Origin of the sequence: Galbibacter marinus (genome assembly GCF_000300875.1) — a bacterium.
In the GTDB taxonomy this organism is placed as follows: Bacteria; Bacteroidota; Bacteroidia; order Flavobacteriales; family Flavobacteriaceae; genus Galbibacter; species Galbibacter marinus.
The window spans coordinates 1-57,671 of record NZ_AMSG01000011.1 but is presented as its reverse complement, the minus strand read 5'-3'; the positions used below and the strand labels follow the sequence as shown (position 1 = coordinate 57,671).

General features: G+C 37.8%; 38 protein-coding genes and 1 pseudogene. 24 read left to right on the top strand and 15 right to left on the bottom strand.

The features are described from left to right. Positions 1-274: 274 nt before the first annotated feature. On the bottom strand, positions 275-1,858 hold the full coding sequence (locus I215_RS09360; protein ID WP_008991721.1) for a type IV secretory system conjugative DNA transfer family protein: 1,584 nt from the start codon (positions 1,856-1,858) through the stop codon (positions 275-277). A gap of 475 nt (positions 1,859-2,333) precedes the next feature. Here I215_RS09360 and I215_RS09355 point away from each other — a divergent pair, with 475 nt between their 5' ends. The 3 genes from I215_RS09355 (at position 2,334) to I215_RS09345 (ending at position 8,185) form a co-directional block, all read left to right on the top strand. After that, complete coding sequence (locus I215_RS09355; RefSeq protein WP_008991720.1) at positions 2,334-3,101, top strand: SDR family NAD(P)-dependent oxidoreductase; 768 nt, start codon at positions 2,334-2,336, stop codon at positions 3,099-3,101. A gap of 540 nt (positions 3,102-3,641) precedes the next feature. After that, the gene (locus tag I215_RS09350; protein ID WP_008991719.1) at positions 3,642-6,665 is read left to right on the top strand and encodes a SusC/RagA family TonB-linked outer membrane protein; all 3,024 of its coding nucleotides are present in this window, start codon (positions 3,642-3,644) and stop codon (positions 6,663-6,665) included. An 11-nt stretch (positions 6,666-6,676) separates the two neighbouring features. Continuing rightward, entirely contained in the window at positions 6,677-8,185 is a 1,509-nt protein-coding gene (locus I215_RS09345; RefSeq protein WP_008991718.1) for a SusD/RagB family nutrient-binding outer membrane lipoprotein, read from the top strand. 289 nt (positions 8,186-8,474) lie between these two features. On the opposite strand, the gene I215_RS09340 is transcribed toward I215_RS09345, so the two are convergent. After that, positions 8,475-8,690 carry a hypothetical protein gene (locus I215_RS09340; protein WP_008991717.1) on the bottom strand — a complete coding sequence of 72 codons (216 nt, stop codon included), beginning with the start codon at positions 8,688-8,690 and terminating at the stop codon, positions 8,475-8,477. Between the two features lie 33 nt (positions 8,691-8,723). Then, complete coding sequence (locus I215_RS09335; RefSeq protein ID WP_008991716.1) at positions 8,724-9,341, bottom strand: hypothetical protein; 618 nt, start codon at positions 9,339-9,341, stop codon at positions 8,724-8,726. A gap of 52 nt (positions 9,342-9,393) precedes the next feature. Here I215_RS09335 and I215_RS09330 point away from each other — a divergent pair, with 52 nt between their 5' ends. From I215_RS09330 to I215_RS09315, 4 genes are all read left to right on the top strand, one after another. After that, entirely contained in the window at positions 9,394-10,380 is a 987-nt protein-coding gene (locus tag I215_RS09330; protein WP_008991715.1) for a TolB family protein, read from the top strand. 16 nt (positions 10,381-10,396) lie between these two features. Continuing rightward, entirely contained in the window at positions 10,397-11,794 is a 1,398-nt protein-coding gene (locus I215_RS09325) for a Gfo/Idh/MocA family protein (protein ID WP_008991714.1), read from the top strand. A 407-nt stretch (positions 11,795-12,201) separates the two neighbouring features. Beyond that, complete coding sequence (locus tag I215_RS09320; protein ID WP_008991713.1) at positions 12,202-12,483, top strand: hypothetical protein; 282 nt, start codon at positions 12,202-12,204, stop codon at positions 12,481-12,483. Then, positions 12,468-12,770: a type II toxin-antitoxin system RelE/ParE family toxin gene (locus I215_RS09315; protein ID WP_008991712.1), complete on the top strand. Its 303-nt coding sequence runs from the start codon at positions 12,468-12,470 to the stop codon at positions 12,768-12,770. The genes I215_RS09320 and I215_RS09315 overlap by 16 nt, the downstream gene beginning before the upstream one ends. Positions 12,771-13,261: 491 nt before the next feature. Here the strand turns inward: I215_RS09315 and tnpC are convergent. After that, positions 13,262-13,906, bottom strand: a pseudogene (gene tnpC / locus I215_RS09305) (IS66 family transposase); the annotation flags it as partial. 187 nt (positions 13,907-14,093) lie between these two features. Between tnpC and I215_RS09300 the strand changes: the two are divergent. Beyond that, positions 14,094-15,191: an NADH:flavin oxidoreductase/NADH oxidase gene (locus I215_RS09300; protein ID WP_008991709.1), complete on the top strand. Its 1,098-nt coding sequence runs from the start codon at positions 14,094-14,096 to the stop codon at positions 15,189-15,191. 104 nt (positions 15,192-15,295) lie between these two features. Here I215_RS09300 and I215_RS09295 read toward each other — a convergent pair whose 3' ends face one another. Next, complete coding sequence (locus I215_RS09295) at positions 15,296-16,624, bottom strand: glycoside hydrolase family 88/105 protein (RefSeq protein ID WP_237738948.1); 1,329 nt, start codon at positions 16,622-16,624, stop codon at positions 15,296-15,298. Positions 16,625-16,898: 274 nt separating this feature from the next. Here I215_RS09295 and I215_RS09290 point away from each other — a divergent pair, with 274 nt between their 5' ends. The 8 genes from I215_RS09290 to I215_RS09250 all read left to right on the top strand — a co-directional run bounded on the left by I215_RS09290 (position 16,899) and on the right by I215_RS09250 (position 28,202). Further along, positions 16,899-18,227, top strand: coding sequence for an AGE family epimerase/isomerase (locus I215_RS09290; RefSeq protein ID WP_008991707.1), 1,329 nt, complete (start codon positions 16,899-16,901; stop codon positions 18,225-18,227). Positions 18,228-18,539: 312 nt separating this feature from the next. Beyond that, the gene (locus I215_RS09285; protein ID WP_237738947.1) at positions 18,540-18,728 is read left to right on the top strand and encodes a hypothetical protein; all 189 of its coding nucleotides are present in this window, start codon (positions 18,540-18,542) and stop codon (positions 18,726-18,728) included. 584 nt (positions 18,729-19,312) lie between these two features. Beyond that, positions 19,313-20,242: a FecR family protein gene (locus I215_RS09275; RefSeq protein ID WP_008991704.1), complete on the top strand. Its 930-nt coding sequence runs from the start codon at positions 19,313-19,315 to the stop codon at positions 20,240-20,242. Positions 20,243-20,444: 202 nt separating this feature from the next. Beyond that, positions 20,445-23,891, top strand: a complete 3,447-nt coding sequence (locus I215_RS09270) for a SusC/RagA family TonB-linked outer membrane protein (protein ID WP_156800250.1) — start codon at positions 20,445-20,447, stop codon at positions 23,889-23,891. Positions 23,892-23,896: 5 nt separating this feature from the next. Further along, positions 23,897-25,330 carry a SusD/RagB family nutrient-binding outer membrane lipoprotein gene (locus I215_RS09265; RefSeq protein ID WP_008991702.1) on the top strand — a complete coding sequence of 478 codons (1,434 nt, stop codon included), beginning with the start codon at positions 23,897-23,899 and terminating at the stop codon, positions 25,328-25,330. A gap of 17 nt (positions 25,331-25,347) precedes the next feature. After that, entirely contained in the window at positions 25,348-26,925 is a 1,578-nt protein-coding gene (locus I215_RS09260) for a calcineurin-like phosphoesterase C-terminal domain-containing protein (RefSeq protein WP_008991701.1), read from the top strand. A gap of 252 nt (positions 26,926-27,177) precedes the next feature. Continuing rightward, positions 27,178-27,702, top strand: coding sequence for an RNA polymerase sigma-70 factor (locus tag I215_RS09255; protein WP_237738946.1), 525 nt, complete (start codon positions 27,178-27,180; stop codon positions 27,700-27,702). A gap of 149 nt (positions 27,703-27,851) precedes the next feature. Next, entirely contained in the window at positions 27,852-28,202 is a 351-nt protein-coding gene (locus I215_RS09250; protein ID WP_008991699.1) for a hypothetical protein, read from the top strand. 61 nt (positions 28,203-28,263) lie between these two features. On the opposite strand, the gene I215_RS09245 is transcribed toward I215_RS09250, so the two are convergent. Continuing rightward, on the bottom strand, positions 28,264-32,391 hold the full coding sequence (locus tag I215_RS09245) for a hybrid sensor histidine kinase/response regulator (RefSeq protein WP_008991698.1): 4,128 nt from the start codon (positions 32,389-32,391) through the stop codon (positions 28,264-28,266). Between the two features lie 379 nt (positions 32,392-32,770). Here I215_RS09245 and I215_RS09240 point away from each other — a divergent pair, with 379 nt between their 5' ends. The 4 genes from I215_RS09240 (at position 32,771) to I215_RS09225 (ending at position 42,433) form a co-directional block, all read left to right on the top strand. Beyond that, entirely contained in the window at positions 32,771-36,013 is a 3,243-nt protein-coding gene (locus tag I215_RS09240; protein WP_051009181.1) for a SusC/RagA family TonB-linked outer membrane protein, read from the top strand. Between the two features lie 10 nt (positions 36,014-36,023). After that, the gene (locus I215_RS09235) at positions 36,024-38,009 is read left to right on the top strand and encodes a RagB/SusD family nutrient uptake outer membrane protein (protein WP_237738945.1); all 1,986 of its coding nucleotides are present in this window, start codon (positions 36,024-36,026) and stop codon (positions 38,007-38,009) included. A gap of 160 nt (positions 38,010-38,169) precedes the next feature. Further along, positions 38,170-41,274, top strand: coding sequence for a glycoside hydrolase family 2 TIM barrel-domain containing protein (locus I215_RS09230; protein ID WP_040460140.1), 3,105 nt, complete (start codon positions 38,170-38,172; stop codon positions 41,272-41,274). A gap of 49 nt (positions 41,275-41,323) precedes the next feature. Next, on the top strand, positions 41,324-42,433 hold the full coding sequence (locus I215_RS09225; protein WP_008991694.1) for a glycoside hydrolase family 43 protein: 1,110 nt from the start codon (positions 41,324-41,326) through the stop codon (positions 42,431-42,433). A gap of 95 nt (positions 42,434-42,528) precedes the next feature. Here the strand turns inward: I215_RS09225 and I215_RS09220 are convergent, their stop codons facing one another. Then, the gene (locus I215_RS09220) at positions 42,529-42,744 is read right to left on the bottom strand and encodes a hypothetical protein (RefSeq protein WP_008991693.1); all 216 of its coding nucleotides are present in this window, start codon (positions 42,742-42,744) and stop codon (positions 42,529-42,531) included. Positions 42,745-42,930: 186 nt separating this feature from the next. Here I215_RS09220 and tnpA point away from each other — a divergent pair, with 186 nt between their 5' ends. From tnpA to I215_RS09205, 3 genes are all read left to right on the top strand, one after another. Further along, positions 42,931-43,131: an IS66 family insertion sequence element accessory protein TnpA gene (tnpA, locus tag I215_RS09215; RefSeq protein ID WP_008991692.1), complete on the top strand. Its 201-nt coding sequence runs from the start codon at positions 42,931-42,933 to the stop codon at positions 43,129-43,131. Between the two features lie 138 nt (positions 43,132-43,269). Next, positions 43,270-43,521, top strand: a complete 252-nt coding sequence (locus I215_RS09210) for a type II toxin-antitoxin system ParD family antitoxin (protein ID WP_008991691.1) — start codon at positions 43,270-43,272, stop codon at positions 43,519-43,521. Then, a complete protein-coding gene (locus I215_RS09205; protein ID WP_008991690.1) occupies positions 43,514-43,813 on the top strand; it encodes a type II toxin-antitoxin system RelE/ParE family toxin in 300 nt (99 codons plus the stop codon). The genes I215_RS09210 and I215_RS09205 overlap by 8 nt, the downstream gene beginning before the upstream one ends. A gap of 284 nt (positions 43,814-44,097) precedes the next feature. On the opposite strand, the gene I215_RS09200 is transcribed toward I215_RS09205, so the two are convergent. From I215_RS09200 to I215_RS09185, 4 genes are all read right to left on the bottom strand, one after another. Next, positions 44,098-44,460, bottom strand: a complete 363-nt coding sequence (locus I215_RS09200) for a helix-turn-helix domain-containing protein (RefSeq protein ID WP_008991689.1) — start codon at positions 44,458-44,460, stop codon at positions 44,098-44,100. Positions 44,461-44,567: 107 nt separating this feature from the next. Further along, positions 44,568-44,882 (bottom strand): peptidase associated/transthyretin-like domain-containing protein, encoded by a 315-nt coding sequence (locus I215_RS09195; RefSeq protein ID WP_156800249.1) that lies wholly within the window; start codon positions 44,880-44,882, stop codon positions 44,568-44,570. A 240-nt stretch (positions 44,883-45,122) separates the two neighbouring features. Beyond that, a complete protein-coding gene (locus I215_RS09190) occupies positions 45,123-46,241 on the bottom strand; it encodes a Gfo/Idh/MocA family protein (RefSeq protein WP_008991687.1) in 1,119 nt (372 codons plus the stop codon). A gap of 734 nt (positions 46,242-46,975) precedes the next feature. Further along, the gene (locus I215_RS09185) at positions 46,976-48,976 is read right to left on the bottom strand and encodes a BCCT family transporter (RefSeq protein ID WP_040460159.1); all 2,001 of its coding nucleotides are present in this window, start codon (positions 48,974-48,976) and stop codon (positions 46,976-46,978) included. Positions 48,977-50,218: 1,242 nt separating this feature from the next. Here I215_RS09185 and I215_RS09180 point away from each other — a divergent pair. After that, positions 50,219-51,697: a sulfatase family protein gene (locus I215_RS09180; protein WP_156800248.1), complete on the top strand. Its 1,479-nt coding sequence runs from the start codon at positions 50,219-50,221 to the stop codon at positions 51,695-51,697. A gap of 198 nt (positions 51,698-51,895) precedes the next feature. Here I215_RS09180 and I215_RS09175 read toward each other — a convergent pair whose 3' ends face one another. The 4 genes from I215_RS09175 to I215_RS09160 form a co-directional block, all read right to left on the bottom strand. Further along, positions 51,896-53,164 carry a DUF4374 domain-containing protein gene (locus tag I215_RS09175; RefSeq protein WP_008991684.1) on the bottom strand — a complete coding sequence of 423 codons (1,269 nt, stop codon included), beginning with the start codon at positions 53,162-53,164 and terminating at the stop codon, positions 51,896-51,898. Between the two features lie 89 nt (positions 53,165-53,253). Next, a complete protein-coding gene (locus I215_RS09170) occupies positions 53,254-55,635 on the bottom strand; it encodes a TonB-dependent receptor (RefSeq protein ID WP_008991683.1) in 2,382 nt (793 codons plus the stop codon). Between the two features lie 113 nt (positions 55,636-55,748). Further along, positions 55,749-57,329 (bottom strand): PepSY-associated TM helix domain-containing protein, encoded by a 1,581-nt coding sequence (locus tag I215_RS09165; protein WP_008991682.1) that lies wholly within the window; start codon positions 57,327-57,329, stop codon positions 55,749-55,751. A 17-nt stretch (positions 57,330-57,346) separates the two neighbouring features. Further along, a partial coding sequence (locus I215_RS09160; RefSeq protein ID WP_008991681.1) for a hypothetical protein occupies positions 57,347-57,671 on the bottom strand: 325 nt, incomplete at its 5' end.

The following is a 57,671-nucleotide window of genomic DNA, read 5'->3' as shown; positions in this document are numbered from 1 at the left end:
GTAGAAATTTGAACAAAGTTCTTGTGTTTATAAAAGTATCGATTTTTGTAATCAAACTGTTTTGTTAACAGAAACGTATCGTTTTTCGTAATCAAACATATTTGTTTTCAGAAACTGTAATCAAACTGTTTTGTTTACAGGAAAGTATCGTTTTTCGTAAACAAACATATTTGTTTTCAGAAACTGTAATCAAACTGTTTTGTTTACAGAAAAGTTTAGATTTCTGTAAACAAGCTTATTTGTTTTCAGCTATGGTCCTGCCAATTAAATGAAATTAGGATTCGAAAATGGATTTAGCCTCCCTATATATGCGTTCAAAGTTATTCTCTAATTCAGCTTTAGAAAATCGATTTGATTCCTGTGGAAGCTCCCTTTGAATATGTTGTGATTTAAATTGTACCTTTTTATCCTTCCCGTCGGCATAGGTGATAAACTCTCCCGGTTTTAATCTAAAAAAGGTATTGGCTCTGATCTTTGGGATTTCTTTTTCTCCAGTGGTAATGCGGGTATCAAAATTAAGGTTGTAACCGCGGTTTATACTTTTGGTTGGATCCTTTATTATTTCAAAAAAACGTTCGTAATACTTGGCAGTGTCTGGATCGTTGACTTTTCCAAAAAATTGATAAGAAAGATTACTTAAGATTGCTTTGCTAGCTTTATCCCCGTACATCATGTCGTTTTGTATCTTATCCTGCATAACATAGACTGTGGAGATGTTGTAGCTCCTTAGAGTTGCAGGGATGCGATGCATATTCAGTAAGCGAATCGTCGGCGCTTCTTCTAAAAGTAAAAAGGAAGGTTCTGAATTTGGCACGCTCATTAGTTTTATAATGGTGTGAATGATCGTGGCAATTACTGGAGAGAATGAAGTATCGTATTTGGGATTGTTCACTACCGCTATGACCCCTGGATTATCTTTATTGTTTATGTTTAAGGGTACTTCATCTGCTGAGAGCGCCATAAAAATTCGTTGAGAACTAATACGTTTTAAGGCATTGGAAAGGGTACTTTTTACCGCTGCGGTTTGTTTCTCAGAGTCTACACCGCTAATAAATGCATCCGCCATAGCTCTTGAGGTAGTGTTGGTTTGTAAAAACTCTACCAGACTATCAGTATCTAGATATTGGTAAATCGCAATTAGATGTGGAAGAGTACAGAATTTTGGATAGCTAGTTTTGAGTTTCCAAATAAGACCACCTATTAAACCCTCTGCTGCATCGTTGAAGAATTTTGAGGTCCCTGAGGTCCCAGATAATCGTTGCTCCAATAGGTTCTCAATTAGTACCCTTGATACTTCATTTACGCTTTCTTCATTTTCTAGATAACGTGGAGCAATGGGATTTACCCGATGGGTGATCTTGTCAAAGGAAATTACTTTGAATGGAATTTTGTGATCTTTAAATAGGGGATAGGCTATCTCTGTAAGCTCAAAATCCTTGTAGTCATGGATAATACCACAAAACTCTTTTTTTTGGAAGTGTTGTAAAAAGCCATAAACCACACTTTCTGTCTTTCCGCTACCAGCGGAACCAATGACAGATGCACCGCGTTTGATATTACCTAAGTTGAATTTTCCTTTGGTAGTTGCAAAAGTCACTTGATATCTATGGTCTGGATTTTTTGTAGTTTCTATTTTATGCAAGTAAACATAGAAGATAGTATTGATTAGGAGCATTGGACAAACCACAATTAGCAATACTAAATGAAGAGGGTTCCATTGTAGTAGTATGAAGGTGGCTAAAAGTATTAGAAGATTACCTATTAAAAAAGCATATTTGGAGATCTGATATAATGCGTAGCATACCATACTTATCATGCCAATGGACAGTATTGCGGTATAAAGGTTAAGGGTGAACATGTTCTTATAATATTAAAGTTTGTAAATGTGGTTTTACATTCCAGCTTTACTATGTCTTTAACGATCAATTATACCACGAAAAGCCTTTGATAATTTAACTTGGCTTACGAGGCCTTGTAGCATAGCACTTATAGCCCAACAACTTGGCTAAAAAGCGAGTTGTTTATTTCAAGGAAAAGTTAATCTCCTTGTGATGTGATTTTTTTTGATACGTAGGGTTATAGGCGAAAGTGGTGAATTGGATAACCCCTACATGAATATTAAAGCTAAAACTCAGCGAAATAAAGATAAAGAATTTTCAGGAGCTTTCTTGGTGTTTTGATAGTCTTTTCCATTAGCTCTCTCATCCCAGGGTTTGCATTTAGATCTTGGTTTGTACAAGTTATCTTATAAACAGCATTTTAGGAATACTTTATTACTCTTTTTTCTTTAATTCCTTTGTAATGAGTTAAATCCAAGGAATTAAAAAAAAATCATGGACAAGGATAAAAATCAATTGAAAGGGAAAACAGTAGTTATCACAGGAGTTTCCAGCGGATTTGGTCTGGGAAGTACATTGGGATTAACTGAATTAGGTGCCAATGTAGTCGGGATATCCCGAAGAGCAGATTTACTCGAAGATTTGCGTAATCACATCGAGAACAAAGGGGGAAGCTTTCGGTATGTAGCTGGCGATGTAAGTAAATCAGAAACTATAGAGGAACTTTCAACAACCGCCCTAAAAGAACTTGGAGCTATTGATATTTGGATCAATAATGTTGGTGTAGGAGCATTAGGATATTTTTGGGACATTCCCCTTAAAGATCACGAACGGCTTATTGATGTAAACCTGAAAGGAGTTGTATATGGAGCCCATGCGGCTATTGGTCATTTTGTGGCTACTGGAGAGGGTACATTAATCAATGTTGGATCAATAGGCAGTGAAGTTCCTTTGGCTCTTCAAAACACCTACTCCGCTACTAAAGCAGGCGTTTTAAGTTTAGGCCGTTCGATTAATAGAGAATTAGAGTTCTGTGAAAAAGAGAATATTAAAGTAGCTACTATTATACCATGGGCAGTAGATACCCCTTGGTGGGAACATGCCGCAAATTATACTGGACATAAACCATGCATGGCGGCTATGGATGGTCCCGAATTGGTTATTGATGAAATCTTAAATGCGTGTATTGATCCAAATGAAAAAATGCCAGTAGGCTATAAAGCAGAAGGTTCAAATCTATTTCATCGGATTTTTCCTAACTGAGCTGAAAAATTCTCTGAGAAAGTAGCCAAAGAGGAATCAGAAAAAGCATCGTATTCAATACCAACAACAGGCAGTATCCATACACCTATGAAGGAAGGAACCACTGTAGCAGGAAACATTCGCAGACGAATGAAAAGAGAAGATAGAGAATCTTAATAGAAGCCAATTAATTTTTAAATTAAATCGCTCAATGTGGGTATGTGGGAATTTAATTACATTACCCTACATGCCTTAGTGCTTTTCATTCTATGTTTTTCCTAAGGATGAAGGTTGTCTCCTCATTTTTCATACGCTATACAAGCAGAAACTGCCCTTAAACCCGCAATTTAATATTAAATTAATGCGTAGTTTACCATAGGTATACAAACGATAATTGCCGATTTGACGCAGCTTTACGCTTTTCCTTATTACACAAAAGGCTGTATTTCAAAGTGTTATCAAAAACATATGGTGCCAATTTTATTAATATCGGCACTTGGGTGAAAAAGTGGTGGGATTTTGTATTTTCATTCACAAAATTAACAGTACAATCAATCAATTATGAAGAAACTTTTACTATCAATGCTTTTTCTGTTGACATGTGGCTTTTCTTTTTCTCAAAGTATAAGCGGTACAGTCACCGATGAGCAAAAAACCCCCTTACCTGGAGTGTCTATCGTTATCGATGGTACTTCATCAGGAACAACAACAGACTTTGATGGGAACTACAGCATTGCGGCAGTAGCCGGAGATGTTCTGGTATTCACCTACCTTGGAATGAAGACCCAAACAAAAACAGTAGCAAGCAGTAAGGTTATAAATGTTACTATGTCTCAGGACGCTACTAGTCTCGATGAAGTTATTGTGACGGCTTTAGGAGTAGAATCTAAAAAAGTGTCCCTCGCTAATTCAATTCAGAATATCAGGTCAGAGGAACTTATTCAGGGGAATCAAACAAATATGGTAAATGGATTACAAGGGAAAGTCTCTGGAGTAAACATTGTTTCCTCAGGAGGTGCACCTGGAACGTCATCTATCATACTTATCAGAGGAGGTTCCTCAATTACTGGAAACAACCAGCCCCTATTTGTTGTCGATGGAATTCCTATAGATAACTCAACGAATTCTAGCTTGGACGTTGCAAGTACTAACAGAGCTTCAGATATCAACCCTAATGACATCGCTAGTATTTCTGTGTTAAAAGGTCCTGCTGCTGCCGCATTATATGGAATTCAAGCAGCAAGTGGAGCGGTGATCATTAGCACTAAAAAAGGACAAGCTGGAGTAAGCCAAATTAGCTATTCAGGTTCCATGTCTGTAGATAAGATATTAGGCACTCCTGATGTTCAAAGTCAATACGGACAGGGGATGCAAGTTGGTTCTGGTGCGGATATGGAGTATGATCCTGAATCTTCATTTTCATGGGGAGCGCCTATTAGTTCTTCAGCACCCTTGTATTTTAACATGGAAGATTTCTATAAAACAGCAATTACTCAGAATCACAACGTCAGTTATTCTAGTGGAAATGAAAAAAGTAATATCTATTTTTCAATAGGGGATCTTTCTCAAGACGGTATTGTTCCTAGTACTAGCTATGATAAGACTTCCTTTAAGATCAATGCTAATTCTAAATTCGGTAAAAACCTAACCGTAGGCGTTTCTGGAAATTACATTAACACTAAAACATCAAGCACAAGACAGGGTAATTCATCGGGAGGTAGCCTTAATAGTCTTTTGGCATATCCAGTGAATGTCAATGCAAGAGATTATTTAAATGAAGATGGCTCCCAAAAGCCATTCTTTTTAGATCAGCAATTTGATAATGCTTATTGGAGTATTGACAACAGTCCTAACACTGACGATGTTAAAAGACTTATTGGTGTAGTCACTTTGAATTATAATTTCCTAAATGACTTCAATCTAACCTACAAAGTAGGGACAGATGATTATCATGAGTTTAATAAAAGAATTATTGGTACTGGATCCTTAATAGAGAACCGTGAAGATGGTTATATAAGCCAGTTCGAAAAAGATCATTCACGATTTACTTCGAACTTGTTTTTAAGATATAATAAGACTTTGGCTGAAGATTTTACTATCGATGCCATGGTTGGACAATCTGTTGAAGAATTAGATGTTAGAACTACTTATACCACAGGTGATGGTTTCCAAGCACCAGGAATCTATAGTATTTCTAATGTGTTAATTGAAAATCAGCAAATCACAGAAGTTATAAGCAGGAAACGAATTGTCGGGGTTTTTGGGGATCTTAAACTAGGCTGGAAAAATGCACTTTTTCTAACTGCCACCGGTAGAAATGACTGGTCATCCACCTTACCTGCAGACAAGCGTTCTTTCTTTTATCCATCCGTTGGGATGTCAGCGGTACTTACTGACTTATTTAATTTTTCCTCCGATGAATTTAATTTCTTAAAACTACGAGCCACTTGGGCACAAGTAGGAAAGGATGCACCGATAGGATCACTAGAGAGTTCATTAGGTAAAAACCTTAATGGAGCTGCCAGTTCTGGTTATGCATGGGATGGGGTTAATGTTGGAAATCCTAACTTAGAACCTGAATTTACCAACAGTTATGAATTCGGTGCTGACATGCGATTTTTAAATAATCGCCTTTCTTTGGAGGTTACCTATTACAATAGTAAATCGGATAATCAGATATTAACGGATATTCGAGTTCCACCAACCACTGGAACCTTCTATGCTACCCTTAATGGCGGTGCTATTGAAAACCGTGGTATAGAAGCCTTACTTTCTGCTCGTATACTAACAAATCCAGATAGCTTTACTTGGGAAACAGTTTTTAATTTTGGAACCAATAAAAGCGAAGTGAAGGAACTTCCAGGATTTTTAAGTGAGGTATATCTCTCAGACTCATGGACCTTTAGGAATTCTGCAGCTGGAGCTGCAATTTTAAATGGATCCTTGTTTGGACTAAGAGGGAAACGTCCTCAGAAAAATGAAGATGGCCAAGTCATAGTGCAATCTAATGGGTTACCAAATTTAGAAGATGCGACCTACCATGATATCAATAGGCTTCCTGACTGGAGCCTTGGTATTACTAATACATTTGGATATAAAAACTTAAGCCTTTCATTTTTGTTTGATTTGGCCCAAGGACAGGACATTTATAATGCAACTGAATCTGCTCTTGCTTATTATGGGCAAAGCCAAAACACCCTTGATAGAGGCCAAACTATAGTCATTCCAGGGGTTGATACTAATGGGAATCCCAACCAGACTCCTGTTGTAATGGACCAAGCATATTATCAGAACTATTATGCACTTAATTCAGAAAATTTTGTTGAGGATGGATCGTTTGCAAGATTACGTTATGTTACCTTATCCTATAAATTTCCAACAACGATCTTGGACAAACTGTCGCTTTCAGCAATGGAACTTTATGCTACAGGAAGGAACCTTTTAACCATTTCTGATTACAGTGGAGTAGATCCAGATGTTAACACCTTTGGAGCTGGAATTTCTGGAGCTGGATCGATGTATATCGATAATTTAGGAACTTCCAATACCAGAGGATTTGATTTAGGACTAAGATTCACTTTTTAAAATAAAGGATAATGAAAATATTTAAAAACTCATATATTATACTTTTAGGACTGTTAGCTGGTACTTCAGTGTCATGTTCGGATGATTATTTTGATGTTAATAGTTCGGTAACTGCTCCTACAACAACTTCACTAGAACCACAATTCCGAATCAAAGGTGCTATTGAAAACACAACTGGTACCGCGCAGTATAGGGGTGCAAGAGAGGTATTGGGAATCACACAATACGGATCTCAAAATGTGGCTGATTACTATTCAGAAACGTGGAGTAAGGAATTGACTACTGGAAGTTATTTCCTTTGGCAGAATTCATATGTATATGCATTACCTAATACCGCTGATTTAATTGTATTGGGTGATAAACACAATTCACCGAATTACAAGGCAGTGGGTAAGATATTAAGAGCTTACATTTATGGAATGACAACTGATCAGTATGGAGATATTGTAACGGATCAGACTTATGATGGTGAATCATCCATGAATCTTACTCCGGAATTTGTCACTCAAAAAGAAGCCTATCAGACAATTTTTCAACTATTGGATGAGGCTATAGAGGAGTTGGGGCAACCTAGCGAAATTGAGCTTAACCAAGAAGGAGGGGATGTTCTTTACCAAGGAAATAAAGATCAATGGATAAAATTTGCTAAAGCAATTAAAGCAAGGTATTTGAATCACCTAAGCAAAAAATCCTCTGGTGACTTGGTTTATAATGCCGATGCGATCATTGCATTATGTGAACAATCTTTTACATCTAATCAGGACAATGCGCTAGTACAATTTCCTGGAGGAGAGGCAGAGAATGCCAATCAGCCTTTCAGCGCAAATGGTTATGGTTCCTCACGGATAGATTACTTTTCGCATTTCTTTGTTGAATTGCTTAAGAATCCTTTAAATGCAGCAGTTGCATATCAGGATCCTAGATTACCTATCATCGTTCCTGAAGCGGTTAATGGAGGGTATCATGGTGTAGTGATTGGAAGAGGACTAGATGGTTTACCTTCGGAAGATTTTTCACTTGGAAATGGTGGTTTTTACACTAGCGCAACATCACCTACCTATATGATTACCTATAGTGAGGTTAAATTTATAGAAGCAGAAGCTAGGTTTAGAAAAGGTGATTTGCCTGGAGCTTATGCTGCTCTTAAAGCTGGTGTTCAAGCGGACCTAGAAAAACTAGAAATACCTGCTGCTGAAATCACCGCATATATGGATCAATTGGATACTGAGGTTGGAAATGCTAACATTAGTATGTCGGATATCATGATTCAAAAGTATATTGCAAATATGCTAAATCCAGAGACATGGGTGGACATGCGTAGAATGGATTACAGTAGTGATATTTACCCAGGTTTACAGAGACCAGAAAACGTGAATCTTAATCTTTTTCCAGGTTCCGATGATTGGATCCAAGCTATGATGTATGAATACAACGAGGAGGATAGGAATTATGTTAATATGCCTGATAATAGTCCTAACATTAGATTGACTACACCTCTTTGGTGGAATACTCCAGAATAATTTGAATTATAAATTTTATTTCATTCACCAAGAATAATTAAAGCAAAATCCCAAGGTCTAATACACTTTTGGGATTTTCTGTTTTTAGATCTGCCTAGTTCGAAAAATAGGGATTTGATAGATGTCTTCCATGTTCGCTTTTCAACTGTTTTTATAATTAAATGTAGTGAGGTTGAAAATGGTTTTGTGTCATGGATACATTACTTCGCCAAAAGCCAACACTTTTGATTGTTTGCGAAGGAGAAAAAACAGAAACGAAGGACTGGCACAAATCAATAACTCTATTTTATTACAAAGGCAAACCCACCCTAATGCCGTTTTTCCAATAACAAGGTTTGTAATCTATCGGCTTAGCTCCAAAAGCTCCACTGATATAAACATCATCACCATCTATGAAGATTCCATAAGCTTGAGCATTATCCTCTAGTTCATGAAGTTCCCCGTTTTTCCAATAACAAGCTGTATGACCTGTACTATTTGAATTATGTTTATTAATGAGCCCCACGGCATAAATGTCTTCGCCTGATTTGGCTATTTGCTATACCTCGCCATAACGTTGGTCCAATATTACTGGATTGGTGTTTTCCCAGTACACGGGTAGCCCAAAGCGTCCTCCTACATAAGTTGTTTCCGGATTTTCAACATAGATGGTACTTATTCCTTTAAAATTTGATCCTTGATTAGGTAAAGGCAAAGTGGTTATAAGATCATTACCATCCCATATAAAAGGTGTAGAAGGGTCTAATTCACTTCCTCCTGTTGAGGATCTGATTTGGGCGAAGGTGCCAGCGAAATACGGTTTGTCATTATGAAAGGCAATGGATGTAACAGTCCCTATACTATCGTTGTCCATAAATGTAAGGACACCGTTTTTGTAGTAGAATATCTGGCCATTTTCAGCAAGGCTACCCTGATCAAATTCATAATATAGATTTTGCCCTTGTGAATCCTTATATACATAGCTTATCCTATAATTTTCTCCAATAGCTTTTCGGTATAATGTCTGATTAGGAACATTAGCATCGTAGGTTTCTTGATCAACACCCTCTGAATCTATCCAGAATCTTGATGTTCGTTCTTCATGTTTGGTCCCAAAACCGCTATAGATGCTCCATTTGAAATATTTAACACTGTTAATGCCAGAGACAATTACCATTTTTTAGAAATTCCATGTATATTTAAAACCTGCAAGAGCCAATGAGTTAAACATGACAAAATCATTTTATAATCTGCTGCGCTTATTACCTAACAATCAATGTTCATGGAAGCACAATTTTTTGGCTCTAATAAGTTTTATTTTTTGTCTATTTGCTTATTCTCAAAATGAAGCTTCAGAAAAGAAAATTGATACCACAAGCTATATCCAAACAGTGGATATTTCAACGGGTGAGATTGATACTATCCTTACTTTAAACAAACACTTTGAAGCTCCTAATTGGCACCCTGATAACTATCTCATTGTAAATAGTTATGGCAAACTTTACACCCTTGATTTAGAAACCAAAGATTTAGAGCTATTGGATACAGGCATTGCAGATCAATGCAATAATGATCATGGAATATCTTTTGACGGTAAATGGCTAGCCATTAGCCACAATGATAAATCAGATCCATCTCCTAAATCTTATAAGTCTGCTATCTATGTTATGCCCATTGAAGGTGGAGAGCCCAGAAGAGTGACCTCAAAGGTACCATCCTTTTGGCACGGATGGTCTCCAGATGGAAAAAAGCTAACCTATTGCGCAGAGCGCAATGGTAATTATGATGTATATACCATTGGCATAGAAGGAGGCGAGGAAACAAGATTAACCACTGATGAAGGTTTAGATGATGGTCCAGAATATTCTCCGGATGGTAAATTCATCTATTTTAATTCCTATCGCTCGGGACGTATGCAAATATGGCACATGTCAGCGGATGGAAAAAATCCCGAGCAACTAACCTTTGATAAGTACTCCAATTGGTTTCCGCACCCATCTCCAGATGGCAAGTGGATTGCCTACATAGCTTATATCAATGATCAAAAACAAAATCATCCTTTTGGAAAACAGGTGAAACTTCGCCTATTGAATATAGAAACTAAAGAGATTAAGGACATAACTCCAGAATTCTTCGGAGGACAGGGAACCATCAATGTTCCATCATGGAGTCCAGATAGTAAGAAAATTGCTTTTGTCCGCTACTTAATGAATTAAAAATTATTTACTACTTATGAAAGATAATAAGAACGCACGCAGGAAATTTTTACGCCAAATTGGAGCGACCACCTTGGTCTCAGCAGCCATCCCTTTTACTACTTCAGCAGCACAGGAGAAAGCAGAGGAGCGTATTATGCGTTACGACCGTCCATTTTCATCCAACGATACCATCCGTATCGGTGTGATAGGGTTTGGGGTGCAAGGTCATTTTGATTTAAATTCTGCTTTGGAGGTGCCTGGTGTAGAAGTTGTCGCCATATGTGATCTGTACACAGGAAGAATACAGAATGCAAAAGAGAAATTCGGTAAAAAAATATTTACCACCAGAAATTATAAAGATATTTTAGATCGTAGCGATGTGGATGCGGTACTGATTTGTACAACAGATGTATGGCATGCGCAGATGGCTCATGATGCGTTAGCTAAAGGAAAGCATGTGTACTTAGAAAAACCAATGGTGTACAAAATAGAGGAGGGGCTTCCACTGATAAAAGCCGCTAAAGCCTCTGGAAAGGTTTTCCAAGTAGGAAGCCAACGAGTTAGTAGTATTGGCTATATCAAAGCAAAAGAGTTACTTGCCTCTGGAGAAATTGGGGACTTAAATATGGTAAGTGCTGTCTATGATAGACAAAGTTCCATTGGAGCATGGGAATATACCATTCCAAATGATGCCAACCCCGATACCACAGATTGGGAAAGCTTTGTCGAGGTAACCGAAAAAATGGAATTTGATGCCAAGAAATTCTTTTGGTGGAGAGCTTATAAAGAATTAGGAACTGGAGTAGCAGGTGACCTATATGTGCACCTTTTAAGTGGTACGCATTTAATTACCAATTCTCTAGGGCCAGAATCCATCTATAGCACGGGTCAACTTAGTTACTGGAAGGATGGTCGAAATATGCCTGATGTGATGTCAGGAGTTATGCAGTATCCAGATAGCAAAGAGCACCCAGCCTTTCAGCTTAATCTTAGAGTAAACTTCATTAGTGGTGGAGGCGGAAAAGAAGTCATTGAGTTAATCGGATCTGAAGGGGTCATGAGAATCGATGGTGATAACGTTACTGTAAAGCATAACATTATGCCAGAGGCTCCAGGATTTGGAGGCTACGATTCTTTATTTACCTTCTCAAAGGATATGCAAAATGAGCTTACAAGAGAATACAAAGCCAAATGGACTGATGAACAAACCAAAAGAAAACAAATTCAGGATGTGGTATTCAAGGCGCCCAATGGCTATAGTTCGCATGTAGATCATTTCACCAACTTTTTTGATGCTATTCGCGATGATAAACCCGTAGTGGAGGATGCTGAATTTGGATTTAGAACTGCCGCCCCCTCGCTCGCTTGTAATGAAAGCTATTTCAAGAAAGAAATCATTAAATGGGACCCTGTCAATATGAAATTGGTTTAAGGACTGCTTGGTTTTTAGATTGTGTCATTCTGGAGCATATTGGATTGAAATAAGCAAGTATGGTCGCCCAATGCTAGCAGGAAAGAAAATTGAATGAATAAAAACGTTTGCTAAAAATCGTTAAAAGGACGATGTTGAAGGGCTAGTTTTAAGCTATTAAGAACAATGGTACTAGCTACTTCCATATAATTGCTTTCATCAAAAGTGCGAAGGTCTAGCTATACATTAATATATAGTATCTGAGGATTCTTAAATATGGTGAAAATTCTCCAGAGCGTCATCGCCAGCCTCTTGAAAAAGGAAAGCGATACAAGGGTTGTCCAGGTTCTTGCAAGACATAAAAGGACATCAACAACGGAGAAGTTTTATAGACTACAGTCAATCAATACCGCCCAATAAGTTAAACTATGGCACATAAATTGTATATTTACAGTAAGAAAAAAGAAAATATTATGGACATACATGCGGATTTAAAATGGATACACAGTGAGCTTGATAAAGTAAAAGATCCTACGTTTATCGAAGCCATAAAGAATATGCTTAAATACAATAAAAAAGTATCATCGGAGCGTATCAGTATCGAACAGTACAATCAGGAAATAGATGCATCCATTGCACAGATAGAAAGTGGACAGACCTATTCGCACCAACAAATGGGAGAACGCATTAAGCAATGGGGAAAGCAATAATCTGGACGCATCAGGCAGATGCAGAACTCAACGAAGCATTTTTGGATTTACTGGAAAAATCCGAATCACTTGAAACCACTACAAGAATTATCTCCGAAATTTACGAATCGGCTTCGATATTGGCGACCGATCCAGAGATTTATAAACTGGACACGCTCAAGGAAAACAACATAGGCAATATCAGGGCATATGAAAAGCACACATACCGAATATCTTATTTGGTTGAAGAAGAAGCTGTTTACATTATCCGTGTGCGCTATGCAAGAAAAGAACCTTTGGAATATTAAAAGTCCCAGCCTCCTCCCGAGGAACCAGACAGAAGATTAAATGACACTCTCATCACCGGAATTGGAAGAATTATATTTATATTAGTTTGAATATATAGAACGCAGGTAAACGCATTTGTGATTACCTAGTTGTAGTACACAAGCTAAATGAACATTACCGGAATAATAATAAATCGACTACTATTTCGCTTTGCCCCAATAATTACGCTGTTGGTTTGTATGCTCTATTACGAGCTGATTTCTTTTGATAATTTTTTTAATATACTTGGCTTTCTTTTTTGTATTCTAATAGTAATCTTTGTGTATTACTTCTATGATTTAATTAAGCACTTCAATAAAGTCATTTTAAGAAAAAAAATACTTCAGCAGGCAAAACTTCAAGGTATTCCAGCCGATATAGCTTTACCGAGAAAATTGAATTTTTTGGACAAGCGGCTCAGTACAAAGTATCCACCCCGCCAATCACATATTGGAGGATAAAAAAATAATTCTTATTGATTAGCCTCCATCATTTTTTTGTAATTCTGTGGATAGAGATCTCGGATATTTTTATGATTGATGGTCATGATATTTTCTAAAGTGTATTTTAACCACTCAGCTGGATTGACATCATGTTTTTTACAACTAGCGAAGAACGAATACATTATTGCTGATCTTTGTGCCGCATCATGGGATCCAGCAAACAAGTAATTTTTCCGGCCTAGAGCTATTGCTCTAATTTGATTTTCCACGAGATTTGTGTCTGGCTCGAGCATTCCGTCATGTAGAAAGGCTGTAAGTTGATCCCGGCGTTTTAGACTATAATGGATCGCCTTTGCTAAAGGACTCTTGGGAAGTACATTTCCCTGCTCTAATTGATTAACCATCCACTTTACAAACTCATTTAATATAGGTAACGACTCTTCAATTCTTAACTTTTTACGCTGCTCAGGTGTAAGCTTGCCTTCTCTTGCCTTTGCCTCTATCTTATATATTTTCTGAATATAGGTAAGAGCAACTTCTGCTCTTAGTTTATCATAATCCAATGCCTTCTCGAACTCTCTTGGTGCATGAGCAAGACAACATAAATGGGTGACCCCTTCACGCTGTCCAATTTTTTCGTAGGCCGCATAACCATCGCTCTGAAGATAACCTTCCTGTTGACTTTAAAATGTGAAAACGACTTCTAGAAAATTCCACTTAAGTAGTTGTATGCAGCCTTGGTTTAAATCAAATCTTTGTACGTAACACTTGATCTTTTAGCTTTACATTAAGAAATGATTCCATTTAAAGAGGTTATGTTTTACTAATTTTGGAGTGAATTAATTATAGTTAAATATTGTTATGAGTGGTAAATCATTACTCCTTAGTCCATTTCAAATAGGAGATGTCACATTAAATAATCGCATTGTAATCTCACCAATGTGTCAGTACTCAGCTGTAAACGGATTGGCCAATGACTGGCACTTGGTTCATTTAGGTTCAAGAGCTGTGGGTGGCGCAGGACTTATCATCCAAGAAGCCACTGCAGTTAGCCCAGAGGGAAGGATCAGTTACGGTGATCTTGGAATTTGGGAAGATGCACATATAGAACCTCTAAAGAGAATTGTTGATTTTGTTCATTCTCAGGGCAGCAACATTGGAATTCAACTAGCCCATGCTGGTAGAAAAGCAAGTTGTGAAAAGCCATGGGATGGGGGAGGACAAATTGCCCCGAATCTAGAAAATGGATGGGAAACTATAGCACCATCAGCAATTGCATTTAACAATGAGAAGCATGTTCCTAAGGCAATGAACCTAGAGGATATACAATCTGTTTTAAAGGATTTTAAATCCGCAGCACAGCGCGCCATAGAGGCTGGATATGATGTCATTGAACTTCATGCGGCACATGGATATCTATTACATCAGTTTTACTCTCCATTGAGCAATAAACGTGAAGATAATTACGGAGGAAGCTTTGAAAACCGAATTCGTCTAACTCTGGAGGCTGTTGAGACCATTCAGGAGGTATGGGGAAAACAAAGAGCACTTATGGTACGTATTTCTGCTACCGATTGGACAGAAGGAGGTTGGAGTATTGAAGATTCAGTAAGGCTATCTTCGATCCTTAAATCTAAGGGAGTTCACCTAATTGATACCTCTACAGGCGGAAATGTCCTAGCTGATATTCCTGCCAAACCGAATTACCAAGTGCCTTTTTCAGCCCAAATCAGAGAACAAGCGAGCATTGCAACTGGAGCTGTCGGTCTTATTAATACCCCTGAGCAAGCAGAAGCTATTTTACAAGCAGGTGAGGCGGATCTTGTCTTTATCGCTAGAGAGAGTCTTCGAAATCCACATTTTCCACTTTATGCAGCCCATATTCTTGAGGGCAACAGTGTTGAAAAATGGCCGAATCAATACAAAAGAGCATATCCCGCTCACGGAGAATGGAAGTAATTACAATCTAATGGGTTAACGTATTAAAATGACTAAACCTTTTGCCGTTTTATTTGAAGCAGCGAAAGGTTTAGTATTTCGTGTATGTTTTATTTTTACGGATGTTATTTTAACATCAACGCACTGTCGTTAATTTCAAAATCATAATTCTTTAGCAGTGCTAAAACTTCAGCTCCAGCCAGTAATACTGGGCCATATCCGTGAGCCGCATAAGTATTCACTGGGCGAAAATAATAAAAAGCAGGGTCAAATGCCATTCCTGTACCTACACAGGTGCCCTCTACTTCCCCCTTGGAATTAACCTTTGTGCTCACTGCGTTCCAAGCCAGTAATGCCGTTGGAGCATAGGCTAATTTATCAATATAGCCTTTGTTGATCGCCCTAGCAATAGAATAGGTGTAAATGGCTGTTGCAGAAGTTTCTAAATAGGAGTCGTTTTTATCAAGGAGTTGATGCCAAAACCCTGAACCATCCTGATGTTGTATCAAACCTTTTACATGAGCTCTTAACTGGTTCAATACCAAGTCGTATCCCTGATGATCTTTGGGAAGTACTTCTAATAGTTCGACAAGGGTCATTACAGCCCAACCATTGGCTCTGGCCCAGAAGAATTCGGGATGTACTTCCATGGCTTGAACCCAACCGTGCATATACAAGCCTTTCTCCTTATTAAACATGCGCTCTGTGTACTGTTTTACTTGTTTAACTGCATCATCAAAGTATTTATTATCACCGGTATAATGTCCCATCTGTGCTAAAGCAGGAACACTCATAAATAAATCGTCTAACCAAAGTGTATTGTCTAATGGACGGTTTCTAGCCAAGGTTCCGTCCTTGAGTCGAAATTGTTTGTTACTAATATAGTTGGCAAAGTTTTGTATAACCGCATCTAAGTTCTTATTGTCAAATCCACTCATTTTCGCTTTTATCATCGCTGCACATAATGATCCGGAATCATCCAATGCCCCTGGGTTTAAAACCGAATGGATCGGTGAATCCGCTATGTTTCTAGGTTTGTGATAGGCAGCAACATCAGCAATGAGTCCCAATCTGTCATAGCTGTAGTCTTTAAAATAATCTTCTCCTGTGACCTCGGATGCTAGTAACATTCCAGCATATGTCACACCCCATTCATAACTGGTTAATCGAAAGGTTCCTTCTTCAAAAATAATATCCCCCGTAACGTTTTTAAGATTCTTAACTTCCTTTTTACTATCGCTATAAAGCATCATTGATGCTGTGTTTTTATTTAGGTATTGATAGACCCTATCTAGAACTTTTTTAACCTGTTCTTTGGTAGGAGAACCATAGGGTGTATTGTAATCAGGTTGTAAGGTGTGTAAGGGTGTGTTGACATCATTGATTTGTGAGTGAAGATAAGGACTTATACAAATCAAGAATGTACAAGTAAAAAGAAGTTTTAATGTTTTCATAAACATACTGCGGAAAACCCATTCATCTTTAATGGATGGGAGGAAAGCAGTGATCCCCTTGATTAATAATTTTCTTTTGGTTGGTCTCTCCCAAATATACCCTATTGTGTTGGTGATACTATCCTGTTCAATCCTGCTGAGAAAATAGCATGTCTATTTCTTTTTTCAGAGGGTCTGTTAGTCTAACCTGGGGATCTAAAAAATTAAATTTAAATTGTTCGCCTAGTTTGTTGTTAGAGAATTTGAACTATTTTTAGCCTAAAATTAACCAACCATGAAAGTATTTACCATTATAGTAGTACTGCTTACAGTACTCACAGCAGGCGCTCAAGAAAGACAGGTGCAAATTCTTAAAGAAATGAAACACCAGGCTGCCTGGGGACTTACTGATAAATGGTATCCTGTGGTTTTAGATACTGAGGATGGGGGCTATTTTACTACCATAACCTACGACTTTAAAGTAGGAGACAACCAAGATAAAATGATCGTAACCCAATCAAGGCATCTTTGGGTTACTTCTCAAGCAGCAATGCACTACAACGAAAGTCGTTATTTAAACTATGCTGAACATGGTTTTGACTTTTTAAAAACTAAAATGTGGGATGCAAACCATGGTGGGTTTTATGATCTTGTTGATAAAAAAGGGATTCCAATAGAAACAGAGAAACCTAAGAAAACAGCTTACGGAAATGCCTTTGCAATTTATGGACTCGCCGCTTATTATAAAGCTTCTGGAAATAAGCAGGCATTGGAACTGGCCAAAAAAACCTTCTATTGGCTTGAAGAGCACAGTCACGATAAATTGTATAAAGGTTATTATCAATCTCTTGAACTCGATGGTACGCCTATTAAAAGGGATGAAACCTTCGCATCTACTTCTGAGGTAGGGTATAAAGATCAAAATAGCAGTATTCATCTTTTGGAGGCTTTTACAGAATTATATCCTATTTGGCCGGATAAATTATTAAAACAGCGGTTGGAAGAACTTTTGATTTTAATTCGTGATACCATTGTTAATGAAGATCATTACATGAATTTGTTTTTTACTGAAAATTGGAATCCTGTTAGTTTTAAAGATACCTCTAGAGAAAGTATCAAAACCCATTACTATTTGGATCATGTTTCCTTTGGGCATGATGTAGAGACCGCTTATTTGATGTTGGAGGCCTCGGATGTCTTGGGTCGAGAAGATCATAAAATCACCCTAAAGGTAGCAAAACAAATGGTTGATCATTCTTTGGAAAATGGATGGGATACGGTACTTGGAGGATTATTTGATGGGGGATACTATTTTAGTGGAGAAGAGAAGCTGGAGATCGTAAACAGTGATAAAAATTGGTGGTCTCAAGCCGAAGCCTTAAATTCCCTACTTCTAATGCAGGCCCATTTCCCTAGTGATAAGCATAATTACCAGCAGCGGTTTGAAGAATTATGGACCTATGTAGATAATTATTTGCTTGATCATACCCATGGAGGATGGTATGAGTGGGGATTGGATCAAAGGCCAGAAAACCTCAAAGGTGATAAAGGTCATATTTGGAAAGCTACCTATCATCACTATAGAGCGCTATTAAACTGTATAAAGAGGCTGGAGTCTAATTAGAAGATTTTTTTAACTTTTAAAAGACGAATCTTAGAATTTTGATAATCCACGCCAAGTACTATCCTAATACAACATTGGAACCGTATGGATGGCTTACCCTGACTTTTCTGTGGTGACCTTAACTGATAATATGTGTTTTTATTTTTACAGGATTTGGTGAACTATTTGTCGTCAACAGGATGTTTGAACCAGGATCAAAACTTCCACTCAATAGATAAGTGACCCTATTTGCAAATAAAAAAGTATCTTCGTTATGGTAAAAGTTACGATTATAAATATAGAAACCACAAAATTAGAGTTGAAGCATCTCTTTTGCTGCAGACCCAGAAAGAAAGCTTGTTAGCGAAGCTTAAAAAGGTATTTGAAGAGGGTCAGATAGACTGGTGGAGCGAGATGACCAAAGGAGAGCAGGAAGAGATTAAAACGGGCTTAAAGCAGGCGGATAAAGGTGAATATGTTACCAGTGAGACCGTCATGAAACGGTTTGATAGATGGCATTAAAAATTGTTTGGACACTACAGGCCGAAAGAGGCCTTGATAAAGTCATTGAATATTTAGAAGAAGAATAGACGGTAATGGAAATTCTCAATCTTGAACTGAACCTAAAAGACCTCTTGAACCGAATTAGTAAATATCCGAAAATCTGCCCAGAAACTGGGAAATTTAAAAATCTCCATAAAGGATTGGTAGATAAAAATAACTACATTATCTACAGGATACAACCCCAAAAGGAACTAATCGAAATCATAAACTTTAGGGGGACAAGACAAGAACCGATAGAATAATCCCAACACAACAAAGAAGCTGATACGAAAACCGTACCTCAAGCTGTCTGTAGAGTCTCTAATTTTTTTCTTTAAACATAGTATCACTCGGAAATATAGAGATAGAGGAATTAATATTTTTTTAGTATTTCCCATTTAGCAAAAAAAGTTGGTTTTTTAATTCTGCTATACCTTAAGGTTAAGGAATTGTAAATCCCATCATGGCATTTTGAATAAAAGGTTAAATACATCAGTTTTCTGTATTGCTTACTACGTGTGACCTTCAATATCTGATATATCTAGGTATAAGAAGGTTTTTAAATGAAAGAAAAGGATTTCAAAGAAATATTAACTCATTACCTTAAGGGAAGATCTACTGGATCACAAAGAGATCATTTATCTGATTTTGAACATTATTTGCTGAGGGAAAACTCAAAAAGTGTATTTCAATCAAAGCAGCATAAAAAGCAACTGCAGAAAGATCTTCTAAAACGGATAAAAAAAGAAATACACCCCAAGAGATCTAATTGGATCAATATGGCTGCAGCTATCTTGATTGTTGTAGCACTAGGACTGACTTATTACCTATCTACTCCATTAAATCCTCCAATGGAGTATGTAGAAATATCCACGCACGAAAATCAGATAAAATCCATTCTACTGAGCGATAGTACTCATGTGGTTTTAAATCAAAATAGTTTGTTGAGGTTTCCAAAAAGCTTTACCGATGCGTCTCGAAATGTACTTTTAGATGGTGAGGCCTATTTTAAAGTCAGCTTTGATCGAAAACGACCATTTAATGTTTTTGCCGACAGTGTAGTTACTAAAGTTCTCGGTACTGAGTTTAATATCAGTACGCGCGATAAAAGAACTAGTGTAGCGCTAATAAAGGGTAGTGTGGTTGTTACGGGTCTTGGGAAATCCAAATTACTCAAACCCAAACAAAAAATCTCTATCGATTATATAACGGCTCAAGTAGAACAACAAACATTTGATCCACAACTGGAGATTTTTTGGATGGATCAACAACTTTCTTTTGACAATGTTGAGCTAGGGTCAATTGTAAAAATCTTAGAATCCAAATTTGGGAAAACCATAAGTATTTCGGATTCCTCTTTGTCGCAAATACCCATAACTGGAACCTTTAAAGGTAAAGGAATTACTTCCATTTTATTGTCAATTTCAAAAGCTGCTGACTTTTCGTTCAGAATCAATGATCAGGAGCAAATAATTATTTATAAATCAGACTAATTAACCTTAAAAAGATGAAACCGGAAATGAACAAAATCTAAACAAAAAAAGGATGCAAGAAAAAAAGGAAGTGCAGCCACACCTCCTTAGTGCTAAATCATCCGAAATTAAAAAAAGTAAACGCACTCAGTTTAATTAAGCATTATGATTAAAGCAATTCAAAAATATGAAAATAAATACATTTAATTATCCTAAAATAATTATGAGAATTTCCACATTCTATATCATAACCGTGTTGGGATTGCATAGTTTGTTTGCCTCTGAAATAAATGGACAAACACTTCAGAGCTCTACTGTTGAATTTGATAAATCCTTATACAAATTACAGGAGTTATTCAGGGTGATCGAAGATAAAACAACCTATAGTTTTGTGCTTTCCGAACCCTTACTCGAACTTGAATCAGAGGTGATTTTAAGTACGAAAGACCAAAACCTTTTACACTTACTGGAAAAAGTATCAAAGGAAAAACATCTGCGTTTCTACCGAATCAATGATTTAATTAGTGTATCGCGTCAAGACATCAGTGAAAAAGGAGTTTCAAATGTTATTCAGCAACGTGAAATTACTGGGTTAGTCGTGGATCAAGAAGGTGTTCCTCTTCCTGGGGCTACTATTCAAATAAACAATACAGCTACTGGTGTTGTTACGGATTTCAACGGTAATTTTACTGTAAATGCTTCTATTGGAGATAAGTTAAGTATAACCTATGTTGGTTTTCAACCACAATCTTTGGTTATTGGTCAGGATGATTTTTACAACATAGAGCTTAACCAAGATGTCTCTCAACTCGATGAGGTAGTGGTCACCGCATTAGGGATCAAAAGACAGGAAAAGAAACTTGGATTCTCCCAGGAAACGGTTAAATCCGAGGAGCTGGCGCAAACTGTTCCAGTAAACTGGTCTTCAGGCTTAAAGGGGAAAGTCGCAGGATTAAATATTGTATCTGCAGGATCAGGGCCGATTAATTCTCAGCAAATCATTTTGCGAGGTAACAGTTCTTTTGATCTAAGTGGTAATTATGCGTTGGTTGTGGTGGATGGTGTTCCTGTTAACACTGAAATGACAACCACAGGCTCAGGGTCCGCTTATATGGGAGAAGATTCTCCAATTGATTATGGGAATGGGATATCGGATATTAACCTTGATGACATTGAGAGTGTTTCTGTACTAAAGGGACCTGGTGCTGCAGCACTTTATGGCTCCAGAGCAGCAAATGGTGTACTTATGATTACCACAAAATCTGGAGCTAAAAGTACAGGTCTTGGTGTTACCATTAATTCCAGTACTTCTATTGATGTGATTCAGCGTTGGCCAGACTTTCAGTACAAATACGGACAAGGTAGTGGAAAATCTTTTGATCAAAACGGAGACCCTTATTATTCTTATCACTTGTCTGAAGATGGAAGCAATACAGGTTCTACCAGCAGTGCTTGGGGACCTGAATTCGCTGGGCAACATTATTATCAATACGATCCTTTAACACAGGGACAAGGATCGGAAAGAACTCTGTGGAAACCATATAAAGATAACAGAAAGGATTTTTGGCGTATGGGAATCACTAACATCAACAATATTTCAATTCAAGGTGGAGGGGAGCGCGGCTCTATGCGAGCCTCTATTGGGTATACCAAAAATGAATGGATTATGCCAAATACTGGGTTTGAACGAATTTCGGCATCCGTGAATTCAAATTATAAGGTTTCTGATCATATTGATTTGGGGGCTGTAATAAATTACACCAACAGAAGTAGTGATAACCTACCAAGTACAGGATATAATAATGGTTCAATAGCTTACTTTATGATCTTTCAAAATCCCAATATGGATCTAAACTGGCTCAGACCAATTTGGAAGGATGGTCAAGAGGATATTGAGCAAATTCGACCATTTAGTTCATATATTGATAACCCTTATTTGATCGCCTATGAATCCTTAAACACTCTAGAGAGCAATCAAATAGTTGGGAATATTAATGCTAAGATTCACTTTAGTGAAAACTTCAACTTGATGCTACGTAGCTCTTTGAATACCTATCATCAGGATCGAGAGATGAAACGACCATTTAGTATCAATAGGTACAGCGAAGGATATTACGGCACCCAGGATATATTTAAACAAGAAATCAACAACGACTTCTTATTAAATTACGATAAATCCATTTCAACTAATTTTCATTTGAGCGCCTCAGTTGGTGGAAATAACAGAACCGATAAGCGACGTTCTACCAATGCGTCAGTTACTGGATTAGTTGTCCCTGGGGTATATAAGCTTGCCAATGGAAAAAGTAGTCCATCTATAAGTACTGGTGACTATAATAAAACGGTCAATAGTTTATATGGTTTGATGACCTTATCTTATAAAAATCAGATATTTATTGATGTAACCGGTAGAAACGATTGGTCGAGCACCCTTCCAAAGGATAACTGGTCCTTTTTCTATCCATCGGTAAATACGAGTCTAATTTTATCGGATATTTTTAACCTTGACAGCCAAACACTCAACTTTTTAAAATACCGATTTTCTTATGCACAAGTTGGTAATGACACCGATCCATACCAAACCAGTAAATATTACAACAATAGTGATTTTGCCAGTTCAGCGACGGTACCTTCAACGTTGTATAATGCAGATTTAAAACCAGAAATTTCCACAAGTTACGAAACAGGTATAGAGGCAAGATTACTCAACAACAGATTGGCTCTTGATGCAACTTTATATCAAATCACCACTGATAACCAAGTCATACAGCTAGCACTGGATAGAAATACTGGTTATAGTTCAATGTTTGTTAATTCTGGTTCGGTCCAAAACCGAGGAGTGGAACTGACTCTTAAGGGTAAAATTATCGATAATTCTAATTTTTCTTGGAACTCCACTTTAAACTGGTCTAAGAATGAAGGTAGAGTATTTGAATTACCAGATGAGGTAGATAATGAGTTTATAATTGATCAAGGCGGAAGTGCTTATATGATTGCAAAAGTGGGTGGTTCCCCAACGGCCATTTATGGGTATGGTTTTGTACGCTCACCAGAGGGAGAAATTGTTTATGACCAAGCTGGATTACCAGCATACCCAGAATCTGGTGAATTTGAGCATATCGGAGATGCCATGCCTGATTGGAAGATGGGTTGGTATAATGAATTCAAATTTGGAAACTTCACCGCTGGGTTTACTTTCGATGGTCAGTACGGTGGGATAATTTACTCTCAATCACATCACAAAATGACTCAGCAAGGTAAACTCAAATCGACTTTTAAAGGTAGAGATACGGGTGTGATCGTAGGAGACGGCGTGGTGGATAACGGTGATGGCACCTTTTCTCCAAATACTACAGAGGCCATAACGCCAGACTGGTATAACCGTTATTACAGAAGGGCCAATGTGGAATCTAATTCTTTTGACGCCTCTTACATCAAACTAAGGGAAGTACGTCTACAGTACTCGTTACCAAAAAAATGGTTAAACAAAATGTTTTTACAAGGCGTGGATGTTGCGATATATGGTAGCAATCTTTTGACTATTTCGGATTTTCCGCTTTATGATCCGGAAACTGCTGCCTTAAATGGAAATCGAATAATGCCTGGAATTGAAATGGGACAGATGCCATCTCCAGCTACTTATGGAGTGAATGTAAAACTTAAATTGTAATTCAAATGAAAAAAATAGGTACTTTATTTATTATATTGTTGATTTTCTTTGCAGGAGGCTGCACTAATGATTTTGAGGAAATTAATGAGGATCCCAATAGGATTGCAGAAATTAGTCCGGCGACGTTATTAAATCCAATAATCTATGGATTAGCCTCTCATGGTGCGAACCGAAGCGATGCAATAACCTTTAACCTTATGCAGGTTTCTGTTCCTTTTCCCAGCGTTTCTGGTGGACTTCATCGCTATGATGTGAGTCTTGGAATTGGAAATTCATCATGGGATAATTACTATAAATGGCTTCAAAATATTAAAGAAATGCATGCTGCAGCGACTTTAAGAGAAGACAATAATTACACAGCTATTGCTCTTACCTTAAATGCTTACGCGTATGCAAACCTTACTGATTTATTTGGACCTGTTCCTATGAAGAAAGCTGTTAGCGCTGAAGAGGGCATACTGACTCCTAAATTTGATTCTCAAGAGGAGATTTACACCACTATCCTCTCGGATCTGGAAAAAGCTAACACCTTGTATGATTTGGATCAAGCTATGGTCTATGAGTCAGATATCCTTTTTGGGAATGATATTGAGCGGTGGAGAAAATTCACTAATTCTCTGCATATGCGTCTTTTGCTTCGAATTTCCAATAGATCAAATACCAATGCTTTTGCAAAGCTCAGTACAATGGTTCAAAATCCGACTAAATATCCTGTTTTTGAAAATACTGAAGAATCAGCTATCTTACAGGTTACTGGGATAACACCAAATGTTTCACCATGGGGAAGACCACAGGATTTTCGATTGAGTACAAAAATTTCCTCCTTCTTTTTGGATAATCTGAATCAGTGGGAAGATCCTAGAAGACCAATAATTGCCACACAGGCAAATATCGAGGATCAGACTATCGGGTACAAAGGAATTCCTAGCGCATACGCTGGAAATGAATCTCAGTTTACTTATAATGCGTCTACCTTTGAGATTAAACAAGTTGAAAATCCTATGAAAATTTATTTACTTCCTTTCTCTGAAGTAGCTTTTATCAAAGCAGAACTTGCTCAAAGAGGGTATATAGGGAACCCAGAATTACATTACACAAATGGTGTAAAGGCTGCTATGGAACAACTAGGAGCTGAATTGCCAGAAGGTTATTTTGATAATCCGCTGACCAACTACAACGGTAGCCTAGAACAAATAATGATTCAAAAATATTATGCATTGTACTTTGTGGATTATCAGCAGTGGTTTGAATACAGAAGAACTGGATTCCCCACACTACCTACCACAGAGGCCATGTTTAATGATGCTAAAATGCCTTCACGCTTGTTCTATCCAAGCGATCTGGCTATTGGAAATGCTCCTGGATACCGACAAGCTCTTGAGATGTTAGGAGGTAAGGACGATATCAATGTTAAGGTTTGGTGGGATACGGTTGATTAACTTAAAAATTTAAAACTATGCAATACAAGTCACTTTTGAGTCTGATATTAATTTTATCGACTGTGGGTCTGATCTCTGCCCAAGATATAGCTAAAGGCTATGTTTTTGAAGATCGAAATGCTAATGGTAAAAAGGAACGAAGGGAAAATGGAATCCCAGGAGTTTCGGTAACTAATGGAATAGATGTTGTCCAAACCGACCAGAATGGGAAATATGAGCTAACGGTGAGTAATGACGCTATAATCTCAGTTATTAAACCTTCGGGTTATTCAATTAATGTCAGTGATGATCAATTGGCTCAGTTTTATTATATCCATAAACCCCAAGGGTCTCCAGAGTCAGAGTTTAAAGGAGTGGCTCCTACAGGAAAATTACCCAGACAACTTAATTTTGGACTCAGTGCCACTGATGATACCGACGAATTTACAAGCTTGATCTTTGGTGATCCCCAGCCTTATAATTTGCAAGAGGTGGATTACTTTGCTAGAGGAATCGTCTCTGAACTTAAAAACACTGAAAATGTTGCTTTTGGGTTGAGTTTAGGTGATTTGGTAGGGGACGACCTTTCCTTGTTTAATCCATATATTTCCGCGGTAAAAGAAGTTGGGATACCATGGTTTAATGTTTTGGGAAATCATGATCTGAATTTTGATGCTAAGGAAGATCATTTATCGGATGAAACTTTTGAGGCTCATTTCGGACCAGCTAATTATGCATTTAATTATGGAAAGGTTCATTTTATCGTTCTAGACGATGTTTTATATCCAGATCCACGTGATGGAAAAGGATACTGGGGAGGATTTAGAGAAGACCAGTTGGAGTTTGTTAAAAATGATCTGAAATTTGTGCCAAAGGATCACTTAATTGTATTGGCATTTCATATTCCTATTAGTGAACCTGGGGGTGATTCATTCAAAGATAAGAGTCGTGAGGCATTGTTTGATTTATTAAAGGATTATCCGCATACCTTATCACTCTCAGCACATACCCACATTCAACGTCAAGATTTCATGGACCAGAATACGGGATGGAAACAAGTAAAGCCACATCATCACTATAATGTAGGAACAACCTCTGGAGATTGGTATTCTGGAACTTTGGATGAAAATGGAATCCCAATTTCGATTATGAGAGATGGTACTCCCAAAGGGTATGCATACATTCATTTTAAGGGCAATACTTATGAGGTAAATTATAAAGTGGCTGGAAAGGATGCAGAATATCAGATGAATATTTTCGCCCCTAAGGTTGTTGAAAAGGATAAGCGAACTAAGGCTGGGATTTATGTAAACTTTTTTATCGGAAGTGAAAATGACACACTAGAATACAGAATTGATAATGGTTCTTGGAAACCTATGAGATATGTGTTAGAACAGGATCCATCCTATGAGGCTCTAGTATATGAGCGAGACTTAAGTGAAACTCTTTTATCAGGAAGACGTTCCTCTAACCCAATTGTATCTAAACATCTTTGGAAAGGAGTGATTGATACAAAGTTACCTGTTGGAGAGCACAAAATTGAAATTCGAGCCACGGATATGTATGGGAATACTCATTCAGGTTCTAGCTCCTACCGAATAGATTCTTTTAATTAAGCGAAGGGTGAAAGATTTATATTTTGGATTGATTTAATGAATTGATTAAATGTGGTTTAAGCCCTGGTAGAGTATCAGGGCTTATTTGAAAACCAAATTTATTGATTACAAGCCTTTTTATTTGTACTAACATGGTGTCTGTTTAAAGGCTATTTCACAAAAATTTAATAGCATTGTATTTACATTTAATTAATACAACAAGGGTACATTGGCAAGATGATTATCAAGCCTGAAAATTCCACTTATGAATTAATGGAACGTATTAAGAGAAATGACTCTGAAGCGTTTGAAGAATTGTTTGAAAATTTATGGGAACCTTTGTATAGAAGAGCTAAGACCATTTTACTTGATGAAGATATTGCAAAGGATGTTGTCCAGGAAGTATGGGTGGATTTTTGGCAACGACGAGATGAAATTGTAAATGATAATATCGAAGCTTATCTTATGCAATCAACGCGATTTAGGGTATACAAAGAACTAAAAAGGAGCCCTTTAAAAAAAGATCATCTTACGTATTTGGATACTGTAGAATGCCACAGTTCTACTGATGATGTTGTGATATTTAACCAAACTGAGCAGATGATTCATCATTCGGTAGATCAGCTTCCCAATCGGTGTAAGCAAATTTTTAAAATGAGCCGTGAAGAGCAGCTTAGTAATGCTGAAATTGCCTCCCAGCTTAATATATCTAAAAGGACAGTTGAAACTCAAATATCTTTTGCAATTAAAAATCTCAAACTGCGTTTGAGCTCCTTTGTCTTTTGGATAATGTTCTGAGTTTTTCTAATGTTTTTAAATGGTAGTACCTCTAGTTTAAAAAGGCTAGATCTAGTGGGCATAAGATAGATGTTGAAATCACAGAGAATTTTATTGTATACAAATCTAAAGAATCGCATAGTTAGGAAGGAGCATTTATCGCATTTTTTTTGAGGTATTTACTTATTTCTCAAAACAAATCATTCCGTTTTGGGACTGTCATAAGCCATCCATCAAAAATTGATGAAATATCAAATGTAGTTAATGAAGATTACTCCGCTTATTTATATTTTATTTGCACAGATAGCCCAGTAGTCAATGTTTCAAGAGTAAAGAACCGTGTTGAAAAGGGAGGACATGAAGTTCTTGAAAATAAAATTGTTGATAGATACTTCAGGGCACTGAATAATTTACACTTGGCAATTGAACATTGTTATCGTGCCTATATTTTCGATGATTCTGGTAGAGCGCAAATACTTATTGCAGAAGTGGATAAAGGTGTTGTGTCAGATCAAGGCTAACACCCTGCCAAATTGGTTTCGAAAATATGCTTTGCCTCATTTATCAAAATAACTAAAAGGTCTAATTAATCTCCGAAGGTAATTTCCCATACGTGTCTTTAAAGATCTTTCTAAAGTATTTAGGGGTTTTAAATCCAACTTCAAAAGAAGCCTCTGAAATGGTATATCCTTTGTTTTTAATAAGGCTTACCGCTTTTTTTAATCTGACTTTACGAACAAATTCATTGATATTATTCCCCGTTAGAGCCTTTACCTTTCGATAGAGAGAGGTGCGACTCATTCCCATTTTCGAACAGACCTCTGCGATGGTATTTTCATTACCATCCATATAAAGGGTTAGGATAACCTGTTCTAGTTTAGTTAAAAATGCTTTTTCTATCTCTAAAACACTAGACTGATCGGACTGCGTTGAATTTTCTAATTCCGAACTAAAATAGGAGCGCAGTTGAATGCGGTTATTTATGAGGTTTTTAATTCTAGTTTTTAAAAGTCCTGGATTAAATGGTTTAGTGATATAGGAATCTGCCCCTTTTTCATAACCTTCATTAATTCCTTCACTATTTCCTCTTGCGGTAAGTAAGATTATTGGGATGTGTGAAGTGGTATTGGTGCTTTTAAGTTCTGCGCATAAATCAATACCACTTTTAATTGGCATCATCACATCGGAAATAATCAAATCAGGGACATATTTGTTGGCTTTATCAATTCCATCAGCTCCATTTTCTGCAAATATCAGATCGTAAGAACCACCTAATAAACTAGCCAAAAATTGTAGGATGTCTTTATTGTCATCAATTAAAAGAAGCAGTTCACGATCCTTCTCTCGTTTAATGATGGCATCCAAAGAGTTTCCTTCTTGGCGGGTCTCTATAGGATCCCAGCTTATGGGATCTGTTTTAGATTCAAGTTGGCTTTCTTTAATTGTAAGAGCATGGTTAGTAGCAGCTGTTTGCTCTAAAAAGACACCCTTAGGGAGTTGTAAAACAAATCTAGAACCTTTATTTTCTCTGCTACTTACTATAATATTGCCATGGTGTAATTCTGCAAATGATTTGGACAGCGCTAATCCGATACCAGCTCCATTTTTATTTACATCTCCTTTTCGCGACTGGTAGTGCCAGTTAAATATGTGAGGAAGATCCGCCTCTGGTATTCCCTTGCCCGTATCAGAAACCACAATGGAAATATTCTTATCGGTTTGTTCAATCTCCAAAGAAATACTTCCACCACGCATAGTATGTTTAAATGCGTTGGATAATAGATTGTGGATAATAATATCAATCTTTTCAATATCACACCATAGGTCAAGGGGTTTATCCAAGTTTTTACACTTGATTTCGATCCCTCTACTACGTGCAATAGGCTGGTAGTTTTCAATAAGAGTAGATAGGTGATTTGATAAGTTTATCTTGTGTATGGCGAGTTGATGCACCCCAACTTCAGACTTTCTAAATTCTAATAACTTTTTTATATTTTGATAAAGGGATTGGGCATTTCGTTTTATGGTTAGTAGATGTTCTCTGGCTTGTTTGTTTTGGTTTTGTTCCAATAATTCCTCCACAGGAGCCATGATAAGGCTTAATGGAGTTTTTAATTCATGAGAAAACCCTGTAAAGAAACGTATTCTTTCTAGGTTTAAATCCTGCTCCAATTGCCGCTGTTTCTTTTCAAAAACAAGTGAATTTTTTAAAACTAAGCGATCTGAGTAATATTTAAATGCTCCCCAGATGATTGTAATAAAGAGAATTCCGTAGATAAGATAGGCAGGTAGGGTTTTCCAAAATGGAGGATTCACCGTTATAGCCAATTCGTTACTTGTGACTTCTCCTGGATTAATAACACCTCTTACTACCAAATTATAAGATCCAGGGGGAAGCTTACTTAAATTAACCGAGTGATTGTTATTGACATTCACCCAGTGTTCTTGAAAACCTTCTAACTTATAGGAGTATGCTATATTGCGCGCATTGGGATATTTAAGAGTGCTGTAATCTATAGTGATCAGTGTCTGATCGTGATCCACATTGATGTGGTTAAGGTAAGGCAATGATGCTTTAATACCGCTGTTAGGATCATTAGGTGTGATCGCTGCTTTTTTATTAAAGATCTTTAGATTTTCAAACACCAACGGGTATTTTAAGGTAGTGTCCAAGATTTTCTCTGGGTGGATGATAAACAGCCCAGAATTCCCACCAAAATAAAGACTCTTGTCATCTAGTGTTAGAGCAGAGCCGCTATTAAAATCGCTATGGGAGATATCACCATAAGAGTTGAGGTTTTTAATTTCTTTTGTCTTTAGGTTGTAATAACTAATGCCTTTATAGGTACCTATCCAAAGTTCATGATCATTTCTAAAGGTCATACTGTTTATGGTGCTATTACTAAGGCCATCTTTTTCCGTAAAATTAAGTACCTCCGATGTGTCAGGGAAAAAGTGGAGCAGTCCTCCATAGGCTGTTCCTACCAGTAAGGAGCCATCAGAGGCCATTTCTAAGGAATAAATAATGTTACTAGTAAATCCTGGGGTATCACCATTGTTATATGATGTATACCTTAAAGTCCTTATATCGAAATGCACCAGGCCATTTCCATAGGTAGCCAGCCAAAGGTTTTTATCCTCATCCTCGACAATAGCTCTAATATCCATTTTACCCAAAGCAGCTATATACTTAAAGGTATCCTTTTTTTCATCGTACTTAAAAAGGCCTCCACGGTTGGTGCCTACCCATAAATCATCTGTGCTACTTTGAAAAATTACCCGCACATCGCTGCCATCAGAAACTGAGCCTTGAAGGTATTTCTTGGTGGTGCCAAGGGCAGGGTCCAAAAGATTTAATCCACCTCTATAGGTTCCTATCCACACTCTTTCCTGACGATCTTCAAGGACAGAAAGAATATAGTTGTTTGAGAGGGAAGAAGGATTCTGCTGTCGATGTTTAAAGTGCTTGTATTTTCCAGTAGAGGGGTTGTATAAATCCAAGCCACCGCCATCTGTTCCAATCCATATGGATCCATTATGGCTTTTAGCTAATGGACGAATACGGTTATGGCTTATAGAATAAGAGGCTGCATTTGGATCTCTTAATACTAGTTCAATGGGATTTCCGTACGGATTTACAAAATTTACACCAAGGCTGGTTCCAAGCCACATATTTCCTTTCTGGTCCTTATAGATGGTAGTAACTGTGCGGTTATAAACGCTACTTCCTGTATCATTTGGTAAAAACCATTTCATTGCCTTCTCATAATCTCCTTTTCGGTAGGCATCTAGATTTAAAATATTCAGGCCTCCATTACGAATACCGATCCACATATTACCCCAATTGTCCTGCTCAAAGGCTAATACTTCATTATCACTAAGCTTTGCAGCACTTTGCTCACCTGTGTTTATGTGTATTTGCTCTCCTTTTTCGGTGATTATATAGATACCGTTCTTTGTGCCAACCCATAGGTTGTCATCGCGATCTAAAAAAAGACAATTGATGTTTGAAGATCCGTTATCACCTTTAGAGCCTAGCTGAACTCGGACTACCTTTTTTGAATTGTAATCAATTTTATTTAGACCAGCATCAAAGGTAGCGGCCCAAATGGTGTTTTGATTAGAAACTACGATGCTTGAAAAGTTATTAGAAGAAACGCTGGATAAGACCTCAGGGTCGTAGGAGAGGAGCTGTTGCTTATTTGGATTATTAGGATCGTAGAATTGAAGACCTATACCATATATACCAAGGAGTAATTCGCCTTGTTTCCCAAAAGCCATACTACTTAAGTTGTTTCCAGAAAGGCCTTGGTCTGTATTTTTTAGGGAGAAAGTTTCTGTTTTAGGATTGTATATATTCAGTCCTCCTTCATTTACTATCAGCACATTTCCAGAGCTATCGATTTGTAGCTGGTGCACAAAGTTATGGGCTAAGGAGTTCTCGGGGTCATTTTCCCTATTATAGGTCGTAAACCTATTCCCATTATAACGGTTCAGGCCATCCACGGTAGAAATCCATATATATCCTAAGGAATCCTGAACGATATCGGTAATGTCATTGTTCGATAAACCTGATTCTATATTAAAGTGTTCGAATTTTAAATTTTTTGCAAGTTGATCCAATCCTCCCTTATTGTTTTGTGATAAAACTGGGATTTGTGTTAGCAATGTAACAATGGTTATAAGGGAACAAAATGCTTTAAAATTCATTTTTAATCTAATTCCAAAGAGGGTTTTGTGGTTATAAGTGTTGAAAAAACAACAAATATAAAAATATACTTACACATAGGCATTAGAAATATCGAATGACCATTTTATACCCTATAAATTGTCATTTTGTTACCGCCCTGATTGGGTTAAAATGCAGAAAATTGTAGGGTCCAAATGAAAACCACTAACATTTTTTGTTTTAGTGCAATCGATAGCAATAGACTTTTCATCTGGATCACTTTAAAGACTTTAAATCAATACAAACTTTCAAAAATCAAATCCTATGTCATAAAAAAAAACAAACAAGCGAAACGAACAATATAATATCAAATCTACTAATCTGAATTATTTGATTACAACTAACTAAAAGATCTAAAAGATGATTACAAAAAATAGTATTAAACGCAGCCATTTTTTATGCTGCGTTTTAATAGGGCTTTTACTATTGCAGCCTAGTGTCTATGCAAACGACCCAGTAGAGACTAACGAAAAGCTTAGTGAAGTTCAAGACTTCACTGTTAAAGGTCAGGTGAGCTCAAATACCGATGGTTTTCCGATTCCAGGAGCAACGATAAGAGAAAAAGGGACCACTAATGGCGCCGTAACTGATTTTGATGGAAATTATGAACTCACCCTTAGCAGCCAATCCGCTGTATTAGAGTTCTCTTATATCGGGTTTAAAACTCAGGAAATTAAAGTAAATGGACAATCCACTATCAATGCTGTTCTTTCTGAAGATGTTCAGGCACTTGATGAGGTGATTGTGGTTGGTTATGGTTCTAAAAAGAAACTAAACCTTACAGGGTCTGTAGGTTCTGTGACTTCGGAAACATTTGAATCAAGACCTGTTCAAAATGCCACTGAAATGCTACAAGGAACCATTGGAGGATTAAACATTTCTTCCTCTGGGGGAAGCCTTGAGAGTAACCCAAGTATCAATATTCGTGGGGTAGCCACAATTGGAGATGGTTCAACTGGAGCACCCTTAGTATTAATCGATGGAATGGAAGGGGATATCAATTCGGTGAACCCTCAGGATATCGAGAGTGTTTCGGTATTAAAAGATGCTGCGGCTTCTTCTATTTATGGATCTAGAGCACCTTTTGGAGTTATTTTAGTAACTACTAAAAAAGGGGTTTCTGGAAAGCCAACAGTGAGTTATAGCGTTAATACGAGAACATCGACGCCTATTAATATTCCAAATATGATGGACTCTTACACCTTCGCATTGTTCTTTAATGATGCTAATATGAATGGTGGAAACAGTCCGTTTTTCAATGATGCTAGGATGCAGCGTATCCGTGATTATCAGGCTGGAATTATTACCAATGAAATTGGGGTGAATCCAAATAACCCGAACCTTTGGGCAGATGGGTATGCAGAAGGACATGCGAACAATGACTGGTATGATGTGATTTATAAAAACCAAACCTTTTCTCAAGAGCACAACATTAGCGTTCGTGGAGGAGGGGAGAACATTACCTATTACCTTTCTGGAAACTATTTGGATCAAGATGGTTTAATGCGCTTTAATACCGATGAGTTCAGCCGTTATACTACCACAGCTAAGATTAATGCAAAAATATCTGATGTGTTCTCCGCCAATTACTCTGCACGTTTTATTAGAGAGGATTTTGGAAGACCTTCTAACTTGACAGATGGATTGTTTCAGGATCTTGCTAGACAAGGATGGCCAGTGCTTCCTGTATACGATCCTAATGGATTTTTGTATTCTTCACCATCACCTGCCCTTGGACTCAGGGATCGAGGACGTGATACCTCGCAGCGGGATTGGTTATATCAACAATTACAATTAGTAGTAAGACCAACAGATAATTGGGAGATTTTTGCTGAATTCAACTACCGTATCAACGATAACTTTAGACATTGGGATGTGCTTCAAACATTCAACCACGATGTAAACGGAAATCCTTATGTATACGAATCAAGTACTTCAGTTCATGAAGAGGCTAGTCGTGAGAACTACTTTAATACCAATATTTATTCGAAATATGCCTTGGATATAAAAGGTGGGCACGAATTGGATTTTATGGTTGGGATGCAATCCGAACTTACCAAAACGCGCGGGCTTTGGGGCGAACGTAGTGGAGTGATTGTTCCAGGTTCTCCTGTGTTGGATCTAACATCAGGTACGGATTACAACGGGAACATCGTTTCTCCTGGAGTTGGTGGTGATTATCAAAACTGGTCTACTCAAGGCTTCTTCGGGCGTTTTAACTATAACTATAAAGATCGTTATATGCTTGAGGCTAACTATCGTTATGATGGTACCTCTCGTTTTAGAAGTGAAAGACGTTGGAAAGGATTCCCATCCTTCTCCGCTGGTTGGAACATCGCCAAAGAAGAGTTTTGGGATGGCATATCAAGCACCATCAACAACTTTAAGTTAAGAGGTTCTTGGGGTGAGTTAGGAAACCAAAATACCTCAAATTGGTATCCAACGTATGTAACCATGCCTGTGGGTACCTCTAACGGAAACTGGCTTGTAAATGGTGCTAGACCAAATACCAGTAACGCGCCAGGGCTTGTAAGTCAGAGTCTTACTTGGGAGCGTGTTCAGAGCTGGAACTTAGGTCTTGATGTAAGTGCTTTTAATAATAGATTCACTGCTAGTTTAGATTATTTCAATCGTAAGACTTTAGATATGGTGGGCCCTGCACCTGAACTTCCTGTTATTTTAGGAACTGCAGTACCAAAGACAAATAATACAGATTTGGAAACTTATGGTTTTGAGTTAGCACTTTCTTGGAAGGATCGTTTAGAAAACGGCCTTGGATACCAGGTTCAGTTCTTGCTTTCTGATTCACAGACAGAAATCACAAGATTCCCCAACCCAACAGGTGCGATAGATACCTATCGAGCAGGTCAAATGATCGGAGAGATTTGGGGTTATCAGACTAATGGAATTGCTAAATCTGAGCAGCAAATGACGGATCACTTGGCATCGCTTCCTAATGGGGGACAGGATGCTCTGGGAAGCCAATGGGCTGCTGGAGATATCATGTACAGCGATCTTAATGGAGATGGTAAAATTGATTCAGGTTCTTCCACTATTGATGATGCGGGAGATCGTAAAATCATCGGAAATAGTGCAGCAAGATTCCCAATAGGGGTAACAGTGAGTGCGGATTATAAAGGATTTGATTTTAGAGCCTTTGTTCAAGGGGTATTAAAGCGTGATTACTACCAAGATAGTTATTACTTCTGGGGGGCATCTAGCCAAGGAATTTGGTGGTCCACTGGATTTACGGAACATGAGGATTACTTTAGACCCAATGAAGATCATCCGCTTGGACAAAACCTGGATTCGTATTACCCAAGGCCTGTGTTTAATGGAAAGAACCAACAGGCGCAAACTGCCTACCTGCAAGATGCTTCGTACATCCGACTTAAGAACGTTCAAATCGGGTATACGATTCCTTCTGAAATTGCGCAAAAGCTACAGATGAGCAGCATGCGTATTTACCTATCGGGAGAAAACCTAATGACATGGACAAAGTTATCTGACATCTTTGATCCTGAAACAATTGACGGCGGATATGGTGGAAATGTTTATCCATTATCTAGAACCCTATCTCTTGGATTAAACGTAAACTTCTAAATTGATGAAAATGATGAAAAATTATAAGATATTACTTATGGCCTTGGTCATTGTGCTAGGGGTTAGTTGTAGCAAAGACTTTTTGGATCGTCCACCACAATCTGATGTTATTCCAGAGGAGTACCTTAAAGAAGAGTCTCAGTTGTCAGCCTTTGCTGTAGAGTTATATACACTTTTACCAACTCATGGGAATTGGAGTTTTGGAACCTTTGGAATTGATGCCGATACGGATAATATGGCGGATATGACCTATGATAACAAATACGTGCCAGGGCAATATAGAGTGCCTCAAGCAGGCGGTGTTTGGGATTTTGGAAACATCTATAGATGTAATTACTTTTTAAACAATGTGGTACCTGATTTTGAAAACGGTGAGATCGTTGGAAGTGATGCGGGTATTAAACATGCAATAGGTGAAGTATATTTCTTTAGGGCTTGGGAATACTTCTATAAGCTAAGAGAAATGGGAGACACTCCTATTGTTACTACCAATTTGCCTGATGATAGTGAGGTTTTAACGGCAGCTAGTGAGCGTGCTCCGCGTTCCGAAGTGGCACGATTCATTATTGCTGATTTGGATAAGGCAATTGATCTTTTAATGGCAGCGTCTTCTGATGGTAGAAACAACCGTTTATCAAGAGCGAGTGCTTATTTACTTAAATCAAGAGTGGCTTTATTTGAAGGAACTTGGCTTAAATATTTTAAAAACACGGCTTTTGTTCCCAATGGTCCAGATTGGCCAGGAGCTGAGAAATCATATAACCAAGGTTATAGTTTCCCTTCTGGAGATATTGATTCAGAAATTGATTGGTTGTTGGGTGAGGCTATGGATGCAGCTAGACAAGTTGCTGATACCTACCCATTAACTTCAAATAATGGTAGCTTACAACAGGATGTAGCTGATATGGCAAATCCATATTTTGATATGTTCGGAGCTGAGGATATGTCAGGTTTTGAAGAAGTATTGCTTTGGAGAGATTACGACAAAGGTCTTGGTGTGGTTCATAATGTTCCTGTGTATGCACAACTCGGAAATAACGGTGTTGGTTTAACCAAAGGAATGGTGGATTCATTTGTAATGGCCAATGGACTACCAATCTATGCTTCGGGATCAGGCTACCAAGGGGATGAATACATTGCTAATGTACGTGAGAATCGTGATGGTAGACTTTGGTTATTCTTAAAAGAACCTGGTCAAATCAATATATTATACCCATCACCAGATGGTGATCACGGGACGCCAGTAGAACCTATTCCAGATATTACCAATTCATCTGCTGAAAAGGGATACACTACAGGATATACCATTAGAAAAGGTTTGAACTATAATCAAACCCATACAGGAAATGGTCAAGGGTTTACAGGAAGTATCGTCTTTAGGGCTACAGAGGCTTATCTTAACTATATGGAAGCTTGTTACGAGCGTAACGGATCTTTAGATGGAACGGCTACGGGTTATTGGAGAGCTATTAGAGAGCGTGCTCAGGTGAATCCTGATTTTCAGGTAACTATTGCAGCGACTGATATGACTGAGGAAGCAAAAGGTGACTGGGGAGCATACTCTGCAGGATCTTTAATTGATCCTACACTTTACAATATTCGTAGAGAGCGAAGAAACGAGCTAATGGCTGAAGGATTAAGAGCGATGGATCTTAAGAGATGGCGTGCGATGGATCAACTAGTATCCACACCTTACCATGTGGAAGGGATGAAACTTTGGGGGCCAATGCAAAATTGGTATGAAGAAGGGGTGTTAAAATATGCCTCTGCTGATGCCAATGTATCTGCTCCTTCTCGAAGTGATTATTTGCGTCCTTATGAGAAAACTGGAAATGAATTGGTGTACAATGGGTACAAGTGGATGATGGCGCATTACTTGCAGCCGATCGCTATTAAACACTTTTTGATTACATCGGAAAATAATAGTGTAAATAGTTCTCCTATTTATCAAAACCCAGGTTGGCCAACCACGGCAAATGAAGGAGCTACTTACTAAGATAATGAGTTAGATTGGTTAGTAATATGGTGTCAGGAGGACGTGTTGTTAGTTGCAAAGGTGATCAATATAAGTTGGTTAACCTTCCTGGCACCATATTTTTTTAAAAAATGGTTAAATTTGATTGGGTCCGTGGGACCTTGCCAAAAATTAGACACTCATGAAAAAAATACTACTAAGTTTGTTCTTATCAATGACCCTAGTGGGGATGTCCCAAAATAACGAGTGGGAAAACCCAGAAAAAATTGATCGGAATAAAGAAAAGGGGCGCACTGCCTTTTTTTTATATCAAAATTTGAGCACTGCTTTAAGGGGTGATTGGGAAAGTTCCCCCTTGACACAAAATTTAAACGGTGCATGGAAATTCAACATTGTAAAGAATCCTCAGGCCAGGCCACAGGATTTTTTTAAAGTCGACTTTAATGACCATAGCTGGTCTGAGATACAGGTGCCTTCGAATTGGGAACTGGAAGGTTTTGATACGCCTATCTATACCAATATTACCTATCCATTCCCAAAGGATCCTCCCTTTATTAAAGGGGATTACAATCCTGTGGGGAGCTATAGAAGAACTTTTGACATTCCAAGTAATTGGAATGATAAAGAAGTGATACTACATTTTGGTTCCATTTCTGGCTATGCCAGGGTATTTGTAAATGGACAGGAAGTTGGAATGACGAAAGCTTCCAAGACTCCTGCAGAGTTTAATATTACCGATTATATACATGTTGGGGAAAATGTCTTGGCGGTTCAGGTGACCAGATGGCATGATGGGAGTTACCTAGAGGATCAAGACTTTTGGCGCTTAAGTGGAATTGAGCGCGATGTCTACCTTCAGGCTTCACCAAAATTTGCTGTGTGGGATTATTTCATTCAAGGCGGTTTGGATAAGGAGTATACCACAGGGATCTTGGATGCTACGATTGATCTTCGGAAGTTTAATAAGGCAAAGGTTCGAAATGCCTCGTTGGTATTCGAACTGTTTGATCACCAAAATAGCAAAGTTTTCTCTAGCGCAAAAGAGATTCATAGCAACACCAAGGATGTTGATTTTCATGCCGAATTAGAGAATGTTCATCGCTGGAGTGATGAGTCTCCTTATTTGTATACCTATACGATAAGACTGGATAATAAGAATGAAAAATCAACATATATCACTGGAAAAATTGGATTTAGAAAGGTTGAATTAAAAAATGCGCAATTACTAATTAATGGTAAACCACTGATGGTCTATGGTGTTAATTTACATGAACACCACCAGACCAAAGGGCATGTACCTGATCTAGAGACCATGCGAAAGGATATTGAACTTATGAAACAGCATAATATCAACGCGATTCGCATGAGTCACTATCCGCATGGGGCTGATATCTACAAACTTTGTGATGAGTATGGCTTATACGTGGTAGATGAGGCCAATATCGAGACCCATGGTATGGGCGCTGAGTGGCAAGGTGGATTTGATAAATCCAAACACCCAGCGTATTTACCACAGTGGGAAGCTGCGCATCTTGATCGTATAGAGCGTATGGCAAAACTCAATAAAAACCATACCTCTGTTATTAGCTGGTCTATGGGGAATGAGTGTGGTAATGGTCCTGTGTTTTATAAAGCGTATGACTGGTTAAAACAATATGATCCTTCTAGGCTGGTGATGTTTGAACAGGCCGGGGAGAACGAAAACACGGATATCGTGGCCCCCATGTATCCTGGTATAGGCCATATGAAAGCCTATGCTCAGGCGCGTGATAAAACCAGACCTTATATCATGTGTGAATACGGCCATGCTATGGGAAATAGTACTGGTAACTTTAAAGAGTACTGGGATATCATTCATTCTAGTGATCATATGCAAGGTGGTTTTATCTGGGATTGGGTAGATCAGGGTATAAAAACCGTGGATGAAAATGGTGTTGAATTCTTTGCCTATGGAGGTGATCTTGGTGGTTATGACCTGCAAAACGACGAGAACTTCTGTGCCAATGGGTTGGTGTCTGCAGATCGTTCTGTCCACCCTGGACTTTATGAGGTTAAGAAATTTTATCAACGTATAAATTTCAAATTTAACCAACAAGCCAACGCGTTGACAGTTTCAAATGACTACCTCTTTACGGGTTTAAAAGATAATTTTAAGTTTCACTGGGAACTTTTAAAAGATGGAAGGGTTGCGCAGCGTGGACAATTTGTATTGGATCTTAAAGCAGGGGAGCAGTCTACGGTTAAATTACCGATTTCTGATATAGCAGAAGAGGAGCTTTTTTTAAATGTTTATGCTGTAAATGCAAAAGAAACAGCTTTCATACCCCTTGGTCATGAGCTCGCTAGAGAGCAGTTTAAACTTGGTACCCATGATTACTTTGAGAATGCTGCAATGGCCTCTCAAGGAAGTCTGAAGTATAAGAAGCAAGGGGCTCAGTTGGTATTTGAATCTGAAGACATTCAAGGTGTTTTTGATTTAGAAAAAGGGGGGCTTTCTTCTTATGGATATAAGAATGATAAGGCTTCTGTAATTACTTCTTTCCCAGAGCCCTACTTTTGGAGAGCGCCGACGGATAATGATTTTGGAAATCAAATGCCATCGCGTTTAGGTGCATGGAAAAAAGCCCAGCAATCCGCCAACGTAACCAAGGTCAATTTGCAGCGAAAAACAGCTGCTGGATTACCTATTCAGGTGGAGTTTCACCTCGGGGAAGTGGATATTCCTTATACGGTGTCTTACTTAATTCAAAATGATGGTAGTGTAAAGATTACAGCTTCTATGGATTTTGGCGAGAAAGAACTACCAGAGCTTCCTCGCTTTGGAATGCGAATGGTTCTTCCAGGGCAATTTGAGAATCTATCGTACTATGGAAAAGGACCTTGGGAGAATTACCAAGATCGTAACCACGCTTCTTTTGTAGGGATCTACGAGAGTACAGTAGCGGATCAGTTTGTTTGGGAGTATATCAGACCACAGGAAAACGGGTATAAAACCCAGGTAAGATGGATTAAGTTACAGGATGCCTCTGGAAAGGGACTTGCCATAACAGGGCTTCAGCCTTTAGGATTTAGCGCCTTAAATGTATCCACGGAGACATTGGATGCAGGCATGCGAAAAGCACAACGTCACACGAGCGATATTCATCCTGAGGATAAGGTTTACTTGCATGTGGATTACAAGCAGCGTGGGCTAGGGGGTGATAACAGCTGGGGTGCTATGCCTCATAAGCCGTATCGATTAAAGGAGTCTTCCTACGCTTATTCATATATCATGAAGCCATTGTAATGGTTGTAAAATAAAATAACATATAAATTTAGATAAATTATTGATTATCATGAAACAATGTTTAATTACCCTAGCGCTTGTCCTTACCTTTTCGTGGGGCGTACAGGGACAAAAAAAGGCTTTTGAACCGGGAGAATTGTGGTTGGATACCGATGGTACGCATATCAATGCTCATGGTGGTGGTCTTTTATATGACCAAGGGTATTATTATTGGTATGGAGAGCACAAGGATCATAATAGTTTAGCGCAAGTTGGGGTGAATGTGTACCGTTCTAAGGATTTGTATACCTGGGAGAAAAAGGGTGTTGCTTTGGCAGTAAGTGAGGATCCTGATTCTGAAATCACCTCTGGTTGTGTGATGGAGCGTCCAAAGGTGATCTATAACGAGAAAACTGATAAATATGTAATGTGGTTCCATTTGGAGCTGAAAGGAATGGGGTATGCTGCCGCAAAAACAGGGGTGGCTATTAGTGATACTCCAGTGGGTCCATTTGAGTATATTCGGTCGTATAACCCTAACAAGGGGAAATGGCCTATGAATTTCAATGATGACTGGAAGAAGGATTATGTAGAGAATCCTTCTTTAGAGTGGTGGAGCGATCCTTGGTATAAAGAGGTGAAGGAAGGGTTGTTTGTAAAGCGTGATTTTAATAAAGGGCAAATGGCTAGAGATATGACGCTTTTTGTGGACGATGACAATAAAGCGTATCACATCTACTCTTCAGAGGAGAACCTTACCCTTCACATTGCTGAACTTGCGGATGATTATCTTAGTTTTACCGGGAAATACATCACCCTTGCTCCTGCAGGCCACAATGAGGCGCCTACTATGTTTAAAAGAAACGGGAGTTATTATATGATTACCTCTGGTTGTACGGGTTGGGATCCAAATGCAGCACGTAGTTTTAAATCGGAAAGTATTTGGGGACCTTGGGAACCTCTTGGAAATCCTTGTATAGGGGAGGGGGCTGATTTAACGTTTAATTCTCAAAGTACGTACGTTCTTAAAGTAGAAGGAGTTGAAGATCGCTATATTTTTATGGCAGATCGTTGGAATCCTAAAAATCATATTGATGGTAGGTATGTTTGGTTGCCCATTCAATGGGACGGAGATAGGCCTATTTTAGAGTGGAAGGGTCGTTGGAATTTAGAGGATTAAGTTCCTGTTTACTTTAATCGCTAGGTATTAATTTAACGGATCCTTTCTTGCGCTATAATGGCGCTAGTTAAAAACAGAATTAAAAGGTCTTGTGCTTAATAAAGTATAGGGCCTTTTAACGCTGGGAAAATTTTAATGAACTCACTTCCGTTGTCGACCTTGAGACGCTTTGGCAGCGCTTGGTTTCCAAAAGTGATCGTGTCCATGACTTGTACGACATCGCTTCCCTTAAGCGACTTCCCCGCATGTATAGCAAAATACCTGCGATCTTTACTATATTTATGATGTCGCCAATCAGTTTGATTTGACATTTGAAATTAAAAAAAATAAATGCTAACAAATTGCTTTGGCTTGGTACCTAAAGGAATTGGTATTGGTTCTCTACTCCCACACTATTCATAGCCGAAGACGTTAGCACCCATTCTAAGAGTTTCCACCCCACGAAGCCATGTTGTATCAGTAGTTGTCAGGTTCTAGCTTTGCTTCAAATTTTTATTATGAGCAAGGGAGAAAAAATGTTTACCTTTGTTGAGGACTTCCGAGCAAGTGGCCTTACTGGTAAAGCTTTCTGCCAAACACAAGGGATTGTTACTTCGACATTATATTATTGGATTAAGAAGTTTGATGAAAGCTCCTCACTTCGTTCAGATCAAGCCGCAATCTTCCACAAAGAAAACCATAGAAGTAAAATACCCTAATGGTATTTGTATTTCAATTCCAGTCTCCGAACTCTACCTTGTTCAGGCACTAATCATACCCAAAACGGTTCTACGCAATTTGAGAAAATTTTGATAGTATACCAAAGTTTGGTATACTTGAATTAAATAAGTTTCAAAATGAACAAAAACACATCAATATCACTCGGAAATCACTTTGACCAATTCGTTCAAAGTAGCATTAGCGAAGGAAGATTTAAAAACGTTAGCGAAGTTATTCGTGCTGGATTAAGACTTTTGGAAGAAGAAGAAAGCAAAGTGATTGCTTTGAAAAATGCAATTCAAGAAGGAATTGACAGCGGAATTGCTCACGATTTTGACCCAAAAAAACATCTTGAATCACTAAAAGCGAAAAAACACTCTAATGTCTGAATATAAACTGACGAATAAAGCTGTTGCTGATTTATCAAAAATTTGGGAATATATATTTGAGGTTTGGTCGGAAAAAAAAGCCGACAAATATTATGATGAATTAATTTCAAATTGTGAAGAAATAGCTGAAAATCCAGATTTAGGAAAAAACTACGAGGGAATTTCAAAGCAACTTCTCGGAATTCAAGCAAACCGACACATAATATTTTATCGTACATTAAGTGAAGATTATGTTGAAATAACAAGAATCTTACACGAAAGAATGGATTTGAAAAAGAGAATAGCCGACTAAAAACCCCGTAGAGCACCGTGTATAATTAATGGCTAGTTCTCGCCTACTTACGAAAATCCTCGCGGATTTTCTGTTCAGTTTTTGTTAGCTAAATTTGGTTGCTTAATCACGCCACTAATCATACACAAAACCGTTCTATGCAATTTGACCAAATCCAGAAACATCAGTTATAAATTCGAAATTTTGTCTTTTTAAGAATGAAAATGTAGGCTTCCCCTTTTTGTAATCCTATCCTAAACCTAATAGCACTTAAGGCTATTTCACGTATTGGCAGGTAGTTATATTTACTGCAGGATAATATCACTATCGATATTCAATTTTTGATGTAAGGCCTTGGCAATTTTCAAGGTAATTTCCCTTCGTCCGTTTAAATAGTCGCTAATTCTAGAGGCGCTCGTATTTAAAAGCGTTGCCAAGTCTTGGCGTTTAAGACCCATTTCAAACATACGAAGTTCTATCATTTCTTTTAAAGTGGGTAATCCGATGGGGAAATGATTTTCTTCATATTTTTCTACAACATCGCTTACCTCTAAAAGCTCTATCATTTGGGAGTCATACTCTGGGGTGTCATTGCCTACCTTTTTAAGTAGCTCTTCCATCCGTAGAACAGCCTTGACGTATGTTTTATGTTCAATCGATTTTTCCATGATTTTATTATAATGTATCTATATTTTTGATCCTATTGTAATCCTTATGATTTAGAAGACAGTCCCGTACGTATGGACTCCGTTAAGCACCTTTGACTGTAGCATTTTTATTCCAATTTTTCTCCTTGTCCTGAATTCAGTGCAAACGCACCTTCGGCATTCGTCACTGTACCTTCCGTAATTGAAGATTCCTTATTCAGCAAAATGACTTCGACAAATTCTAAAGGTTCTTGGGATTCTTTTTCTAAAACGCTTCCTTTTATTTCTGATTGTGCGTTTACTGCAAGGCATGAGAATGCCATTAAAATAATAACTATTTTATTCATTGGATGGTTGAGTTGAGTTTTGTCTAAAGGAAGTGATTTGTACTTTTTTGAAAAAGAAATAGGGGTGATCAATTGAATTGCCTGCATTAATGCCACCCAAAACCAACCCTTTTATGAACTTTATGTTGGGCAAAGGTAGGGGTGGAGTATAAATATTCCAACGATTTCTTTGTAAAAAAAAACGATTATTCTTACAAGAGTGTTTTTAGGTTAAGGTCTTTAAAATTGGACCAAATGGACTGCCCTAATTTGGGTTTCGAATTCTATTTCCCAAAAATAAATGGCTCCTTATATTTATTAATTTTTAAGTGATAGAATGGTTTATCTAGGTGCTTTTTATAAATCCAATTTCTTCTTTCCTCCAGTTTTACATACCTCATAAATGGCATCTATTATCTTTAGATCTTTAACTCCTTCGGCTCCGTCTACTGGCACGACCGCCTTTTCACCAGCTGAAATAATTCCTGCCATCTGGTCCATTTGTACGGTCTGATGGGTGATGTGTGGTTTCATTAATTCACCTTTATGAGTGCGTCCTTTTATAGGGCCATAACCAGTGGAAGGTTGTAATTCTGCAAATCCTTTATCACCATTAAGAAAAAAGCGGTCTAGATGATTCATACTATAGGTAGATAGACATGAAGCAACTGCTCCACTAGGAAAACCTAACTGAAACTGGATGGTTTCGTCTACACCTTCCTTGAATTTTATAGGATCTGTTTTCGTTTCCTGTGCAGTAACCCATATGGGTTCTTCTCCCACCATATACCGGGCACCATTGATGGAGTAGATACCAATGTCCATCATAGCACCACCACCTGCCAATTCTTTATCCAATCGCCATTGGGTAGGATCTCCGATTTTAAATCCACTCAATCCTTGGAAGAACATAATTTTTCCTAATTCACCTTCATTTCGCATTCGGATTATTTCCAATGTATTTGGTTCAAAATGCATACGATACCCCACTAATAACTTAACATTTGCCTTGTTACAAGCATCCACCATTTCTTGTCCCTCTTGTGCATTGATAGCCATGGGCTTTTCACATATGGCATGTTTTCCGGCGGCAGCAATACGGAGAACTGCCTGATGATGAAGTCCATTTGGTGTAATAACGTATATGGCATCAATGTCTGGGTTGTCTTTGACGCTATCGTAATTTTCATAGTTGTAACAATTCTTCTCTGGAATATTATATTTAGATTGCCAATCTTTAATTTTAGCAGGTGTACCACTGATTACACCTACGAGCTTCGCGCGTTTACAAGTTTGCATTGCTTCTGCCACACGAGTGCCATAGCTTCCGAGTCCCATTATAGCTACACGCAACACAGGCCCTTCATACGATTGGTCGTAAAATGCTAACTGTTCTGATGAACCGTAGAGTGGTAAAAATGGTAAGGCTACTGCTGAAGTGGTGAGTAATTGTAGAAAATCGCGACGTGAATTCATAATAAATAAAGTTTTGAGTATGGTGATCTAAATGTAGGTAAAAATAATATTTTTAAAGACTTATCTGATGTGTTATTGGTGATAAAGAATGAATAGTTGTGATTCTGAATCCCGTAAATATTCTTCGATACATATTCCTATTTCAAATGTTTTTAAGATATTTATGGAGGAGATGCTAGGGAGCGTTTACTGCTTTTTATTTGTTACTACGACACTAATGCTAATCAAGCGTAGGAGAAACATCAGCGCTGAGTGGATTCTGGAATGGAATTGTCATTTTCCTACCCTTATACCATTACAAAAATGGACTCTACAAAATATGCGTTTAAACAAGATGTTCAAGGTGAAAAAGTGGACATCATTAAAAATCCCGTTTTAAGATACTGGGCTTTTCGAAAATATACAAGACTGATACGCCAGATGTCGAAATCAAAAAAACAACCTGAATAATCAATTGTATATAAGAGTTCCCAGAGACGGAATATTTTATGGTTCAATAATAAGAAGCGTCGCTGTTGTCCGGTGATAGGAATTGGGCTGCATCACTCATGATTTCGGGAATGCAGTTCACCCCCTTTAGTTAATAAAGGGGAGGCATTATTTTGTACCGGATATTAAGATGCTTATTAAATCAGAAAATTTAAGAGTATTATTAATTTTAAAGTTACAGTATTAAACTATTGATGGTAACCCATGTCCGAAAATTATACCTACGCTACTTCTGTAATAATTATTTAGTTTTTCCTTTTATTGGCATTACTACTAATAAACATTTCATTGCGTTCCTCTGATACAATAGTCAAGAATCGATCATAATGCTTTAGGACATCTGAAATCAATTCATTTTTCGTGAAATAATGGATGTCATACCCTTCTCTTGAATCTCCGAAATAGGCTTTCGGGAAGTACGTTTTATTTTCTTCAATATCAGGATGGTTCTCTTCATTAAGCAAATAGTCAGATAGCAGTTTTGATTCATTTTTTACGCCGTAAACAAAATTGTTAACGATATCATATTGAATTTCAATCTCGACTTTCGTTGGATCTTTGTAAGTATTGAGTTTTGTTTCGATTCCATTAGTTGCAAATTCCTGTTGCAATTCAGTAAATGCTGTTTTTACCGTGGTCTCAATATAATGATCCACAGAAGTACGGTTTTTGTAAGATACAATGCGCTTTAGACGTTCTTTCCAAAATCCACCTGACCACGGGACGGCAGTTTCGGAAAAACTACGCTCATAGTAATCTCCGTCAATGGTTAAGGCTTTTACAAGACTAACCATAAACATTAGCATAATTATAGAGAAAGGCAAGGCGGTAATTAAAGTCATGCTCTGAAGCGCATCTAAACCACCGGCGTTTAACAAAAATAACGACACTAAAGCAAGTAAGATACCCCAAAGGAAAACTTGCCATTTCGGAGAAGCTTTAGCATTTTTTGTTGCGATATTGTTCATGACAAATATCCCAGAATCTGCCGAGGTCACAAAGAAAATAACAATAATCAATACAACGGTAAAACTGGCAACAGTAGAGAGTGGGAGGTATTCTAAAAACCGAAACATGAGCGCATCAGGGTCAGATGACAACGCACTTAGCATACCGTCTGCTTTGTTGCGGTCAAACCAAATAGCGCTGTTACCAAAAACAGTCATCCAAAAGAAATTAAATATACTAGGAATGATTAAGACTGCGGCAATAAACTCTCGGATAGTTCTTCCCTTTGATATTTTGGCAATAAACAACCCGACATAAGGGGACCAAGAAATCCACCAAGCCCAATAGAGTATTGTCCAGTCATAAAACCAGGGTAGGGACTCCGGTTCATAAACATGGGTGCCAAAGGTGAGACTGAAAAAATTGGTGATATAATTTCCGAGACCTTCAGTGAAGCTGCCGATCAGATAAACCGTGGGACCGACAAGCAGCACAAAAAGCAGCAGGACGATCACAAGTGTAATATTAATCCGGCTTAATATTTTTATTCCTTTATCTACTCCAGTAACCGCTGAGGCAATCGAAAGTAAAACCAATACAGCGACGATCAAGACTTGGTATAAAAAACTAGTATCCGGTACGATATGAAGTGTATTTAGTCCGGAATTGATTTGTACGACTCCAAAGCCAAGGGTAGTGGTGATGCCGAAAAAGGTGCTACAGAGTGCAAATACATCAATTGCATCTCCCCATTTTCCATAAATTTTATCTTTTAACAGTGGGTAAAATCCACTACGCAGCGAAAGAGGAAGTCTATACCGGTACGTAAAGTATGATAAGGAAAGACCTATAATGGCATAAATTGCCCAAGCGTGTATACCCCAGTGAAAAAAGCTATATAGCTGTGCGTTTTTTTCCTGGTTGACATAGCCATGCAACCCAAAAACATCAGAAGCGTAATGTTGCATAGGTTCAGCAACACCAAAGTACATTAGTCCAATACCCATTCCGGCGGCAAACAGCATAGAAATCCACGAAAAAAATGAATGTTCCGGTTTGCTGTCATTTCTCCCCAATCGTATTTTTCCGTACTTACTGAACATAAGGTATATCAGGAAAATAACGAATATCGTAACAGTCCAGATATAAATCCAGTTCAAGTTGACAAAGATGAAGTTCTGGATCTTATTCAATAGACCTTCGGTAACTTCGGGAAAAAAAACAGCGATTAATGATACTCCTACGATGAAAATTAAGCTCGGTACAGTTACTCCCTTTTTTAACGAAGTTTTAAACATAAATTTCTTTTTTAATGGCTTTGGGCTATTTGCCATATACTATTGCAACTTAATCGAAAATCTGCGATTCGACAAATTAAATACCTTGAACCTGATCTACTTTGACAAAATAAATCATATTTCATGATTCTGAATTCTTCTATTTTTCTTGTAACTGTTAGGGTAGACTAATTTATAAAACACCGCTCTATAGTAATGAAATTTTCCATTTCTCTAAGGATATCTTCAATTTGTTGGTCGATGTATTCCTGGTATCCTCTTAGGATGTCGTCGATCTCCTATTCCAAAACATAGAAACATAACTTTTTACCATTTAGATACAATAAAATACTCCTTCTTTTCCGTGAAGGATATTTATGTTGGACAATCTTCAGATATAAAAGTCTTATGATAGGCCACAATTCCCTTTGGCTTCACGACAATTGTTCTCCCATCGTATTTGGTGTTGCTATCTAGTTTTACATTTTTCATTTTTTTAAATTTTAACACTTTTGGCTAAATGTAAGTGTTACGATCTATCCTTTCGGTTTTAACCAGCCGAATTCGCTTTTCAAGCCAAGGAGATTACCTTTCTCTCTGTATCCTCTATAATATATAGGGATCAAATTTATAATCAGTAATATACGCTCTCTATAGCTCCAGTTAAGGAAAGAAAAGTGTTTGTTTGTAGATCAGTATAGGTGTACGTGTTGGGCTCTGAAATGGTTCATTAGTACTAATCTCGTTATCATCGCTGAACTGCAAGTATATATTACTTTTATACGGATGAGGTGGATCCAAAAGAGGTAGATAAAGAGATTAAAAGAACCTGGGGTTTTATTCGCTTTAAGGAGTAGTAATTTTGTTCGTTATGGAATTCCAATGATCAATGACAAATTAAAGCTGCAGTAGCACTGGACCTGCTAGGCACAGGACTGGAATTGTTGAGCCTAGGACAAGTTTAATCCTAATAGGAGGTCTTGGATATTCCTCCACTGGCTACCTATCTTAACTGCTAAAGAATTCGCAGCTAGGAAATACTAGCGATAGTAATCCGCATAAATTTTTCTTAAGGATGTTAAGCAAAAATATATATCTTTATTTTTTTAAGAATTCAAGGAATCAAACTGCTTTATAATAATTTACCCATCTATAAAAAGACCTTCAAAAATCCTACGGAATATTGCTAGGCTACTATGTAGCTTAACTACTGTATTGTTTCTGAGTTGTAAACAAGAAACCAAAACCACAGATACCACAACCATGGAAGTAGAAAAACCCAATGTGGTGATTCTATATTTAGATGATTTAGGATATGGAGATCTCAGTAGTTATGGAGATCTCAGTAGTTATGGAGCAACAGAACTACAAACACCACATATAGATGCACTAGCTAAAGAAGGTCTACGCTTTACCAATGGTTATGCAACCTCTGCGACATGTACACCAAGCCGCTATGCTATTTTAACGGGAAGTTATCCCTGGCGTAATAAAGATGCTAAGATCCTTCCAGGAACAGCTCCGCTACTAATTTCAACAGAGCAGCAGACTTTACCAAAGATGTTTGATGCCGAAGGTTATCATACTGCTGTCGTTGGAAAATGGCACCTTGGCTTAGGTACAGGGCATGTCAATTGGAACGAACATATTTCACCAGGGCCTAATGAGGTTGGGTTTGATTATTCGCATATTATGGCCGCTACTCATGACCGGGTGCCAACAGTATACATAGAAGATGGTAGAGTAGTAGGTCTGGATCCCAACGATCCCATAGAGGTGAGTTACTCAGAAAACTTTAAGGGAGAACCTACCGCTATTTCAAATCCAGAATTACTTAAGATGAAATGGCATCATGGTCATAATAACAGTGTGGTGAATGGGATCCCTCGCATTGGTTTTATGAAAGGGGGAGAAGCAGCAAAATGGAAAGACGATCAGATGGCTGACCATTTTCTTAAAAAGGCACAAGATTACGTGAAGGCGCATAAAAACGAACCTTTCTTTCTGTATTTCGGATTACAACAACCCCATGTACCGAGAACACCTAGTCCACGATTTGTGGGTAAATCAACAATGGGACCTTGCGGCGATGTGATCTTAGAAGCAGATTGGGTTATTGGTGAGTTTATGAATACCCTTAAGGAAGAAGGTTTGTTAGAAAACACCTTAGTGATATTCTCCAGTGATAATGGGCCCGTTTTAAATGATGGGTATTACGATCAGGCTGTGGAGAAAATTGGAAAACATGATCCTAACGCAGGTTTAAAAGGAGGGAAGTATAGTCTTTTTGAGGCTGGAACCCGAGTACCTTTTATTACCTACTGGAAAGGAAGAATTCAGCCTAAGGTATCTGATGCAATGGTAAGCCAATTAGATTTTTATGGTTCTTTAGCCAGCTTAATAGGCGCAGAGAACAATACTTTAGATAGTAAAGATTTACTTCCTGTTCTACTAGGGGATAGTAAGCAGGGTAGAGAAGCCTTGATTATGGAGGCCGCATCCCGTACTGCCTTAAGAAAAGGGAAATGGGTTATGATTCCGCCTTATAATGGACTAGCAATTAATAAGCAAGTGAATATCGAACTGGGGAATACAAGTGAATATCAGCTGTATAACTTGTTTAAGGATGAAGGTCAGAAGGATAATCTAGCTACTTTAAAACCTGGGAAGCTCAAAGAAATGATTGAGTATTATGAACGCGTTATTGGAGGCTTTGATATCTCACAGGGGTCAAATCCATAGACTTTTTGGTAGCCTTTTTATAAATTAGTTTTTTTACTTTGAACTAACCTCTTACTTTTTGTTAAAAATTATTTGAAAATGGATCCTATTAAAAAAGAAAATACCCCGATAGAAATTTCATTCTTTATCGGGGCGTGGATTTAAAAAATACACATGCACTAAACATGCCATCTTTAACTAACTACAATTTATGAAGCTTTATTTTACGGGATTTAGTTTGTTTATCGCAGTGATCTGACCTCCTTGTACTTCAATGCCTTGGGTAGCTGTATTACTTGCTATATCAATGTTATATATGAAACTTCCAGTTTCAGTGGTTATTCCGACAAAAACATTTGTTTTATTCTCTGATACATAACTGTTCATTCCATTGGTAACACTAAGTATGTTTTCTGGACTAGGTAATCCTGTAATCCAGTCTAAGGTTTGGTTATGTAGATCGATTAGAGCAAATCTATTTCCTGTGGCATAGCTTGAAGTCTTTTCTTCTAAGAATATCCCTATGACTTTTCCATTACCAACATAAGTGTGGTCAGTGAGGTAATAACCACCAGAGGCAGCTTCTAAATCAAATAAATAATCTTGATCGAATTCCAAAGTTCCAGCTTTAATTCGTGTCACAGATGATGATTTTGTAGTGCTTACTTCATTGTTTGTGGTCGCAATAGCTGATGAAAAAGCATAGGCATCGCCATTTTCATCAACTGAAAGCCCGTTGTTGAAATACCTACCTATAAAGCTAGTTCGATTATCGTGAATAACAGTTTCCAATGTCATTTCCGGATATGAATACACAGCGATGTTCGCTTCGTCTGGATAGTCTGTTCCCCATGAATCGTTACAACAAGCCTTCATAGTAAAATATGGCAAGAACACTTTATCGCCTACCTGAGTAATCCATGAAAAGAATGCTATTTCTCCATTTTCCTTATTTGCTAATTCTTGAGTGTTGATTTGACCCTCAGCAGTGAACTGAGAAGCTTCGGTATCCAGCTGATACCAATAGGCAAATGGAGATTCCGCATTCCTTGAAATTTTGATCATCAGAATATCATCATTTACAGGAGCAAAGGCTTGAACAGTCTCAGCTTGAAAGTCTGATAATTTTTGCAACTTGCTTTTGCCATCTAACTGATATGTAGTGACAGCTCCTGGATTTCCTTGTCCGTATAAGAAACTAAAAAACTTATTATTATGAGTTTCGTAATAACGATAAGTACCGTCTTGTTCTACACCATTTCCATCAGTAGAAATACTACCCTGAGTAAGATCTTCAGTTGATAAAATGTAATCAGCCACACCCTCTGACCCTGCAGTAGTAGGTGTTGCTGTAATTAAATATTGCGGCTCAGCTGTTGGATTTTCACCACCTTCATCTGGATTGGTCGCACCGTCATCACTACTACACGCGGTAAGAAGTGCGGCTCCTAATAATAAACCAAAGTAATAATTAGATTGCTTGATCATGAGTTAAAATTTAATGTTATTTAATTATTTAATGTTTCAGATTACTTATAGTAGGCTATGCTCTTAATCGTGTTTTTGGCTAGCATTTATCATAAAAATGTGTATTTAATCTTACCAGTAAAGCTTCGCCCTGGTTTTTGAATACTGAAATTATCATAAAGGTTTTTGTTAAAGATATTTCTACATTCAAGGGTGAATTGTAAGTCATTTTTCCAAGTGTAGGTTAAGTTTAAATCCTGAGCGATTTGTTCCGGAACTCCATATTTACCTTCCGCTGAGCCTCGACTAGGCCAGTAGAGGTAGAAGGCGTGTACATAAAGCATGTTGTAACCGATAGTCAGGCTGTTATTTACCCCACCTACATCATGGAAGGTGTAGCTCATATCAGCATTCCCATATAAATAGGGCATATTAGGGATTCGGTCTCGGTAAACAGCACTTTCGGTGGTTTGACCACCCTCGTATTTGGTATTGTTCCTAAGGGACTGATAGGTTAAGTTCACTCCGGCAGAGAATCTATTGCCGAATTGATATTTTATTTCAGACTCAACGCCTACATTGGTTACACTTCCCAAATTATCCATCACTTGCATGACTTGGTTTCTATTTAGCACAGGTCGTATAAAATCACTTGCATCTCTGTAGAAACCGTTGATGTTAAAGTAAAGGTGTTGTCGATTTTTAAACCGCCACCAATAACTGGCACCAAGGTTATAGTTATAACTTTTCTCAGGCTTCAAGTCTATATTTCCTTCTAAGTTGATTAAATCACCATAGAGTTCTTCATTTTCGGGCATTCTATAACTTTTTTCAAAAGAAGCCTTTATTTGTAAGTCATCATTAATGAAATGGGTTAGAGCCAGCCCATAACCTAGAAAGTTGAATGTGTTTGTCCGTTTGTGGTACATCAGTTCACCTGGGGTCTCAGAATCCAATGCTAGACTGAACTTATTTTGCTGAAAATAATGCTTAGTAAATACATTTACATTCCAATTATCTGCCTCATATCCATAGCCTAAACCAATGATGTTTTTCATGGTTTTTCTGGGTTGTTCATAATCTTGGTTATCAGGCCTTAACTGATCCTCACCTTTCCTATTGAAGGTGTTTAAGGTATTACTTAAGGCCAAAGCGTGTTTGTCAGCGAATTTGTAATCAAAGCTTGCGGTGGCGATTCCTAAATTATTTTTGAATTTATACAAAGAGTAAGAGCGCTCACCACCAGGACCCTCGTACTCGATAAATTCCCCCAACCAATTATACCTTCTGTGAAGGGTGTCTATATTTTGTTCTCTACCTAAATTAATATTGGCGTTAATTCTAGCGTTCAGACCCTTAACAATAAAGTCATTTTTGATGTACTTTAAACTTGGCATAATAATGCTACCTTTTCTGTGTAATCCCCCATATGGTGGACTATCAGCTCTTGCTCTGGTTTGAATTTCTTTAAAATTACTTCCCAAGGTTATTCCAAATAACAATTGATCTGCATAGGTTTTGTTGACCACTCCAATATTGGCTATTACGGTTTCATTGTGATACCTATCGTGAAAGCGCCTAACGATTTCATTTGGATAGTATTCACCTGTTTGAAGATCAGCGGTTTCTACCTCAATTTTATAATCGTTATCTGAATAGTTTTGATAAGCATTCAGTTGGGCGGTAAAACCAGATTTAGACACATAAATTGCATTGACCATCGATCGATGGGTATTAAACGAACCAAATGAATAGGAGGCATCTAAGTGACTTTTTTTAAAAGTGTTTGTAATGATATTAATCGCACCTCCCAAGGCATCACCTCCCAATCCGATGGGAACTACTCCTTTGTAAACCTCGATCCGTTCAGCTAGACCTATTGGAATATTATTGAGTTGAAACGATGAGCCGAAATTGTCCATTGGAATTCCGTCAATAAAAAAACGTACCTGATTTCCCGTAAATCCGTTAAGAGATAATTTCATATCAGAACCCACACCGCCACTCTCACGAACCCTAATCCCTGAAGTTCTATTTAAAGCACCTCCGATATCTAATGTGGTGTTGTGTAACTTTTTGGCATCAATAACATTTACATTGAAAGCTTTTTCTTTAACTTGATTAACGATACTTTTCCCAGAAACCACCACTTCACTAAGATCCACGGATGATTCTTCTAATACAATATCAAAAGACTGGTTCAAAGTTGTATTTGAATCAATAAGGATAGACTTTTGCTTAAATCCCAAAGAAATAACATTTAAAGAATAGGCCTGTGCATTGCCATTAAGAGGTAAAGAGAAATAACCATTTTCATCTGTTGAGACTCCTTTATTGATGCTTTCTATAATAACAGAAGCACCGATAATTGGATTTCCATTTGCGTCCCTAACATGGCCATCAACGGTGAATTGGTTCTGCTGTGAAAAGGATGATAAAGAGCAAACAACTGCGCATAGTAAAAATAAGGCTCTTGAAAATATGGTATGCATTTATTTTTATTTAGACTCGATTAATATAAATTTTACGCGAAAGTATTTCATTTGCATGGGTAGAGAGGTACGCAAAACGGATAATTACCTACGTAATACGGAATAATTCAACTTCAAGGATGAACTGGTTTTTTCTTAAGCTTGAGTAATACTCCAAGTGAGACCAAAGCTAATATGATCCAAAAAAGATCCACAACAACCAGTTGAGAATATCCTTTGGATATTGAAGTCCAAACCCAATTACCTGTTACATATCCTTGGCTAATAGGAACAAGGAAACTAAGGATACCTCCCCAGATAAGACATAGCTTATTTATTGTATAATGGTCCTTTTTAAAAAGCAGTAATATGGTCACCACTAGCCAAGTCCAAAAGAAGGTTTGACTAATAAAAGCTTTTCGATCCAACATGGTATCTGTTGCAAAGAGTTTTACTGCGCTAAAGGTCGCGGCCGTCACTGGGAATAATCCTAAACATACCGCCATATAGATCCGTACTAACCATGAGTTAAAACGTCTTTTATAGCTGGCTACATGTTTTTTGTCTCGTGCTACTAGCCAGATTAGGACCCCTGAAATAATTACAAAGCATGTAATAAACCCAAGAACCAGATAAATTAATTTCATCCCATATCCGCCATAATCACCATAATGCAATCTCCTAAGGATATGGTCGGCGCTTTCAACATAAGAGGTTTTATAGGGATCTTTAATAGCGACTACACTCATGTCGCTTAACCTATAGGTTAAATGACCCGCTCCTGAAATTTTGTCTTTGTACTTTGGAGACCCGCCTACTTGTACATGCATATTTTTATCCCCGTAATTAATTACTTTGAGTTCATTTATTACTAGTTCTGGCCATTTATCTTTGGTTCTATTAATTAATTCGTTGTAGGACACCTTATAATCTGCAGCCTCTCCTATAAAAGGATATTCTTCTTGCTCTCTATCTTGCGCGGCTTGAGTTAGCTCCTTCGGGTTGTCATTATAAAGTACCTTTTGCACTGGGGGCAACATCACTGTATATCCAATGATTAAAAACGCCCCTGTCACGGCAAACATAAACTGATAGGGTAGGCCTATTAATCCCAAAGCGACATGAGAATCCGTCCAGATGGTTTTCCATTTTGCTTTAGGACGAAAGACATAAAAGCTTGGGATTATTTTTTTCCAATGAATGATCACCCCAGTAACCACAGCAAAAAGAAAGAACAAAGCAACCATACCTGATAAAAAATAACCTGAACGTCCAAAGAAGTTTAATTGGGCAAAAAAGTGAAGTCGGTAGAAAAATTCACCCATGGAGTAGTTGGATGTGTAGTCTGACTTTATATTTTTTTCAGCGTCTAGATAGAAAAAACCTCTTCTTCTTGTTTTGGTGTTTTCCTCTTTTAAAGTAGTGTCCTTAGCCTTGGAAACAAAAGCAGCAATCCTCTTTTCGTAATACCGGTGTGAAAAACTAAGGTCTTTACTATATAATTTTTCTTTAAAGTCTAAATTTTGAATTGCAGTGTCAAAGTCTATAGTGCTAAAATAATGCTCTTCGATCGGCTCGTTCCTTTCCCATGCATTGATCTCATCCCTTAAAAAGGAAATAGATCCTGTGAAGAATATCACATATAACAATGCACTTATAATGATACCACTAAGGGTATGGGTATGGAAGATAATATTATATATACGGTTGCTCATGAAAATGGAATTAGAAGTTATAGTGCCATTGGGTCCCCCAGAAGGGCAACACCGTAGAATAACAGTGCAATTAAGAGATAAACCCCCCAGATCACCCAACCGTTTTTACTTATAAAGGCAAGTATCATCAAAGCGGTCCATAAAATAAATCCAGCATATCTTAATGTGAAGATTAGTGCACTGGCGTTAGTCCAGGAAATCAAAGCAATGAAAAATGTTTCAGTCACTATATATCCTCCAATAAAAGCGGCTGTTGTTTTAGCGATTTTTTGATATGGAGATGTTGTTAGGTATTTTTTATTTGCAGGCATGTTAAACGATACTTTTAACCACTTCTTTTTT

Bases quoted from the DNA above. Each gene is read 5' to 3' on its own strand.
- I215_RS09360 (WP_008991721.1), bottom strand. From the start codon at position 1,858: ATGTTCACCCTTAACCTTTATACCGCAATACTGTCCATTGGCATGATA.
- I215_RS09355 (WP_008991720.1), top strand. From the start codon at position 2,334: ATGGACAAGGATAAAAATCAATTGAAAGGGAAAACAGTAGTTATCACA.
- I215_RS09350 (WP_008991719.1), top strand. From the start codon at position 3,642: ATGAAGAAACTTTTACTATCAATGCTTTTTCTGTTGACATGTGGCTTT.
- I215_RS09345 (WP_008991718.1), top strand. From the start codon at position 6,677: ATGAAAATATTTAAAAACTCATATATTATACTTTTAGGACTGTTAGCT.
- I215_RS09335 (WP_008991716.1), bottom strand. From the start codon at position 9,341: ATGGTAATTGTCTCTGGCATTAACAGTGTTAAATATTTCAAATGGAGC.
- I215_RS09330 (WP_008991715.1), top strand. From the start codon at position 9,394: ATGACAAAATCATTTTATAATCTGCTGCGCTTATTACCTAACAATCAA.
- I215_RS09325 (WP_008991714.1), top strand. From the start codon at position 10,397: ATGAAAGATAATAAGAACGCACGCAGGAAATTTTTACGCCAAATTGGA.
- I215_RS09320 (WP_008991713.1), top strand. From the start codon at position 12,202: ATGGCACATAAATTGTATATTTACAGTAAGAAAAAAGAAAATATTATG.
- I215_RS09315 (WP_008991712.1), top strand. From the start codon at position 12,468: ATGGGGAAAGCAATAATCTGGACGCATCAGGCAGATGCAGAACTCAAC.
- I215_RS09300 (WP_008991709.1), top strand. From the start codon at position 14,094: ATGAGTGGTAAATCATTACTCCTTAGTCCATTTCAAATAGGAGATGTC.
- I215_RS09295 (WP_237738948.1), bottom strand. From the start codon at position 16,624: ATGAAAACATTAAAACTTCTTTTTACTTGTACATTCTTGATTTGTATA.
- I215_RS09290 (WP_008991707.1), top strand. From the start codon at position 16,899: ATGAAAGTATTTACCATTATAGTAGTACTGCTTACAGTACTCACAGCA.
- I215_RS09275 (WP_008991704.1), top strand. From the start codon at position 19,313: ATGAAAGAAAAGGATTTCAAAGAAATATTAACTCATTACCTTAAGGGA.
- I215_RS09270 (WP_156800250.1), top strand. From the start codon at position 20,445: ATGAGAATTTCCACATTCTATATCATAACCGTGTTGGGATTGCATAGT.
- I215_RS09265 (WP_008991702.1), top strand. From the start codon at position 23,897: ATGAAAAAAATAGGTACTTTATTTATTATATTGTTGATTTTCTTTGCA.
- I215_RS09260 (WP_008991701.1), top strand. From the start codon at position 25,348: ATGCAATACAAGTCACTTTTGAGTCTGATATTAATTTTATCGACTGTG.
- I215_RS09255 (WP_237738946.1), top strand. From the start codon at position 27,178: ATGGAACGTATTAAGAGAAATGACTCTGAAGCGTTTGAAGAATTGTTT.
- I215_RS09245 (WP_008991698.1), bottom strand. From the start codon at position 32,391: ATGAATTTTAAAGCATTTTGTTCCCTTATAACCATTGTTACATTGCTA.
- I215_RS09240 (WP_051009181.1), top strand. From the start codon at position 32,771: ATGATTACAAAAAATAGTATTAAACGCAGCCATTTTTTATGCTGCGTT.
- I215_RS09235 (WP_237738945.1), top strand. From the start codon at position 36,024: ATGATGAAAAATTATAAGATATTACTTATGGCCTTGGTCATTGTGCTA.
- I215_RS09230 (WP_040460140.1), top strand. From the start codon at position 38,170: ATGAAAAAAATACTACTAAGTTTGTTCTTATCAATGACCCTAGTGGGG.
- I215_RS09225 (WP_008991694.1), top strand. From the start codon at position 41,324: ATGAAACAATGTTTAATTACCCTAGCGCTTGTCCTTACCTTTTCGTGG.
- I215_RS09220 (WP_008991693.1), bottom strand. From the start codon at position 42,744: ATGTCAAATCAAACTGATTGGCGACATCATAAATATAGTAAAGATCGC.
- tnpA (WP_008991692.1), top strand. From the start codon at position 42,931: ATGAGCAAGGGAGAAAAAATGTTTACCTTTGTTGAGGACTTCCGAGCA.
- I215_RS09210 (WP_008991691.1), top strand. From the start codon at position 43,270: ATGAACAAAAACACATCAATATCACTCGGAAATCACTTTGACCAATTC.
- I215_RS09205 (WP_008991690.1), top strand. From the start codon at position 43,514: ATGTCTGAATATAAACTGACGAATAAAGCTGTTGCTGATTTATCAAAA.
- I215_RS09200 (WP_008991689.1), bottom strand. From the start codon at position 44,460: ATGGAAAAATCGATTGAACATAAAACATACGTCAAGGCTGTTCTACGG.
- I215_RS09190 (WP_008991687.1), bottom strand. From the start codon at position 46,241: ATGAATTCACGTCGCGATTTTCTACAATTACTCACCACTTCAGCAGTA.
- I215_RS09185 (WP_040460159.1), bottom strand. From the start codon at position 48,976: ATGTTTAAAACTTCGTTAAAAAAGGGAGTAACTGTACCGAGCTTAATT.
- I215_RS09180 (WP_156800248.1), top strand. From the start codon at position 50,219: ATGGAAGTAGAAAAACCCAATGTGGTGATTCTATATTTAGATGATTTA.
- I215_RS09175 (WP_008991684.1), bottom strand. From the start codon at position 53,164: ATGATCAAGCAATCTAATTATTACTTTGGTTTATTATTAGGAGCCGCA.
- I215_RS09170 (WP_008991683.1), bottom strand. From the start codon at position 55,635: ATGCATACCATATTTTCAAGAGCCTTATTTTTACTATGCGCAGTTGTT.
- I215_RS09165 (WP_008991682.1), bottom strand. From the start codon at position 57,329: ATGAGCAACCGTATATATAATATTATCTTCCATACCCATACCCTTAGT.